Source organism: Nocardioides sp. (assembly GCF_035503875.1).
In the GTDB taxonomy this organism is placed as follows: Bacteria; Actinomycetota; Actinomycetes; order Propionibacteriales; family Nocardioidaceae; genus Nocardioides.
Genome location: NZ_DATJTA010000090.1, coordinates 1 through 56,038, shown reverse-complemented (window position 1 = coordinate 56,038; position 56,038 = coordinate 1). Strand labels below are relative to the sequence as shown.

55 protein-coding genes (1 of these 55 cut by a window edge) are annotated in these 56,038 nt (G+C 72.1%); 39 read left to right on the top strand and 16 right to left on the bottom strand.

Annotated elements, in window-relative coordinates:
• The 10 genes from VMF51_RS21610 to VMF51_RS21565 all read left to right on the top strand — a co-directional run.
• Positions 1-117 carry the end of an AtpZ/AtpI family protein gene (locus VMF51_RS21610; protein WP_325476541.1) on the top strand. Its footprint begins 135 nt before the window's first position, so only the last 117 of its 252 coding nucleotides appear in the window; its start codon lies off the left edge, out of view; its stop codon occupies positions 115-117.
• Positions 118-145: 28 nt separating this feature from the next.
• Positions 146-982, top strand: a complete 837-nt coding sequence (gene atpB, locus VMF51_RS21605; RefSeq protein WP_325476540.1) for a F0F1 ATP synthase subunit A — start codon at positions 146-148, stop codon at positions 980-982.
• Between the two features lie 80 nt (positions 983-1,062).
• Positions 1,063-1,251, top strand: a complete 189-nt coding sequence (gene atpE, locus VMF51_RS21600; protein WP_414689493.1) for an ATP synthase F0 subunit C — start codon at positions 1,063-1,065, stop codon at positions 1,249-1,251.
• 40 nt (positions 1,252-1,291) lie between these two features.
• Complete coding sequence (locus VMF51_RS21595) at positions 1,292-1,840, top strand: F0F1 ATP synthase subunit B (protein WP_325476539.1); 549 nt, start codon at positions 1,292-1,294, stop codon at positions 1,838-1,840.
• Positions 1,840-2,652: a F0F1 ATP synthase subunit delta gene (locus VMF51_RS21590; RefSeq protein WP_325476538.1), complete on the top strand. Its 813-nt coding sequence runs from the start codon at positions 1,840-1,842 to the stop codon at positions 2,650-2,652. The genes VMF51_RS21595 and VMF51_RS21590 overlap by 1 nt, the downstream gene beginning before the upstream one ends.
• Positions 2,653-2,699: 47 nt before the next feature.
• Entirely contained in the window at positions 2,700-4,337 is a 1,638-nt protein-coding gene (atpA, locus tag VMF51_RS21585; RefSeq protein WP_325476537.1) for a F0F1 ATP synthase subunit alpha, read from the top strand.
• A gap of 3 nt (positions 4,338-4,340) precedes the next feature.
• A complete protein-coding gene (locus tag VMF51_RS21580; RefSeq protein ID WP_325476536.1) occupies positions 4,341-5,255 on the top strand; it encodes a F0F1 ATP synthase subunit gamma in 915 nt (304 codons plus the stop codon).
• The gene (gene atpD / locus VMF51_RS21575) at positions 5,248-6,717 is read left to right on the top strand and encodes a F0F1 ATP synthase subunit beta (RefSeq protein WP_414689492.1); all 1,470 of its coding nucleotides are present in this window, start codon (positions 5,248-5,250) and stop codon (positions 6,715-6,717) included. The genes VMF51_RS21580 and atpD overlap by 8 nt, the downstream gene beginning before the upstream one ends.
• Entirely contained in the window at positions 6,717-7,127 is a 411-nt protein-coding gene (locus VMF51_RS21570; protein ID WP_325476534.1) for a F0F1 ATP synthase subunit epsilon, read from the top strand. The genes atpD and VMF51_RS21570 overlap by 1 nt, the downstream gene beginning before the upstream one ends.
• 133 nt (positions 7,128-7,260) lie before the next feature.
• The gene (locus VMF51_RS21565) at positions 7,261-7,710 is read left to right on the top strand and encodes a DUF2550 domain-containing protein (RefSeq protein ID WP_325476533.1); all 450 of its coding nucleotides are present in this window, start codon (positions 7,261-7,263) and stop codon (positions 7,708-7,710) included.
• Positions 7,711-7,730: 20 nt separating this feature from the next.
• Here VMF51_RS21565 and VMF51_RS21560 read toward each other — a convergent pair whose 3' ends face one another.
• Complete coding sequence (locus VMF51_RS21560) at positions 7,731-9,110, bottom strand: FAD-binding oxidoreductase (protein WP_325476532.1); 1,380 nt, start codon at positions 9,108-9,110, stop codon at positions 7,731-7,733.
• 150 nt (positions 9,111-9,260) lie between these two features.
• Between VMF51_RS21560 and VMF51_RS21555 the strand changes: the two genes are divergently transcribed.
• The 3 genes from VMF51_RS21555 to VMF51_RS21545 are packed head-to-tail and all read left to right on the top strand — an operon-like array spanning position 9,261 to position 14,071.
• Positions 9,261-12,593: a BTAD domain-containing putative transcriptional regulator gene (locus VMF51_RS21555; RefSeq protein ID WP_325476531.1), complete on the top strand. Its 3,333-nt coding sequence runs from the start codon at positions 9,261-9,263 to the stop codon at positions 12,591-12,593.
• Between the two features lie 13 nt (positions 12,594-12,606).
• Positions 12,607-13,782: an MFS transporter gene (locus VMF51_RS21550; RefSeq protein ID WP_325476530.1), complete on the top strand. Its 1,176-nt coding sequence runs from the start codon at positions 12,607-12,609 to the stop codon at positions 13,780-13,782.
• Between the two features lie 4 nt (positions 13,783-13,786).
• Entirely contained in the window at positions 13,787-14,071 is a 285-nt protein-coding gene (locus VMF51_RS21545; protein ID WP_325476529.1) for a SelT/SelW/SelH family protein, read from the top strand.
• Here VMF51_RS21545 and VMF51_RS21540 read toward each other — a convergent pair.
• Entirely contained in the window at positions 14,068-14,640 is a 573-nt protein-coding gene (locus VMF51_RS21540; RefSeq protein WP_325476528.1) for a cob(I)yrinic acid a,c-diamide adenosyltransferase, read from the bottom strand. The two genes, VMF51_RS21545 and VMF51_RS21540, sit on opposite strands and share 4 nt — an antisense overlap.
• 139 nt (positions 14,641-14,779) lie before the next feature.
• On the opposite strand from VMF51_RS21540, the gene VMF51_RS21535 reads away from it, so the two are divergent.
• The 7 genes from VMF51_RS21535 to VMF51_RS21505 all read left to right on the top strand — a co-directional run bounded on the left by VMF51_RS21535 (position 14,780) and on the right by VMF51_RS21505 (position 20,946).
• Positions 14,780-15,088 carry an STAS domain-containing protein gene (locus tag VMF51_RS21535; RefSeq protein ID WP_325476527.1) on the top strand — a complete coding sequence of 103 codons (309 nt, stop codon included), beginning with the start codon at positions 14,780-14,782 and terminating at the stop codon, positions 15,086-15,088.
• A 228-nt stretch (positions 15,089-15,316) separates the two neighbouring features.
• Entirely contained in the window at positions 15,317-17,329 is a 2,013-nt protein-coding gene (locus VMF51_RS21530) for a protein meaA (RefSeq protein WP_325476526.1), read from the top strand.
• A 1-nt stretch (position 17,330) separates the two neighbouring features.
• Positions 17,331-17,939 carry a histidine phosphatase family protein gene (locus VMF51_RS21525; RefSeq protein WP_325476525.1) on the top strand — a complete coding sequence of 203 codons (609 nt, stop codon included), beginning with the start codon at positions 17,331-17,333 and terminating at the stop codon, positions 17,937-17,939.
• Positions 17,940-18,128: 189 nt separating this feature from the next.
• On the top strand, positions 18,129-18,317 hold the full coding sequence (locus VMF51_RS21520) for a hypothetical protein (protein ID WP_325476524.1): 189 nt from the start codon (positions 18,129-18,131) through the stop codon (positions 18,315-18,317).
• A 21-nt stretch (positions 18,318-18,338) separates the two neighbouring features.
• Entirely contained in the window at positions 18,339-18,863 is a 525-nt protein-coding gene (locus VMF51_RS21515) for a ferritin (RefSeq protein ID WP_325476523.1), read from the top strand.
• A gap of 46 nt (positions 18,864-18,909) precedes the next feature.
• Positions 18,910-19,809: an FAD-dependent oxidoreductase gene (locus VMF51_RS21510; protein WP_325476522.1), complete on the top strand. Its 900-nt coding sequence runs from the start codon at positions 18,910-18,912 to the stop codon at positions 19,807-19,809.
• A 9-nt stretch (positions 19,810-19,818) separates the two neighbouring features.
• Positions 19,819-20,946: a sensor histidine kinase gene (locus VMF51_RS21505; protein WP_325476521.1), complete on the top strand. Its 1,128-nt coding sequence runs from the start codon at positions 19,819-19,821 to the stop codon at positions 20,944-20,946.
• Here VMF51_RS21505 and VMF51_RS21500 read toward each other — a convergent pair.
• The 3 genes from VMF51_RS21500 to nucS form a co-directional block, all read right to left on the bottom strand.
• Complete coding sequence (locus tag VMF51_RS21500; RefSeq protein WP_325476520.1) at positions 20,883-21,212, bottom strand: DUF952 domain-containing protein; 330 nt, start codon at positions 21,210-21,212, stop codon at positions 20,883-20,885. The genes VMF51_RS21505 and VMF51_RS21500 overlap by 64 nt on opposite strands.
• A gap of 21 nt (positions 21,213-21,233) precedes the next feature.
• Positions 21,234-21,758 (bottom strand): hypothetical protein, encoded by a 525-nt coding sequence (locus VMF51_RS21495; RefSeq protein ID WP_325476519.1) that lies wholly within the window; start codon positions 21,756-21,758, stop codon positions 21,234-21,236.
• A 79-nt stretch (positions 21,759-21,837) separates the two neighbouring features.
• Positions 21,838-22,524 carry an endonuclease NucS gene (gene nucS / locus VMF51_RS21490; RefSeq protein WP_325476518.1) on the bottom strand — a complete coding sequence of 229 codons (687 nt, stop codon included), beginning with the start codon at positions 22,522-22,524 and terminating at the stop codon, positions 21,838-21,840.
• A gap of 24 nt (positions 22,525-22,548) precedes the next feature.
• Between nucS and VMF51_RS21485 the strand changes: the two genes are divergently transcribed.
• The 6 genes from VMF51_RS21485 to VMF51_RS21460 all read left to right on the top strand — a co-directional run bounded on the left by VMF51_RS21485 (position 22,549) and on the right by VMF51_RS21460 (position 28,091).
• Positions 22,549-23,061, top strand: coding sequence for a GNAT family N-acetyltransferase (locus VMF51_RS21485; protein ID WP_325476517.1), 513 nt, complete (start codon positions 22,549-22,551; stop codon positions 23,059-23,061).
• Positions 23,062-23,116: 55 nt separating this feature from the next.
• Complete coding sequence (locus VMF51_RS21480; protein ID WP_325476516.1) at positions 23,117-24,919, top strand: 3-hydroxybutyryl-CoA dehydrogenase; 1,803 nt, start codon at positions 23,117-23,119, stop codon at positions 24,917-24,919.
• A 91-nt stretch (positions 24,920-25,010) separates the two neighbouring features.
• Positions 25,011-25,760, top strand: coding sequence for an SDR family oxidoreductase (locus VMF51_RS21475; RefSeq protein WP_325476515.1), 750 nt, complete (start codon positions 25,011-25,013; stop codon positions 25,758-25,760).
• Between the two features lie 74 nt (positions 25,761-25,834).
• Positions 25,835-26,518, top strand: a complete 684-nt coding sequence (locus tag VMF51_RS21470; protein ID WP_325476514.1) for a DUF6226 family protein — start codon at positions 25,835-25,837, stop codon at positions 26,516-26,518.
• Between the two features lie 23 nt (positions 26,519-26,541).
• Positions 26,542-27,297 (top strand): endo alpha-1,4 polygalactosaminidase, encoded by a 756-nt coding sequence (locus VMF51_RS21465; protein WP_325476513.1) that lies wholly within the window; start codon positions 26,542-26,544, stop codon positions 27,295-27,297.
• A gap of 14 nt (positions 27,298-27,311) precedes the next feature.
• Positions 27,312-28,091: an alpha/beta fold hydrolase gene (locus tag VMF51_RS21460; RefSeq protein ID WP_325476512.1), complete on the top strand. Its 780-nt coding sequence runs from the start codon at positions 27,312-27,314 to the stop codon at positions 28,089-28,091.
• Positions 28,092-28,094: 3 nt separating this feature from the next.
• Here the strand turns inward: VMF51_RS21460 and VMF51_RS21455 are convergent, their stop codons facing one another.
• Complete coding sequence (locus VMF51_RS21455) at positions 28,095-28,637, bottom strand: CGNR zinc finger domain-containing protein (RefSeq protein ID WP_325476511.1); 543 nt, start codon at positions 28,635-28,637, stop codon at positions 28,095-28,097.
• A 38-nt stretch (positions 28,638-28,675) separates the two neighbouring features.
• Here VMF51_RS21455 and VMF51_RS21450 point away from each other — a divergent pair, with 38 nt between their 5' ends.
• From VMF51_RS21450 to VMF51_RS21440, 3 genes are all read left to right on the top strand, one after another.
• Positions 28,676-29,656, top strand: coding sequence for an EamA family transporter (locus VMF51_RS21450; RefSeq protein WP_325476510.1), 981 nt, complete (start codon positions 28,676-28,678; stop codon positions 29,654-29,656).
• Positions 29,657-29,720: 64 nt separating this feature from the next.
• Positions 29,721-30,203, top strand: a complete 483-nt coding sequence (locus VMF51_RS21445) for a SigE family RNA polymerase sigma factor (RefSeq protein ID WP_325476509.1) — start codon at positions 29,721-29,723, stop codon at positions 30,201-30,203.
• Positions 30,203-31,210 carry a hypothetical protein gene (locus VMF51_RS21440; protein WP_325476508.1) on the top strand — a complete coding sequence of 336 codons (1,008 nt, stop codon included), beginning with the start codon at positions 30,203-30,205 and terminating at the stop codon, positions 31,208-31,210. The genes VMF51_RS21445 and VMF51_RS21440 overlap by 1 nt, the downstream gene beginning before the upstream one ends.
• On the opposite strand, the gene VMF51_RS21435 is transcribed toward VMF51_RS21440, so the two are convergent.
• The 3 genes from VMF51_RS21435 to ccrA all read right to left on the bottom strand — a co-directional run bounded on the left by VMF51_RS21435 (position 31,207) and on the right by ccrA (position 35,084).
• Positions 31,207-32,355, bottom strand: coding sequence for an AI-2E family transporter (locus VMF51_RS21435; protein WP_325476507.1), 1,149 nt, complete (start codon positions 32,353-32,355; stop codon positions 31,207-31,209). The two genes, VMF51_RS21440 and VMF51_RS21435, sit on opposite strands and share 4 nt — an antisense overlap.
• The gene (locus tag VMF51_RS21430; protein ID WP_325476506.1) at positions 32,352-33,593 is read right to left on the bottom strand and encodes a hypothetical protein; all 1,242 of its coding nucleotides are present in this window, start codon (positions 33,591-33,593) and stop codon (positions 32,352-32,354) included. Before VMF51_RS21430 ends, VMF51_RS21435 begins: the two co-directional genes overlap by 4 nt.
• A 138-nt stretch (positions 33,594-33,731) precedes the next feature.
• Complete coding sequence (ccrA, locus tag VMF51_RS21425; RefSeq protein WP_325476505.1) at positions 33,732-35,084, bottom strand: crotonyl-CoA carboxylase/reductase; 1,353 nt, start codon at positions 35,082-35,084, stop codon at positions 33,732-33,734.
• Between the two features lie 119 nt (positions 35,085-35,203).
• Here ccrA and VMF51_RS21420 point away from each other — a divergent pair, with 119 nt between their 5' ends.
• From VMF51_RS21420 to VMF51_RS21410, 3 genes are read left to right on the top strand one after another with little or no spacing between them, the layout of a single operon-like run.
• Entirely contained in the window at positions 35,204-35,959 is a 756-nt protein-coding gene (locus VMF51_RS21420) for a 5-oxoprolinase subunit PxpA (protein ID WP_325476563.1), read from the top strand.
• Positions 35,956-36,585 carry an allophanate hydrolase subunit 1 gene (locus VMF51_RS21415; RefSeq protein ID WP_325476504.1) on the top strand — a complete coding sequence of 210 codons (630 nt, stop codon included), beginning with the start codon at positions 35,956-35,958 and terminating at the stop codon, positions 36,583-36,585. The genes VMF51_RS21420 and VMF51_RS21415 overlap by 4 nt, the downstream gene beginning before the upstream one ends.
• On the top strand, positions 36,582-37,442 hold the full coding sequence (locus VMF51_RS21410; RefSeq protein WP_325476503.1) for a biotin-dependent carboxyltransferase family protein: 861 nt from the start codon (positions 36,582-36,584) through the stop codon (positions 37,440-37,442). Before VMF51_RS21415 ends, VMF51_RS21410 begins: the two co-directional genes overlap by 4 nt.
• A gap of 10 nt (positions 37,443-37,452) precedes the next feature.
• On the opposite strand, the gene mce is transcribed toward VMF51_RS21410, so the two are convergent.
• The gene (gene mce, locus VMF51_RS21405; RefSeq protein ID WP_325476502.1) at positions 37,453-37,911 is read right to left on the bottom strand and encodes a methylmalonyl-CoA epimerase; all 459 of its coding nucleotides are present in this window, start codon (positions 37,909-37,911) and stop codon (positions 37,453-37,455) included.
• 152 nt (positions 37,912-38,063) lie between these two features.
• Between mce and VMF51_RS21400 the strand changes: the two genes are divergently transcribed.
• The 5 genes from VMF51_RS21400 to VMF51_RS21380 all read left to right on the top strand — a co-directional run bounded on the left by VMF51_RS21400 (position 38,064) and on the right by VMF51_RS21380 (position 42,752).
• On the top strand, positions 38,064-39,251 hold the full coding sequence (locus tag VMF51_RS21400; protein ID WP_325476501.1) for an acetyl-CoA C-acetyltransferase: 1,188 nt from the start codon (positions 38,064-38,066) through the stop codon (positions 39,249-39,251).
• The gene (meaB, locus tag VMF51_RS21395; protein ID WP_325476500.1) at positions 39,235-40,194 is read left to right on the top strand and encodes a methylmalonyl Co-A mutase-associated GTPase MeaB; all 960 of its coding nucleotides are present in this window, start codon (positions 39,235-39,237) and stop codon (positions 40,192-40,194) included. Before VMF51_RS21400 ends, meaB begins: the two co-directional genes overlap by 17 nt.
• Positions 40,195-40,294: 100 nt before the next feature.
• Positions 40,295-40,456 (top strand): hypothetical protein, encoded by a 162-nt coding sequence (locus tag VMF51_RS21390; RefSeq protein WP_325476499.1) that lies wholly within the window; start codon positions 40,295-40,297, stop codon positions 40,454-40,456.
• An 87-nt stretch (positions 40,457-40,543) separates the two neighbouring features.
• Positions 40,544-41,749, top strand: coding sequence for an acetyl-CoA hydrolase/transferase family protein (locus tag VMF51_RS21385; protein ID WP_325476498.1), 1,206 nt, complete (start codon positions 40,544-40,546; stop codon positions 41,747-41,749).
• Between the two features lie 31 nt (positions 41,750-41,780).
• Positions 41,781-42,752, top strand: coding sequence for a co-chaperone YbbN (locus VMF51_RS21380; RefSeq protein ID WP_325476497.1), 972 nt, complete (start codon positions 41,781-41,783; stop codon positions 42,750-42,752).
• Positions 42,753-42,892: 140 nt separating this feature from the next.
• Here the strand turns inward: VMF51_RS21380 and VMF51_RS21375 are convergent, their stop codons facing one another.
• Positions 42,893-43,786 carry a LysR family transcriptional regulator gene (locus VMF51_RS21375; protein WP_325476496.1) on the bottom strand — a complete coding sequence of 298 codons (894 nt, stop codon included), beginning with the start codon at positions 43,784-43,786 and terminating at the stop codon, positions 42,893-42,895.
• 73 nt (positions 43,787-43,859) lie between these two features.
• Between VMF51_RS21375 and VMF51_RS21370 the strand changes: the two genes are divergently transcribed.
• Positions 43,860-44,801, top strand: a complete 942-nt coding sequence (locus VMF51_RS21370; RefSeq protein WP_325476495.1) for an EamA family transporter — start codon at positions 43,860-43,862, stop codon at positions 44,799-44,801.
• Here VMF51_RS21370 and VMF51_RS21365 read toward each other — a convergent pair.
• The 5 genes from VMF51_RS21365 to VMF51_RS21345 form a co-directional block, all read right to left on the bottom strand.
• Positions 44,722-45,486 (bottom strand): NUDIX hydrolase, encoded by a 765-nt coding sequence (locus VMF51_RS21365; RefSeq protein ID WP_325476494.1) that lies wholly within the window; start codon positions 45,484-45,486, stop codon positions 44,722-44,724. The genes VMF51_RS21370 and VMF51_RS21365 overlap by 80 nt on opposite strands.
• A gap of 172 nt (positions 45,487-45,658) precedes the next feature.
• Positions 45,659-47,848 carry a 1,4-alpha-glucan branching protein GlgB gene (glgB, locus tag VMF51_RS21360; RefSeq protein ID WP_325476493.1) on the bottom strand — a complete coding sequence of 730 codons (2,190 nt, stop codon included), beginning with the start codon at positions 47,846-47,848 and terminating at the stop codon, positions 45,659-45,661.
• Positions 47,845-49,272 (bottom strand): maltokinase N-terminal cap-like domain-containing protein, encoded by a 1,428-nt coding sequence (locus VMF51_RS21355; RefSeq protein ID WP_325476492.1) that lies wholly within the window; start codon positions 49,270-49,272, stop codon positions 47,845-47,847. The genes glgB and VMF51_RS21355 overlap by 4 nt, the downstream gene beginning before the upstream one ends.
• Complete coding sequence (gene treS, locus VMF51_RS21350; protein ID WP_325476562.1) at positions 49,269-51,002, bottom strand: maltose alpha-D-glucosyltransferase; 1,734 nt, start codon at positions 51,000-51,002, stop codon at positions 49,269-49,271. The genes VMF51_RS21355 and treS overlap by 4 nt, the downstream gene beginning before the upstream one ends.
• 65 nt (positions 51,003-51,067) lie before the next feature.
• Positions 51,068-53,041: an alpha-1,4-glucan--maltose-1-phosphate maltosyltransferase gene (locus VMF51_RS21345; protein WP_325476491.1), complete on the bottom strand. Its 1,974-nt coding sequence runs from the start codon at positions 53,039-53,041 to the stop codon at positions 51,068-51,070.
• A gap of 146 nt (positions 53,042-53,187) precedes the next feature.
• Between VMF51_RS21345 and glgP the strand changes: the two genes are divergently transcribed.
• Positions 53,188-55,764 (top strand): alpha-glucan family phosphorylase, encoded by a 2,577-nt coding sequence (glgP, locus tag VMF51_RS21340; RefSeq protein ID WP_325476490.1) that lies wholly within the window; start codon positions 53,188-53,190, stop codon positions 55,762-55,764.
• The last annotated feature ends 274 nt before the right edge of the window (positions 55,765-56,038 follow it).

Genomic DNA, 56,038 nt, shown 5'->3' with positions numbered 1-56,038 from the left:
GGGACGTCGTTCCTGGTGGCGATCGGCGTCATCGCCGGTGCCGCACTCGGCACGTACCAGACCTACAAGCGCTTCCAGATCCCGGACGACGATCCGCAGGACGAGGACAAGCAGTGACCCCAGCAGCGAAGACACAGGAGACACGTTGAGCGCCATCGGCAGCGTCAGCATCCGCAGCGAAGGCGGAGAAAGCTTCCACGCCCCCGGTCCTGCGGACTTCGACCTCCCCGCCATCGGCGGCGGTCACGACACGTTCACGATGTTCGGACAGGACTTCGTCGCGGGCTTCACCAAGCCGATGCTGCAGATCATCGTCTCGGCGCTGGTCATCTTCGTCTTCTTCTACATCGCCTCGCGCAAGCGGGCCATGGTGCCGGGCAAGCTGCAGTTCGTCGGCGAGGAGGCCTACGGCTTCGCCCGCAACTCGCTGGGCCGCGACATCATCGGCAGCCACGACTTCGCCCGGTTCGTCCCGTACCTGTTCACGCTGTTCTTCTTCATCCTGCTGAACAACCTCTTCGCGACGATCCCCTTCATCCAGTTCCCGACGTTCTCGCGCTCGGGCATGGTGTACGGGCTCGCGATCCTGAGCTGGGTCATCTACAACGCGGTCGGCATCCGGAAGCACGGCTTCGTCGGCTACCTCAAGCTCCAGTGCGTCCCGGCCGGCATCGGCGGGCCGATGCTCCTGCTGCTGATCCCGCTGGAGTTCATGTCGAACATCCTGGTCCGGCCGGTCACGCTGGCGCTGCGACTCTTCTGCAACATGTTCGCCGGCCACCTGCTGCTGATCCTGTTCGCCCTCGGCGGCGAGTACCTCATCGTCGAGATGGGCGGCGCCTACGCCCCGGTCGGCGTGCTGGCCTGGGTCCTGTTCATCCTCGTCGCCTTCCTGGAGATCCTGATCCAGTTCCTCCAGGCCTACGTCTTCGTCCTCCTGAACGCCATGTACATCCAGGGCGCGCTCGCGGACGAGCACTGAGCTCCACCGCAACACCCCTCTGAAGTAGAAACAACCGAAAGGAAAACGCCGTGGACGGCACCCTGAACGGCTCGCTCAACATGATCGGCTACGGCCTCGCGGCCATCGGCCCGGGCATCGGCATCGGCCTGATCTTCGCCGCCTACATCAGCGGCGTCGCGCGTCAGCCGGAGGCCCAGAGCCGCCTGCAGTCGATCGCCATCCTGGGCTTCGCGCTCGCCGAGGCGCTCGCGATCATCGGTATCGCCCTCGCGTTCGTTCTCAGCTGACGGTCCCGACCGCTGACGTAGGACACCGGAAGGACCTGCCATGCACGCACAACTCGCCCCCCTCGCAGGAGAGCTGAACCCGCTCCTGCCGCACACGGTCGAGATCGTTCTCTCGCTCGTGGTGTTCGGGCTGCTGTTCTTCGCCGTGAAGAAGTTCGTCGCGCCGAAGTTCGAGGAGATCTACACCGAGCGAGCCAAGGCCATCGAAGGCGGCCTGGCCGCTGCCGAGACCAAGCAGGCCGAGGCCGATGCCAAGCTCGCCGAGCTCGAGAAGCAGCTCGCCGACGCTCGGCACGAGGCCGCTCGGATCCGCGAGGAGGCTCGGGAGCAGGGCGCCGCCATCGTGGCGGAGATGCGGGAGCAGGCCCAGACGGAGGCAGCCCGGATCGTCGACCACGGCAAGACCCAGATCGAGGCGGAGCGCCAGCAGGCGGTCACCTCGCTGCGGGCCGAGGTCGGCACCCTGGCCACCAACCTCGCCGGCCGGATCGTCGGCGAGAGCCTCGACGACGATGCGCGTCAGGCGCGCGTCGTCGAGCGGTTCCTCGCCGACCTCGAGGCCGGTACGCCCGGGAGCGGGGTCAACTGATGAGCCTGCGCGGTGCCTCGGCCGACGCCCTCGCGGCGCTGACCACTGAGCTGGAGAGCGTGCTCTCCGGCCCCGGCTCGTCGGCGTCGACGCTCAGCGAGGAGCTGTTCTCCGTCGCGACGACGCTGCGCTCCGAAGGGGCACTGCGACGGTTCGCGACCGACGGCTCCGTTCCGACGGAGGCCAAGACCGGACTGGTCCAGCAGGTGTTCGGCGGCAAGGTGGAGGGCGGCACGCTCGCCGTCCTCACCACGGCCGTGTCGAGCCGGTGGACCACGGCCCGGGACCTGGCCGACACGCTCGAGCACCTGAGCGTCGTCGCGGCTGTCCGGTCCGCGGGTGGGGACGGAGCGCGGCTCTCCGACGAGCTGTTCTCCTTCGCCCAGGTCGTCACGGCCAGCCCCGAGCTGCGCGACGCGCTCTCGGACCCGGCTCGGACGATCCAGGACAAGAGCGCGCTGCTGCACGGGCTGCTCGACGGCAAGGCCCTCCCGGCCACCGTCTCGCTCGCGGCACGCTCGCTCTCCGGCACCCACCGCACGGTGGTCGCCGCGCTGAACGAGTACCAGAAGATCGCGGCCGAGGTGCACGGACAGGGCGTTGCCACCGTCCGGGTCGCCCGGGAGCTGTCGGACGCGGAGCGGGGGCGCCTCGAGCAGGTGCTCTCGAGCCAGTACGGCCGCCCGGTCCACCTCAACCTCGTCGTCGACCCGAGCGTGCTCGGCGGCATCCGCGTCGAGATCGGCGACGACGTCATCGACGGGACGGTCTCCAGCCGTCTCGACGACGCACGCCGCCGGCTCGTGGGCTGACCCCACACCACCCAGACGTCAGTAGAGACAAGAGAGAAGGCACAACGATGACGGAGCTCTCCATCCGTCCGGAGGAGATCCGCGACGCGCTGCAGAAGTACGTCGCCGACTACCAGCCCGAGGCGGCCAGCAAGGAAGAGGTCGGCACGGTCGCGGAGGCCGGTGACGGCATCGCGCGTATCAGCGGTCTGCCCTCGGCGATGGCGAACGAGCTGCTCGAGTTCGAGGACGGCACGCTGGGCCTGGCCCTGAACCTCGACACCCGCGAGATCGGCGCCGTCGTCCTCGGTGACTTCGACAAGATCGAGGAGGGCCAGACGGTCCGCCGGACCGGCGAGGTGCTCTCCGTGCCCGTCGGCGACGGCTACCTCGGCCGCGTCGTGGACCCGCTCGGCAACGCGATCGACGGCCTCGGCGACATCGAGACCGTCGGGCGCCGCGCGCTCGAGCTCCAGGCGCCCTCGGTGGTGCAGCGCAAGTCGGTGCACGAGCCGCTCGCGACCGGCATCAAGGCGATCGACGCCATGACGCCGATCGGCCGCGGCCAGCGCCAGCTGATCATCGGCGACCGCGCGACCGGCAAGACCACGGTCGCGATCGACACGATCATCAACCAGAAGCAGTACTGGGCGACCGGCGACCCGGACAAGCAGGTCCGCTGCATCTACGTCGCCATCGGTCAGAAGGGCTCGACCATCGCCTCGGTGCGCGGCGCGCTCGAGGAGGCCGGCGCGCTGGAGTACACCACCATCGTCGCCGCCCCCGCGTCGGACTCGGCTGGCTTCAAGTACCTCGCCCCCTACACCGGCTCGGCCATCGGCCAGCACTGGATGTACGAGGGCAAGCACGTCCTGATCGTGTTCGACGACCTGACCAAGCAGGCCGAGGCCTACCGCGCCGTGTCGCTGCTGCTGCGCCGCCCGCCGGGCCGCGAGGCGTACCCGGGTGACGTCTTCTACCTGCACAGCCGGCTCCTCGAGCGTTGCGCCAAGCTCTCCGACGAGATGGGCAAGGGCTCGATGACGGGTCTGCCGATCATCGAGACCAAGGCCAACGACGTCTCGGCGTTCATCCCGACCAACGTCATCTCGATCACCGACGGCCAGATCTTCCTGCAGTCGGACCTGTTCGCGGCCAACCAGCGCCCGGCGATCGACGTCGGTGTGTCGGTCTCCCGCGTGGGTGGCTCGGCGATGACCAAGGCGATGAAGGCCGTCACCGGCTCGCTGAAGGTCGACCTGGCGCAGTTCCGCGCGATGGAGGCGTTCGCGATGTTCGCCTCCGACCTCGACGCGGCCTCGCGCCAGCAGCTCGACCGCGGCCAGCGCCTGATGGCGCTGCTGAAGCAGCCCGCGTACTCGCCGTACCCCGTCGAGGAGATGACCGTCTCCCTGTGGGTCGGCACCACCGGCCGGCTCGACAAGGTCCCGGTCGAGGACGTGCTCCGCTTCGAGAACGAGTTCCTCGACTACCTGCGCCGCTCGCACGAGGGCATCCTGTCCGCGATCCGCGAGTCCCTGAAGTTCGACGACGACACCGCGTCGTCGCTCGAGGGTGCCTACGACTCCTTCCTCGACCAGTTCGAGACCTCCGAGGGCGGGTCGATCAAGGTCGGCCACGAGGCCCCCGCCGAGGCGCTGGAGGACGAGGACCAGGAGCAGATCGTCAAGCAGAAGCGGGGCTGAACCATGGCCGTATCGCTGCGTGAGTACCGCGCGCGGATCAAGTCGACGGAGTCGATGAAGAAGATCACGCGCGCCATGGAGCTCATCGCTGCGTCCCGCATCATCAAGGCGCAGCAGCGGGCACAGGCGGCGGCGCCGTACGCCCGTGAGCTGACCCGCGCGGTGTCGGCGGTGGCGACGTTCTCGAACGTCGACCACCCGCTGACCCGCGAGGAGGAGAACCCCAAGCGGGCCGCGGTCCTGATCGTGACCAGCGACCGGGGCCTCGCCGGCGCCTACTCCTCGAGCGTGCTCAAGGAGGCCGAGCGGCTCGCCGAGAAGCTGCGCGGCGAGGGCAAGGAGATCGACTGGTACATCACCGGTCGCAAGGGCGAGGCGTACTTCAAGTTCCGCAACCGCCCGGTCGTCCAGACCTGGACCGGCTTCTCCGACCAGCCGTCGTACGACGTCGCGGCGGAGATCGGGCAGACGCTGATCGACTCCTTCCTCAAGGAGCAGGGCGAGGACGGCGACGTCGACGAGGTGCACCTGGTCTTCACGCGGTTCCGCTCGATGCTGGTCCAGGAGCCGACCGCGGTGCGGCTGCTCCCGCTGGAGGTCGTCGAGGGCGAGGAGAAGCCCGAGGCGCACGAGGTGCTTCCGCTCTACGAGTTCGAGCCGTCCCCGGAGGCGGTGCTGGACGGGCTGCTGCCGCAGTACGTCCAGAGCCGGATCTTCTTCGCACTGCTGCAGGCGGCGGCGTCCGAGCTCGCTGCCCGGCAGAAGGCGATGAAGTCCGCCACGGACAACGCCGAAGAGCTGATCAAGAAGTACACCCGCATCGCCAACCAGGCCCGTCAGGCCGGCATTACCCAGGAAATCAGCGAGATCGTCGGTGGCGTCAACGCGCTCGCCGACTCACAAGCCGGGAGTGAGTGAGAGAGTTATGACTGCCACTGTGGAAGAGACCCAGCAGGCGTCGGCCGGGAGCACCGGCCGGATCGCCCGCGTGACCGGCCCCGTCGTGGACGTGGAGTTCCCGTCCGACGCGATGCCGGACATCTACAACAAGCTCGAGGTCCAGCTCGAGCTCAACGGCGAGAGCAAGACCCTGATCCTCGAGGTCGCGCTGCACATCGGTGACGGCATGGTCCGTGCCATCTCGATGCAGTCGACCGACGGCCTGGTCCGCGGCGCGACGGTCACCGACACCGGCGGCCCGATCACGGTCCCGGTCGGCGACGTCACCAAGGGTCACGTGTTCAACGCGACCGGCGACGTGCTGAACCTCGCGGAGGGCGAGAAGCTCGAGATCAACGAGCGGTGGGGCATCCACCGCAAGGCGCCCGCCTTCGACCAGCTCGAGTCGAAGACCACGATGTTCGAGACCGGCATCAAGGTCATCGACCTGCTGACGCCGTACGTCAACGGCGGCAAGATCGGCCTGTTCGGCGGTGCCGGGGTCGGCAAGACCGTGCTCATCCAGGAGATGATCGCGCGAGTCGCGAAGGACCACGGCGGTGTGTCGGTGTTCGCCGGCGTCGGTGAGCGCACCCGTGAGGGCAACGACCTCATCGCCGAGATGGAGGAGGCCGGCGTTCTCGGCCAGACCGCCCTCGTGTTCGGCCAGATGGACGAGCCGCCGGGCACCCGGCTGCGGGTCGCGCTGTCCGCGCTGACGATGGCGGAGTACTTCCGCGACGTGCAGAACCAGGACGTGCTGCTCTTCATCGACAACATCTTCCGGTTCACCCAGGCCGGCTCCGAGGTCTCGACCCTGCTGGGTCGGATGCCCTCCGCCGTGGGTTACCAGCCCAACCTGGCCGACGAGATGGGTCAGCTCCAGGAGCGGATCACCTCGACGCGAGGCAACTCGATCACCTCGCTGCAGGCGATCTACGTCCCCGCGGACGACTACACCGACCCGGCGCCGGCCACGACCTTCGCCCACCTGGACGCGACGACCGAGCTCTCCCGTGAGATCGCCTCGCTCGGCATCTACCCCGCGGTGGACCCGCTGACGTCGACCTCGCGGATCCTCGACGCCCAGTACATCGGGCAGGAGCACTACGACTGCGCCATCCGGATCAAGCAGATCCTGCAGCGCAACAAGGAGCTCCAGGACATCATCGCCATCCTCGGTGTCGACGAGCTGTCCGAAGAGGACAAGATCATCGTGTCCCGCGCTCGCCGCATCCAGCGGTTCCTGTCGCAGAACACCTACGTCGCCAAGCAGTTCACCGGCATCGAGGGCTCGACGGTCCCGGTCAAGGACACCATCGAGGCGTTCAACAAGATCGCCGACGGTGACTACGACCACGTCGCCGAGCAGGCGTTCTTCATGTGCGGCGGTCTCGACGACGTCGAGGCCAAGTGGGCCGAGATCCAGAAGAACCTCTGATGGCCTCCCAGGAATCCGGCTCTGCCCTGCAGGTGGAGCTCGTCGCGGCGGACCGTACGGTCTGGTCCGGCGAGGCCACCATGGTCATCGCGCGGACGGTCGAGGGCGATGTCGGTGTGCTGCGTGGGCACGCCCCGATGCTGTCCCTGCTGACCGAGGCGGTCGTCGAGATCGCCCAGGTCGACGGCAGTGTCGTCATCGCGACCGTCGACGGTGGGTTCCTCTCGGTCGCGGGTGACCGGGTCTCGATCCTGTCCGAGCGCTCGCTGCTCTCCGACGAGATCAACATCGACGAGGCTCGCGCCGAGCTGGAGGCGGCCCGGGCCGGGGAGATCAACGTCCCCGACGAGCCCGAGCGCCGGATCCGCCTCGCCGAGGCTCAGATCCGGGCGGTCGAGAAGGCCTCCTGAACGAAGTCCCCTGTGTCGAAAGCGGCCGGGTCCGGTGTGCCGGACCCGGCCGCTTCGCGTTGTCACTCGCCCGCTAGGGTGACTCTGCGCGGGGTCGATCGACCGGTTCGCGTCCGGTGGCAAGGGGGACGGAATGCCGGTGTGGCAGTGGCTGCTCGACTCGGCCGTCCTGCTGCTCGTTCTCCTGCTCTGCTACGGCGTCGGCCTCATCGTCCGCCGCCGGGTGCTCTCCCGGCACGGAGGCACCTTCGAGCTCAGCTACCGCGTCGGGTCCACGAGGGCCGGGCGCGGTTGGCTTCTCGGGCTCGGTCGCTACTCGGGGGAGACCCTGGAGTGGTTCCGCATCTTCTCCCTCTCGCCCCGCCCGAAGGCCAGCTGGCTGCGTTCCGAGCTGAGCTTCGACAACCGCCGTACCCCCGAGGGTGCCGAGGAGTTCGCGCTCTACCCCGATCACCTGGTCATCGAGCTCCGGGACCGGGACGGTGAGCTCGAGCTCGCCATGAGCGCCGCCTCGCTGACCGGCTTCCAGGCCTGGCTGGAGGCCCGTCCGCCGGGCACGGACTGGGACCAGCGCCAGGTCTGACGCCAGGTCTGAGGCACGCCCTACTCGACCGGGTGGTTGGCGGCGAACAGGCCGTCGGGGTCGACCACGGCGCGCAGCCGGGTCAGCCGCTCCCAGCGGTCCGCGCCGTACGCCGACCGCGTCGAGACCGGGGTCTCGGCGAAGTTGAGGTAGGCCCGGCCGTTGTCGAACGGCGCGAGCGCCTCGCCGAGCCGCGCCGCGTCGGCGAGACCTCGGGCGGCGGAGTCGGCGTCGACGACCATTGCTCCGGCGAAGGTCAGGAACTGGCCGTCGAGTCCGGCCAGTGCCCCGCCCGTCGGGTCGGGCCGTCCGAGGGCGCCGCCGAGCTGGCGGAGCTCGGCCGCCATCAGCGAGGTCCGGGCGTCCGGGCCGGCCTCGGCCAGGAACGCGTCGACGGCGGCGTCGGGGAAGGAGTGCAGCATCGAGCTGCCCGACACGGCCGGGGCGCCGCCCTCGGGATCCATGTGCAGCCGAACCAGCGACTTCGCCGGGACCCGGCCGAAGGTGTCCACCTCGGGCCGGAGCGCGCGGAGCCCGGCGAGCAGCTCGGTCCCGCGCTCGTCGGAGCCGAGCACGGCCCCGTCGATGACCGCGACCGAACGGCCACGCAGGAACTCGGGCAGCTCGGGGAGCGGGGGCAGCCGCATCGCCCGGAAGGAGGTGGTGACCTCGTCGGGGGCCTCCGGCGCCCACGCGGCCCACTCCCGCAGCACGGGCTCGACGTCCGCGAGGTCCCAGAGCAGGAACCCGGCGTACGCCGTCGAGATGGGGAAGGTGCGGAGCTCGAGCGCGGTGACGACGCCGAAGCTGCCGCCTCCGCCGCGGACCGCCCAGAACAGGTCGGCGTCGTGCTCCGCGTCGACGCGGACCCGGGTCCCGTCGGCGAGGACCATCTCGACGGCCGTGAGGCTGTTGGCGGCGAGGCCGAGCTTGCGCGCGTACCAGCCGATGCCGCCGCCGAGGGTGTAGCCGGCGATGCCGACGTCGGGCGACGAGCCGTGCAGCACGGCCGATCCGTGGGCCGCCGCCGCGTCGACCGCGGGCTCCCAGAGGGTCCCGCCACCCACGCGGACGATGCCGTGGCGCGGGTCGGCCGTGGCTCCGTCCAGTCCGGAGAGGCGGAGCAGGACGACGCCGTCGAGGCCGCGTCCGGCGAGCGGACCGGCGTTGTGGCCGGTCGTCTGCGGGGCGACCCGGAGGCCGGCCGCGGCGGCCGCGCGGACCACCTCGACCACCTCGGCGGCGTCGCGGGGGAGGACGACGGCGGCCGGGCGCTGGTCGACCGCCAGGTTCCAGGCCACCCGGGCGGCGTCGTACCCGGGGTCGCCGGGCAGGTGGACGCGGCCGCCGCAGAGGCCGCGCAGGCTCTCGGCTCCGGTGCGGGTGATGTCGATGGTCATGCTGACTCCGTTGTCTGGGTTGTCGGGGATCGATCGGTGGGTGTGGCCACCATCGCCTCCGCCACTGGGAGCCCGCTGGGAACGGACTGGAGTCCGACCGCGAGGGCAGGTCCGCGCCCCGGGAAGGCCCGGATTCCCTATGCTTCCGGCGTGGAGGTTGGGGTCCTCGGTCCGGTCGAGGCGACGCACGAGGGCTCCCGGATCGACCTCGGCACCCCGAAGCAGCGCGCGCTGGTGGCGGGTCTGGCGCTGGCCCGCGGCCGGGCGGTCTCGGTGGACGGCATCGTGGACCTGCTCTGGGGCGACGAGCCGCCGCCCGGCAGCGTCGCGACCCTGCAGGGCTACATCTCGTCGCTGCGCCGGTCGCTCGAGCCCGACCGGGTCCGCCGGGCACCGGCCACCGTGCTGGTCACCGTCGCTCCGGGCTACGCCCTGCGACTTCCCGAGGACGCGTTCGACGCGGTCCGCTTCGAGCGGGAGGCCGCCGCCGAGCACGGTCGGCTGCAGGAGGTGCCGGTGCTCGCGCGCTCCCCGCTCGACGCCGCCGCGCTCGCCGACGTCGTCTCTGGTCTCGACGCGGCGCTGGCCCGCTGGCGCGGCACGCCGTACGGCGAGCTGAGCGAGGCGCCGGGTGCCGTGGCCGAGCGGCACCGCCTCGAGGAGCTGCGCCTCGTCGCGCTGGAGGACCGCGCCGTCGCCGAGCTGGCGCTCGGTCACCACCGCACGGTCGCCGCGGACCTGGAGGCCCTCACCGACGCCCATCCCCTGCGGGAGCGCCTGTGGTGGCTCCGGGCGCTCGCGCTCACCCGGTCGGGACGGCAGGCGGATGCCCTGGAGACCCTGCGTCGGGTGCGCGAGGTGCTGGACGTCGAGCTGGGGCTGGAGCCGTCGGCCGAGCTGCGGGCGCTGCAGACGGCGGTGCTCCGGCAGGACCCGGACCTGGACTGGCTGGCGCCCGCTGAGTCCGTCGGGCAGCCGGCGGCCGCGGTCGCGACCGCCGAACCACCGCCGCTTCCCCTCGCCGAGGCGGTCGCGCCGTGGCCGATGGTCGGCCGCTCCGACGAGCTGCAGCAGCTGGTGGCGGCGCTCGAGGCGGCGGAGGGCGGACGGGCGCGGTACGCCGTCCTTACCGGCGAGCCCGGCATCGGCAAGTCGCGGCTCGCGGCCGAGCTCGCGGCCCTGGCCAGGACGCGCGGCGCCCGGGTGCTGGTGGGCCAGTGCTCGCAGGACGACGGCGCCCCGCCGCTGTGGCCGTGGCGGACCGTGCTGCAGGCCCTCGGCGCCGACGTTGACCTCGGCGAGGCCGACACCGGCGGCCAGTTCCGCCAGGCCGAGCTCGTGGCCGGCGCCCTGCGCAGCGCGGCCGCGGACGCACCGACGGTCGTGGTCCTGGAGGACCTGCACTGGGCCGACGGCGCCACGCTGCGGGTGCTCCGCCTGGTCGCGGAGACGACCGAGGCGGCCCGGCTCCTCGTGCTCGGCACCTGGCGCGACCACCCCATGCCGACCGGGGCGCTGGCCGACCTGGCCGAGACCCTGGCCCGTCGGCACGCCGTCCGCGTCCAGCTCGGCGGGCTCGACCGGGAGTCGGTCGCGGGGCTCGTGGAGGGCGTGACGTCGGCCCGGCCGTCGGGAGTGCTCGCCGAGCACCTGCGGACGCGCACGGAAGGCAACCCGTTCTTCCTGGTGGAGTACGCCCGGCTCGCGGGGGAGCGGGCCGGCCTGGACGCTCTGCTCGACGAGGAGGGTCCACCGACCGGGATCGGCGAGGTGCTCACCCGCCGGCTGGGCCGGCTGCCCGAGGAGACCCTGGCGCTCCTGCGGATCGCCGCCGTCGTCGGCCGGGCCTTCGACACCCCCACCCTGGCCGCGGCCGCGGGGGTCGACGAGGACGACGTGCTCGATCTCGTCGAGCCCGCCCTCGTCGCCGGCCTGGTGCACGAGGAGGGCGTCGACGAGTTCCGGTTCTCCCACGCGCTCGTCCGCGACACGCTGCGCTCGTCCATGTCCGCCTCCCGGCGAGCCCGGGCGCACGCCCGCGTCGCCGAGGTCCTCGCCACCGCCGTCGGGCGGGAGACCGAGGTGGCGATCCACTGGCGGGCCGCGGGACCGTCGTACGCCCGACGTGCCTGGCAGGCGGCCGTGGACGCGGCGCTGATCGCCCGGGCGCTGCACGCCCACGACGAGGCGGCCGCGCTGCTCACGGACGCCCTCGCCTCGCTGGACGCCGACCCGGAGGCGACGCCGTACGCCCGGTACGCCGTGCTGATGCAGCTCGTCGACGCGTACCGGTGGGCGGCGCTGCTGCCGCAGCTGGTCGCGACCGTCGAGCAGGCCGTGACCGTGGCGCGCGAGATGGGGGACCCGGCGGCCGTCGCGGGGGCCGCGATCGCGCCGACCTTCGGGACGCTGTGGCGCTCGGCCCCCGACGGCCAGGTGAACGACACCGTCGTCAGCGCGCTGCGGACCAGCCTCGTCGGGCTGCCGGAGGGAGACTCGCCGCTGCGCGCGCGGGTGCTGCTCGCCCTGGCCAACGAGCTGCACCACCGCACGTCGTTCCCCGACCGGCGAGCGCTGGTGGACGAGGCGTTCGCCATCGCCCGCCGGCTCGGCGACGAGATGCTCCTGGTGGACGCCTGCCAGGTCGCCTGCGTGTCCCTGTGGGTGGCCCGGACCGCGCCGGAGCGGCTGGGGTGGACCACGGAGTCGATGGCCCTGGCGGCGCGGCTCGGCGAGGAGCGCGCGCATCTGGTCTCGGCCTGCCTGCAGGCCGTGGCCTACAGCGAGCTGGGCCGTCGTACGGAGTTCGACGCGGCCGTCCGCGAGGCGCGCGAGGAGGCGCGCCGGCTGCGCATCGGGTACGGCGAGTCCGTGCTGGACAGCGCGGAGATCCCGTGGCTCGCGATGGCCGGCCGGTTCGAGAGGTGCGCCGAGCGTCTCGACCACCTCGGCGCCACCGCCCGCCAGATCTCCCACGACTTCGCCGACCACGCTGTCGTCAGCGCCACCATCGCCGTCCGGCTGTGGGAGGGCCGCTGTGCCGAGGTGCTCCCGCTGCTCGCCGCCTGGGCGGGGCCGGCCCACGCGGTGCCGGCCGTGGTGACGGCGTTGCTGCTCCGCGCGGGACGCGAGGCGGAGGCCCGCGCGCACCACGCCGAGCACGGCGCGCAGCTGGAGCAGGACACCATCGTGTCCCTCGCCAACGGCTGCTTCGCGGCGGAGGTCGCGCTCGAGCTCGGCGACCGGGAGCTGGCCGTCGCCTGCCGCGAGGTCCTCGATCCGCTGGCCGACATGGCCTGCTCCTTCGGCTCCGACCTCAACGTCGGCCCGGTGCGGGCCTACCTGGCCCTCGCGGCCGCCGCGGCGGGTGACCCCGCCGCCGCCACGTCGTACGCCGACCGCGCGGCCGCGCAGTGCGAGGAGTGGCGGATCCCGCTGGTCGGTCGGTGGCTCGCCGATGTGCGGGCGCGACACGGCTTCTGATGGACTGCCGCGCGTGCCCACCGAGGTGATCTCCGCCCGCAACGCGGCGGGACTGTCCTTCGCGCTCAACGGCCTGCTGTTCGCGACGCTGGTGTCCCGGATCCCGCTCGTACGCGAGCACCTCGACCTCAGCAACGGCGAGCTGGGTCTGCTGCTCCTGGCGATCGCCGCCGGCTCGGTGCTGACCCTGCCGACCATCGGCGCGCTGATCCAGCGCTCCAGCGCGGCGAGCGTGGTCCGGCTGGGCGCGGTCCTCGACGTGTGCGGACTGGTCCTCGCCGCGATCGGAGCGGGCGTCGCGGAGGTGCTGCCGCTGGCGGCCCTGGGCCTGTTCCTGCACGGCGTCGGCGTCGGGATCTGGGACGTCGCGATGAACGTCGAGGCGGCGGAGGTGGAACGCCGCCTCGAGCGGACCGTGATGCCGCGCTTCCACGCGGGCTGGAGCATCGGGTCGATCCTCGGAGCCGGGATCGGGATCCCGATGGCCGCGGCCGACGTACCCCTGCTGGTGCACTTCGGCGTGGTCGCCGCGGTCGCGCTGACGCTGGCCGTCCACGCCTCGCGCTCGTTCCTGCCCGCCGAGCCGGAACGGGACGAGCCGGTCCGGAGTGCCGCCTCGGCGTGGACGGAGCCGCGGACCCTCGCCATCGGGGCGATGGTGCTGGCCTTCGCGCTCGTCGAGGGCACCGCCAACGACTGGCTGGCCCTCGCGCTCATCGACGGGTACGACGCCCGGCACTGGGTCGGCGTCGCCGGCTACGCGCTCTTCGTGTGCGCGATGACGACCGGACGGCTGCTGGGGCCGGTCTTCCTGGACCGCTTCGGCCGGGTGCCGGTGCTGCGGCTGACCGCGGCCACGGCCGGGGTCGGGATCCTGCTGGTGGTCCTCGGCCAGCACCCGCTCGTCGTCGCTGTCGGCATCCTGGCGTGGGGACTCGGCGCCTCGCTGGGCTTCCCCGTGGGCATGAGCGCCGCCGCCGACGACCGCGCGCGTTCCGCCGCCCGGGTCAGCGTCGTCTCGACGATCGGCTACTCGGCGTTCCTCGCCGGGCCGCCGCTCCTCGGCGTCGTCGGCGACCACGTCGGCACGCTGGAGGCGCTGCTCGTCGTCGCGGTCCTGATGCTCCCCGCCGCCCTCAGCGCCTCGGCGGCCCGCCCGGCCCGGCCCCGCGTCGGTGACCGACAATGACGCCATGCCCGCGCCCCGCGTCCTGATCACCTACTGCACCCAGTGCCGGTGGCTGCTGCGCGCGCAGTGGTACGCCGGCGAGCTGCTGACCACCTTCGCCGAGGAGCTGGGGGAGGTGGCCCTCGCGCCGGCGACGGGCGGGATCTTCCGCATCGACGTCGACGGGGAGCCGGTGTGGAACCGCAAGCGTGACGGGGGCTTCCCGGAGATCACCGAGCTGAAGCGCCGGGTGCGCGACCTGGTCGCCCCCGAGAAGTCACTCGGCCACGCCGACCGGGCCGACTCCTAGCGTTCGCCGCCCGGCACCCACAGCACGTCGCCCTGCTCCCGGTTGGCGTGCCGGGCCAGGATGAACAGCAGGTCGGAGAGCCGGTTCAGGTAGGCGATCGCGATCTTGTTCATCGACTCGTGGTGCACCTCGAACGCGGCCCAGGCCGAGCGCTCCGCCCGTCGTACGACCGTGCGCGCGACGTGCAGGTGGGCCGCGGCCGGCGTACCGCCGCTGAGGATGAAGGAGCGCAGCGCGGTCAGGTCCTCGTTGTACCGGTCGCACCAGCCTTCGAGGCGGTCGACGTACTCCTGCTCGATCCGCAGGGGCGGGAACTCCGGGTCGGGGACGACGGGCGTGCAGAAGTCGGCGCCGACGTCGAAGAGGTCGTTCTGCACCCGGGTGAGCACGGCGACCACGTCGTCCTCGATCCCGCCGCTCGCGAGCGCCAGGCCGATCGTCGCGTTGGCCTCGTCGACGTCGGCGTAGGCGTGCAGGCGCAGGTCGTTCTTCGTGGTGGTGCTCATGTCGCCGAGGCGGGTCTCCCCGCCGTCGCCGGTGCGGGTGTAGATCCGGGTGAGGTTGACCATGCGTCGAGGGTATCGACGCCGGTGGTTGAAGAAGTCACCACCGACACGGACGAGAAAGTTGGTCGTCCCCTGCAACCGAATGGGGCTGGCGCGCGTCATTGTGGGTAAAGAACCACCTGTGCACCCGGAAAGGGCGACCATGGAGATCACGACGGACGGCGCCACGCTGGTGCTGTCCGGCGCGTTCGACGTCCGCAGCACGATGGAGGTCCGCAACGCCCTCTACGAGCTGCTCGCCCAGCGCGACGGCGACGTGGTCGTGGACCTGAGCGGCGTCGACACCGTGGACATGACGGCCCTGAAGGTGCTCGCCGTCGCCACCCGCCAGGCCGGCCGGGACGGCCACCGCCTCACGCTGCGCGGCTGCCGCCCCGCCGTACGCCGGATGCTGCACATGACCCGCCTGATCCGGGTCCTCGAGGTCGAGCGCGCTGCCGCCACCGCCTGACGCCGACCCGTCACCTTCTCGGCCTTTTTCGCGGTGTGTCGGAGAACGATCGACGGCTCGGTGAGCGGTACGCCGCGTCCGGTCACCGAACCGTCAATTCCGGCGCGACACACCGCGAAATCACCCGATCAATTGACGGGTCGGCATTCGGGTTGGGTCTTTGTCCATGTCGGATAAGCCACACGATCGACGGTTACCAATCGGTAGCCATCGTCCTACTCTCTCCCCATGACCGAGCAGCCCCGTCCGGAACGCGACCGTCCCTGGGTGATGCGCACCTATGCGGGGCACTCGACGGCAGAGGCGTCCAACGCCCTCTACCGCACCAACCTGGCCAAGGGGCAGACCGGCCTCTCGGTCGCCTTCGACCTCCCGACGCAGACGGGTTACGACCCCGACTCGGCGATGGCGCGCGGGGAGGTCGGGAAGGTCGGCGTACCGGTGCCGCACCTGGGGGAGATGCGCAAGCTCTTCGCCGATATCCCGCTCGGCGAGATGAACACCTCGATGACCATCAACGCGACCGCGATGTGGCTGCTGGCGATGTACCAGGTGGTCGCCGAGGAGCAGTACCCGGACCAGACGCCGGAGGAGGTCGCGGCCACCCTCGCCGGCACGACCCAGAACGACATCATCAAGGAGTACCTCTCCCGCGGGACCTACGTCTTCCCGCCCGAGCACTCCCTGCGGCTGATCGGCGACATGATCGCCTACACGGTCCACCAGATCCCGAAGTGGAACCCGATCAACATCTGCAGCTACCACCTGCAGGAGGCCGGGGCGACGCCCACGCAGGAGCTCGCGTACGCCCTGTGCACCGCGATCGCCGTCCTCGACCAGGTCAAGGCCTCGGGCCAGGTCGACGAGGCCGACTTCGAGAAGGTCGTCGGCCGGATCTCGTTCTTCGTCAACGCCGGCGTCCGGTTCATCGAGGAGACCTGCAAGATGCGGGCCTTCGTCGAGCTCTGGGACGAGATCACCCGGGAGCGGTACGGCGTCCAGGACCCCAAGATGCGCCGCTTCCGGTACGGCGTGCAGGTCAACTCGCTCGGTCTGACCGAGGCCCAGCCGGAGAACAACGTCCAGCGGATCGTGCTGGAGATGCTCGGCGTCACGTTGTCGAAGAACGCCCGCGCGCGGGCGTTGCAGCTGCCGGCCTGGAACGAGGCGCTCGGCCTCCCGCGGCCCTGGGACCAGCAGTGGTCGCTGCGGCTCCAGCAGGTGCTGGCCTTCGAGTCCGACCTGCTGGAGTACGACGACATCTTCGACGGCTCGCACGTCATCGAGGCCAAGGTCGCCGAGCTGGTCGAGGGCGCGAAGGCGGAGATCGACCGGGTCCAGGCGATGGGCGGCGCGATCGCGGCCGTCGAGTCCGGCTACATGAAGCAGGCGCTGGTCTCCAGCCACGCCGCCCGCCGGGCGCGGATCGAGGCCGGCGACGAGATCATCGTCGGCGTCAACAGGTTCGACACCACCGAGCCGAGCCCGCTCACGGCGGACCTGGACGGCGCGATCATGGCCGCCGACCCGGAGGCCGAGCGGACCGCCACCGCCAGCGTCGAGGCCTGGAAGGCCCAGCGCGACGAGGACGAGGTCGCCGCGGCACTGGCCGCGCTGGCCGAGGCCGCCAAGAGCGACGCCAACCTGATGGCCGCCACCCTGGTCGCGGCCCGCGCGGGCGCGACCACGGGGGAGTGGGCGGGCACGCTGCGCGAGGTCTTCGGTGAGTTCCGGGCACCGACCGGCGTCACCGGCGCGGTCGGCGTCGCGGAGGCGGGCGCCGAGCTGAGCGCCGTACGCGACCGGGTGCGCGAGACCGGTGACGAGCTCGGCGGCCGGCTGCGGCTGCTGGTCGGCAAGCCGGGTCTCGACGGGCACAGCAACGGCGCGGAGCAGGTCGCCGTACGCGCTCGGGACGCGGGGTTCGAGGTCGTCTACCAGGGCATCCGGCTGACCCCGGAGCAGATCGTCGCGGCGGCCGTGGCCGAGGACGTGCACTGCGTCGGGCTCTCGATCCTCTCCGGGTCGCACATGGAGCTGGTCCCGGCCGTCCTCGACGGCCTGCGGGACGCGGGCCTCGACGACGTGCCGGTGATCGTCGGCGGGATCATCCCGGACTCCGACGCCCGCCGGCTGCGTGAGGCGGGGGTCGCGGCCGTCTATACGCCCAAGGACTTCGGGCTGACCGAGATCATGGGCGGCATCGTCGACGTCATCCGGGCAGCGAACGGGTTGGACTGAGGTGGCCACCCGGGTGTTCCTCGCCCGGCACGGTCTGGCGGAGTACGAGACCGAGCTGGTCACCGACGAGGGCGGATCGCTCACGTCCGAGGGACGGGGCCAGGCCCGCGCGCTCGGCCGCCGCCTCGCCTCCGAGGGCGTCGATGCCGTGTGGTGCAGCCCCCTGTCGCGCGCCGTACAGACGGCCGAGCTCGCTGCCGGGGTCCTCGGCGTCGACGTGACGGTCCGTGAGGGCCTGCGGGAGTACGGCGTGGGCTCGCTCGCCGGCACGGACGGCAGCGAGCGCGAGGTCATCGGCCCGGTGTTCGACGGCTGGGTCGGCGGCGACGACGACGCCACCATCCCCGGTGGCGAGATGGTCGCGGGGATCGTCGCCCGCGTCGTCCGGGTGCTGACCGAGGTCGCCGACCGCCACGAGGGTGGCGCCGCGCTGGTCGTCAGCCACGGCGGCGCCGTGATGGCGACCGTCCCCGAGCTGGTCGGCCGCCCCCGGGCCACCGCCTGGGACCTGCAGCTCGGCGGTGGCGGGTACGTCGAGCTGGTGCGTGAGGGCGGAACCTGGTCCGTCGCGGGCTTCCATCCGGATCTGGACGCGGTCGACCCGACCTGAGCCCCGCGGAGTCGCCTGTTCGGAGGCCGCAATTGCAGCGGCTGTGCAGGCCGGAGCCGGTCCACCGTGTCCGGAGGCTGCAATTGCGGCCGTTGGGCAACCCGTTTCAGCCGCCCCGTGCAGCGACCGACCTGTGTTGACGATCACGAAGGCAAGGCACGCCTTACTTCTGTCAGGTACGCTCCTCGCGTGGCGAAGAAGTCCAAGACGAAGCTCCCCAAGGTGGAGTGCTGCGTCTCCAAGTCGAAGTGCGGTCGCTGCCCCCTGCGGATGCTGAAGGAGGGCACGCTGCCGGACGGGTATACGGTCAAGCAGCGCAAGCTCGTCCGGGTCGACGGCAAGAAGGTCACCAAGAAGAAGCTTGCGAAGGCCGCCTGAACCGTCCCACCAGGAGCACCGATGCCCGCCGCACGCTTCGCCGAACAGCTCAACGTCCAGATCGGCAACGAGCTCGCCGCCCACAACCAGTACCTCGCCTGCGCGGTCTACTACGACGCGCTGACCATGCCGCGGATGGCCGCCTTCTTCTACGGCCAGGCGCTCGAGGAGCGCGACCACGCGATGATGATGGTCCAGTACCTCCTCGACACCGACGCGGACGTCGTGATCCCGGGCGTCGAGGCCCCGGTGGCGATCTTCGCCGACGTCATCGCTCCCGTGTCACTGGCCCTCGCGCAGGAGAAGCGGGTGACCGAGCAGATCAACGGGCTGCTGCGGATCGCTCGCGAGGAGTACGACTTCGCCTCCGAGCAGTTCATGCAGTGGTTCATCAAGGAGCAGGTCGAGGAGGTCGCGACCATGACCGACCTGCTCGCCGTCGTCACCCGCAACGTCGACGACATCGAGGACATCGAGGAGTACGTCGCCCGCGAGCAGGGCGGGGCCGACACCGACCCCACCGCGCCCCGGGTCGCCGGCGCCTGAGGCCGAATCCGCCCGGCGTGGGCGGGGCGCCTGCCAGACTGCTCCCGTGAGCCGGGTGATCGTGGTGGGGGCGGGCGTCGTGGGACTGACCTGCGCGGTCCGGCTGCTCGAGGCCGGTCACCGGGTCGACGTGGTCGCCCGGGACCTCCCGCGCGAGACGACGTCGGCCGCGGCCGCGGCGATCTGGTATCCCTACCGCGCCTTCCCGCCCGACCGGGTCACCGCCTGGGCCTCGCGCTCCTTCGAGGTGCTCGGGGGCCTGGCGCATGACGAGACGTCCGGCGTACGGATGGTCCCCGGCACCGAGCTGCTGGCGGAGCCCCAGGCGCAGCCCTGGTGGGCGGCCGCCGTCCCGGGCCTGGAGCGGGCGACCACGCTGCGGCCGGGGTACGTCGACGGCTGGTCCTTCACCACACCGGTCGTCGAGATGCCGGTCCACCTGGACTGGCTGCGCGGTCGGGTCGAGGACCTCGGCGGCACCCTGACCCGCCTCAACGTCCGCGCTCTCCCCGACGGCGGCGACGTGGTCGTGAACTGCTCCGGTCTCGGTGCCCGGCTGCTCGGATCGGACCTCTCCGTCACGCCGGTGCGGGGCCAGGTCGTCGTCGTCGAGCAGATCGGGCTGGACCACTGGTGGCTCGACTCCGCGGGGCCGACGTACGTCGTGCCCCGCTCGTCGGACATCGTCGTGGGCGGCACCGACGAGGAGGGGGACTGGAGCCGCACCCCGGTCCCCGAGACCGCCGCGGCGATCCTCCGGCGTGCGACCCGCCTGGTCCCGGAGATCGCGGACGCCCGGGTGCTGCGCCACAAGGTCGGGCTGCGGCCGGCCCGTCCGGTCGTGCGTCTGGAGCGGGTGGGTCGGGTCGTGCACTGCTACGGCCACGGGGGTGCCGGGGTCACCCTGGCCTGGGGGTGCGCCGACGACGTCGTACGCCTCGTCTAGGCTTCGCGGATGGCTATCGCCGGAGACGCCAGCCTGTTCCGCAAGCTCGTCGACGCGGCACCCGACGCGACCGTCATCGTGGACAGCGAGGCCACGATCGTGCTGTCCAACCGTCAGATGCTCAACGTCTTCGGCTGGTCCGGGGACGATCTGGTCGGGAAGCCGATCGAGATGCTGGTGCCCGAGCGGTTCCGGCCTTCGCACCCGGCGCTGCGCGGCGGTTTCGTGCGGCAGCCGAGCGTCCGCCCGATCGGGGCGGTCGAGGTGTACGCCCTGCACCGGGACGGCCGCGAGATCCCCGTCGAGATCTCCCTGTCCCCGCTCGAGACCGACCAGGGCCTCCTCGTCTCCGCCGCCATCCGGGACCTGACCGAGCGCCGTCGGATCCAGGCCGAGGCCGACCGGATGCGCGACGAGCTGATCGCGACGGTCTCCCACGAGCTGCGTACCCCGCTGACGTCGATCATCGGCTACACCGAGTTGCTCGCCGACCTCGGTCCGGACGAGCTCGGTCCGACCGCGCGGAGCCTGGTCGCGGTCATCGAGCGCAACGCCGCCCGCGAGATGCGGCTGATCGACGACCTGCTCACCATGGCCTTCCTCGACGGCGACCGGATGGACGTCGCGCGCGAGCCCACGGATCTCGTCGAGCTCGCGAGGCGGGTGGTCACCGACCAGCGGACGGCCGCGGTCGAGGCGGGCCTCGCCCTGGTGCTCGACGTCGAGGAGGTGCGCCCGGTGCCCGGAGACTTCCACCGGCTGGTGCAGGTGCTGGAGAACCTGCTCACGAACGCCTTCAAGTTCACTCCCTCCGGCGGCGAGGTCCGGGTCCGGGTCCGGGAGGAGGAGGGCAACGTGGTGCTGGAGGTCGCCGACACCGGGGTCGGCCTGCGCGAGGAGGAGACGAGGCAGATCTTCGAGCGCCTCTACCGGACCCCCAGCGCCGTCGCCGCGCACGCCCAGGGTGCCGGCCTCGGCCTGTCCATCGTGCGCAAGATCGTCGACGCCCATGCCGGGGAGATCCAGGTCGAGAGTGTCCTGGGCGTCGGGACGACGTTCCGGGTCGTGCTGCCCTATCTCGACGTCTCGTCGAGCGACCGCACCTCGACGACGGCCGCGGGGTCCAGCGCGCCGTAGACGTGCGGGTAGGTCTCGCTGACGCCCGGCGCCGGCGGCTCCTCCGCGACCGGCACCGTGACCAGGTCGGTGTCGATGGCCAGCAGCACCAGCGGCTCGGGCACGTCCGTGTAGTAGCGGCTCAGCACCCCGCGCCACTGATCCTCCCGGCTGCAGTGCAGGAAGCCCTCCTGCGCGAGACTCACGCCGTACGTCGATGTGGTGTACGCGCCGGCCGCTTGCGCCGCCGTCCAGTCGGCGAGCGTGGCGACGTGGTAGATCAGCACGCGGTCACGTCCGCGTGCCGGTCACGAAGGCTCCGGAAGGCGTCGTACGACCTCGGCCAGGGTGATTTCGATCCGATCGAACCGGGAGGTGTGCTCACCCAGGGTGCTCTCGATCCCAGCGAACCGCTGGGCGTGCTCACCCAGGGTGCTATCGAACCCAACGAACCGCTGGGCGTGCTCACCCAGGGTGCTCTCGATCCGATCGAAGCGTTGCGTGTGCGCGTCCAAGGTGGACCGGACGTCGGTGGCGAGCTCGTTCAGGTTTCCTTCGGCCCGATCGAAGCGTTGCGTGTGTTCGTCCAAGGTGGACCGGACGTCGGTGGCGAGCTCGTTGAGGTTGCCTTCGACCCGATCGAACCGTTGCGTGTGCTCGTCCAAGGTGGACCGGACATCGGTGGCGAGCTCGTTCAGGTTGCCTTCGACCCGATCGAACCGCTGCGTGTGCTCGTCCAAGGTCGACCGGACGTCGGTGATCAGCTCGTAGATCGACTCCGTGTCGTTCTCCAGCCGAGTCACGCGGCGACTCAGGGCGGGATCGCTCGTCATGGCCCTCACCGTAGGCCGGGTTCCAGCCGGCCGCCACCGGCCTCCGGCGAGCCTGTGGGCGACCCGCGGCCCAGGCCCTTCAGAACAGCCGGTGGCTCGGGTCGTCGAGCCCGCGCAGGGCGTCGTAGTCGACGACGGCGCAGGCGATGCCGCGGTCGGTGGCGAGGACGCGGGCCTGGGGCTTGATCTCCTGGGCGGCGAAGATGCCCTTGACCGCGCCGTTGGCGGTGAGCAGCGGGTCGCGGTTGAGGAGCTCGAGGTAGCGGGTCAGCTGCTCCACCCCGTCGATCTCGCCGCGCCGCTTGATCTCGACGGCGACCGAGACGCCCTCACCGTCGCGGCACATCAGGTCGACGGGGCCGATCGCCGTCGGGAACTCGCGGCGGACGAGCGTCAGACCGGGGGAGAGCGTCGCGGGGTGCTCGGCCAGCAGCTCCTGGAGGTGCTTCTCGACGCCGTCCTTCTGCAGGCCGGGGTCGACGCCGAGGTCGTGGCTGGAGTCGCTGATGACCTCGCTCAGCAGGATCCGCAGGGTGTCGTCGGTCTTGGTGCTGGTGACCGTCCACTCCGCGATGCCGTCCTCGCTGGTGCCCTCGCGCAGGGTGCAGGGCGGCGACATCCAGTTCAGCGGCTTGTAGGAGCCGCCGTCGGAGTGCACCAGCACCGAGCCGTCGGCCTTCACCATCAGCACCCGGGTGGCCATCGGGAGGTGGGCGGTCAGCCGACCGGCGTAGTCGATCTGGCACTTCGCGACGACGAGTCTCACGGGCGGTGAATCTACAGTGACCGCATGTACGCCGTGCGCCTGGCGCGTCCCTCCGACCTGCGGCACCTCGCGTCGATCGAGAACTCGGGGGATGCGCTCTTCGAGGAGCTGTTCGGCGACCTCACCGGTGACGTCCTCGTGGCGCCCGCGACGTCGGGCGGTGAACGGGCGGACCGGCCGGGGTTCCTGCTGGTCGCCGGCGATCCGGTGGTTGGGTTCGCGCACGTGCTCGACATCGAGGGCAACGCGCACCTGGAGCAGGTCTCGGTGCACCCGGACGCGATGCGGCAGGGGGTGGGATCGGCGCTGGTCCGGGCCGCGATGGAGGAGGCCCGGTGGGCGGGGTACGAGCGGCTGTCGCTCGCGACGTACCGCGACGTGCCGTGGAACGGACCCTTCTACGCCGGCCTCGGGTTCGCCGAGGTGGAGCGGCCGACACCCTGGCAGGTGCGGCTGCGCGCGCACGAGACCGAGATCGGGCTGGACCGTCACGGACCGAGGATTCTGATGGACACCGCGCTCGTCCGACACCCCTGAGAGGCGTGGCCCTGGTCACTGTTACCGAGCGGTAATACGTGCCATGATCCCGGCCATGGCGACCTCTCCGGATGCAGCAGCGCGCCCCCTGACCACCGTCGGCATCGTCGGCCTCGGCACCATGGGTGCCGGGATCGCCGAGGTGTTCGCCCGGCACGGGTACGCCGTCGTCGGGGTCGAGAAGGACGAGGAGTCGCTGGCCCGCGGCCGGCAGTACCTCGAGCATTCGACCACTCGCGCCGTGAAGCGCGAGAAGCTCACCGAGGCCGAGCAGGCCGACCTGCTCGGCCGGATCACGCTGACCACGGACCTGGCGGCCGTTGCCGAGGCGGGCCTCGTCGTCGAGGCGGTCGTGGAGTCCATGGAGCTGAAGAAGTCGATCTTCCGGGAGCTGGACGCCGTCGTCGCGCCGGAGACGATACTCGCCACGAACACCTCCTCGCTCTCGGTCACCGACCTGTCGACGGCGACCGCTCGCCCGGGCCGGGTCGTGGGCGTGCACTTCTTCAACCCCGCCCCGGTCCAGGACCTGGTCGAGATCGTCCGCACGGTCGTCACCGAGGAGAGCGTCCTCGCGCAGGTGAAGGCCCTGGTGGAGGAGCTCGGCAAGAGCCCGGTGGTCTGCGGCGACAAGGCGGGCTTCATCGCCAACACGCTGCTCTTCGGCTACCTCAACCACGCGGTGTCGATGTTCGAGGGCCGCTACGCCTCCCGCGAGGACATCGACGCCGCGATGCGCTACGGCTGCGGCTACCCGATGGGTCCGCTGGCCCTGCTCGACCTGATCGGCCTGGACACGGCGTACGAGATCCTCGAGACGATGTACCGCCAGGGTCGCGACCGGCTGCACGCGCCCGCGCCGATCCTGAAGCAGATGGTCACCGCCGGGCTGCTGGGCCGCAAGACCGGCCGCGGCTTCTACACCTACGAGGCGCCCGACAGCCCGGTCGTCGTCGCCGACGCGCTGACCCCGTCGACCGACGAGCGGCCCGAGCTGCGCCACGACGTCACGCACGTGGGCGTCGTCGGCACCGGCACCATGGCGACCGGGATCGTCGAGGTCTTCGCCAAGAGCGGGTACGACGTCACGTACGTCGGCCGCAGCCGCGACAAGGTCGACGGTGTCGTCGCCGCGATCACGAAGAGCCTCGACAAGCAGATCCAGCGGGGCCGGGCGACCGAGGAGACCAAGGCGGAGGTGCTCGGCCGGCTGACCGGGTCGACCTCGCTGGACGACCTCGGCTCCGTCGACCTCGTGGTCGAGGCGATCGCCGAGGACCTGACCGTGAAGACGACGCTCTTCGAGAACCTCGACGAGATCTGCCGGCCGGGCGCGATCCTGGCGACCACCACCTCGTCGCTGCCGATCATCGCGCTGGCCAAGGCGACCGACCGTCCGCAGGACGTCGTCGGGATGCACTTCTTCAACCCCGCGACCGTCATGAAGCTGGTCGAGGTGGTCTCGACGGTCGCCACCGACGACGCCGTCACCGAGACGACGCGGGCGCTGTGCGCGCGCGTGGGGAAGGTGGCGGTCTCCTGCGGCGACCGGGCGGGGTTCATCGTCAACGCGCTGCTGTTCCCGTATCTCAACGACGCCGTCAAGATGCTGGAGGCGCACTACGCCACGGCCGACGACATCGACACCGCGATGAAGCTGGGCTGCGCCCTGCCGATGGGACCGTTCGAGCTGCTGGACGTGGTCGGCAACGACGTCTCGCTGGCCATCCAGCGCGAGCTCTACCTGGAGTTCCGCGAGCCCGGCTTCGCCCCGGCGCCGCTGCTGGAGCACCTGGTCACCGCCGGCTACCTGGGTCGCAAGACGAAGCGGGGCTTCCGGGACTACGGCTCGCGCTAGCGGCTCGAGCAGCCCGGTCAGCGGGATGTCGGCCCGCGGGCCGACATCCCTGCCCCTACGTTCCGAGGACCGCCGAGACCGAGGAGCGAGCATGACCGGCCGACTGCAGGACAGGACCGCGATCGTCACCGGTGGCGCCAACGGGATCGGCCGGGGGATCGTCCGCGCCTTCGTCGCCGAGGGGGCCAGTGTGCTGCTCGTCGACGTCGACGAGGCCCGCGGTGCGGAGCTGGCCGCGGAGCTGGGCGCCGCCGCGACCTTCCTGGCGATCGACATCTCCCAGGAGGCCAACGCCGAGGTCATCCGCGACGCCGCGCTGTCGGCGTACGGCGGGCTGCACGTGCTGGTCAACAACGCCCACGTGAGCCGGCAGGCGTCCTTCGTCGAGACCACGATGGAGATGTTCGCGCTCTCGTTCGACACGGGCTTCTACCCCGCGTTCTGGCTGATGCGCGCCTGTTACGAGGACCTGCGCGCCACCCGCGGCTCGGTGATCAACTTCGCCTCCGGCGCCGGCCTGATCGGGCGGCCGACCCAGCTGTCGTACGCCGCCGCGAAGGAGGCCGTGCGCGCGATGAGCCGGGTCGCGGCGCACGAGTGGGCGCGCGACGACATCAACGTCAACGTCATCTCGCCCCTGGCCCGCACCGAGGGCGTCGACCGGTACCTCGCCGAGCACCCCGAGCAGGAGGCCGCGCTGCTGAGCGGGGCACCGCTCGGCCGGCTGGGCGACCCCGAGGCCGACGTCGGCCGGACGGCGGTCTTCCTCGCCAGCGACGACGCGTCGTACATGACCGGTCAGACGCTGATGGTCGACGGCGGGGGAGTCATGCTGCGCTGAGCCAGGCTCGGCCGCGGTCCGCGCGGAGCGTCAAACCGGTTGCCCCGGTGGGTTCGCGGCCGCATGCTGCGCCCGTGGACACGTGGACCGACCCAGCATCGCCGGCGTGGGCCGGCGGCCTCCTGGCCGAGGTGGACAGCGCCTTCGCCGTCGTCGGAGCCGACACCCCCGGGTGGCCGGATCCGCACGGGGGAGAGGCGCCGGCCGACGAGGAGTACTCGCGCTGCCTGGACCCCGGCAAGTACCGCATCCTCGACCGGCGGATCGAGGCCTGGGCACAGGTCCTCCGCGACCGCGGCATCGCCGAGGCGCGTGATCTTCCGCTCGGTGGTCCGCAGTGGCAGGGAGCATCCAGTCCGCCCGACGAGTTCCACCGGTTCCAGCGGATCGTTCCGACGGAGCCCGACGGTCTCGTGCTCCACTTCGCCCACACGATCGTCGACGGCGCCCCGTTCGGGCTCGTGGTCGGCCTCGGCTCGCCGGACGATGCCGCGGCACCGCCCGTCCTCGTCGGCAGGCTGCCGATGTGCGGATGCGATGCCTGCGACGACGGCTCCGAGGCGCTGTTGAAGGAGCTCGATGGCTGCTTCGTGACCACGGCGCAGGGTGGGGTGGTCCATGTGAGCGAGGGCGAACGATCGATCACCCGTACCGCCGACGGTTGGCGGGCCTCGGGCGACGCGGACGAGGGCTGGCTCGACGCCGCTGCGCCCCACCCTCCCGGCCGGGTGGGCTGGTGGGGGAAGCCCTGGCTCTGACCGCACGGGGTAGCGTCCGGCGCATGCGTCGTCTCGTGGTCGTCCTGCTCGCCGCGCTCGTGCTGGCGGCGCCGGCGCCGTCGTACGCCGTCGAGCAGCTGCCGGTCGGCGCGGACGCCGACTACCAGCTCGGGGGCGTGCGCGACGTGCCGGAGCGCGTCGGGATCGTGGTCCGGGATCGCACGGCTCGGCCTGCCGGGGTGTACGACGTGTGCTACGTCAACGGCTTCCAGACCCAGCCGAACGAGCGCCGGTTCTGGCAGCAGCGCCGCCACCTGCTGCTGACCCGGGGCGGCCGGCCGGTCGTCGACGAGGAGTGGGGCGAGTGGCTGCTCGATCTCCGCACGCCCGAGAAGCGCCGGGCGCTGGCTCGGATCGTCGGACGGTGGACGGCGGGGTGCGCGCGGAAGGGCTACGAGGCCGTGGAGTACGACAACCTCGACTCGTTCACCCGCAGCCACGGTCTGCTGGAGCGCCGGCACGCGGTCGCCTACGCCCGGCTGCTCACCCGTCGGGCGCACCGGGTCGGCCTGGCCGTCGCGCAGAAGAACCTGCCCGGGCTCCACGGTCGCCGGGTCGGCTTCGACTTCGCGATCGCCGAGGAGTGCGGCCGGTACGACGAGTGCGGGCGCTACGCGCGCGAGTACGGCCGCCGCGTGGTGGTCGTGGAGTACCGCCGTCGCGACTTCCGGGCGACCTGCCGCCAGTACGGCGACCGACTGGCCGTCGTGCTCCGCGACCGGGACCTGAGCCCGCGCGGGACCCGGTCGTGGTGCTGAACTAACGTTCGGGCATGCCCGGCCTGCACACGACCACCCTGGGCGACTCGGGTCCTCTGGTGGCGTTCTGCCACGGCCTGTTCGGTCAGGGGAAGAACTGGACCACGATCGCCAAGGCGCTGGCCGTCGACCACCGGGTGCTGCTGGTCGACATGCCGAACCACGGCCGCTCGGCGTGGCACGACCGCTTCGACTACGCCGACGTCGCCGACGAGGTCGCCGGACTGTTCAGCGCCGACGACCCGGTGGCGCTGGTCGGTCACTCGATGGGGGGCAAGGCGGCGATGGTGCTGGCGCTGCGCCATCCCGAGCTGGTCGAGCGGCTGTGCGTCGTCGACATCTCGCCGGTGGACTACCACGGGCTCTCGGAGTTCGCCGGCTTCATCGAGGCGATGCGCGGGATGGACCTGGGCGCGCTGGAGCGGCGCAGCGACGCCGATGACGCCCTCGCCGGCGCCGTCCCGAACCGCACCGTGCGCAGCTTCCTGCTGCAGAACCTGCGCCGTGAGGGCGACGGCTGGGCCTGGCAGCCCAACCTGGAGGTCCTCGGGCGCGACCTCCCCGTGCTCGGCGGCTGGCCCGAGGGCGACCTGGCCGGAGCGGCGCCGTACCCCGGGAAGGTGCTGTGGGTCGCCGGGCAGACCTCGCCGTACGTGAAGGACGAGTACGCCGCCGCGATGGACCGCTGGTTCCCGCAGAACCGGCGGGTCACGGTGAAGAACGCCGGCCACTGGGTGCACTCCGAGCAGCCCGAGGTGTTCCTCGAGGTGCTGCGGCGCTTCCTCGACGCCTGAGAGTCAGGAGCCGCCGGCCGCCTGACGGGCGCGGTAGGCGGCGACCGCGTTGCGGTTGCCGCAGGAGCTGGAGCAGAACCGGCGCGAGCGGTTGCGCGACAGGTCGAGGACGACGCCGCGGCAGTCGTCGTCGGCGCAGACGTCGAGGCGGGACAGCTCGTCGGCGCGGATCACGTCGATCATGGCCATCGCGGTCTCGACCAGCAGGCGGGTGGCCAGCGGGGCATCGTCGGAGACCGCGTGCAGGTGCCAGTCCCACCGATCGTGCCGCACCAGCCGCGGGAGCGCCTGGGCCTCGGCGAGCATCGCGTTGACCAGCTCGACCGCGCGGTCGCGGTCGGCGGTCAGCAGCTCGTAGAGCCGGGGCCGCAGGGCTCGCACGTCGTCCAGCTCGGCGCGGGTGCGCTCGTGCCGGCCGGTGTACTCGAAGCGGCGGTAGAGCTCGTCGAGGTCGGCGACGGACTCCAGCGTGTCGGGCTCGAGACCGCTGTTGGCCAGCGTCGCCGCTGCCTGCAGGGCCATCTCCGTGTCATGGGCGAATACCACGTTGACAGGTTACTCCAGACTCCGTAGCGTCATGTGCCATGACCGCATTGACTCATGACGGCGACCCGGCGGTCCCGCGTGTCGCCGAGGGGTCGCGGCTCGCCGCCGGGCTCGTGTTCGCCATCGTGTCGGCGACGTCGTTCGGCATGTCCGGAGCACTCGCCCGCGGCCTCCTCGACACCGGCTGGACCCCGGGCTCGGTGACCCTGGTCCGGGTGGCGCTCGCCGCCTCGGTCGTGCTGCCGTTCGGCATCGCCGCACTGCGCGGTCGCTGGTTCCTGGTCCGCCGTAGCGCGCCGACCATCGTGCTGTACGGCGTACTCGCCGTCGCCGGCGCGCAGTTCTGCTACTTCTCGGCCGTCCAGCACATGCAGGTCGGGCCGGCGCTGCTGATCGAGTACACCGCGCCGGCGGCGGTCGTGGTCTGGCTGTGGCTGCGCCACGGCCAGCGGCCCGGCCCGGTCACGCTCGTCGGGGCGGGCCTGGCGGCCCTCGGGCTGGTGCTGGTGCTGGACCTGCTCTCGGGCGCCGACCTCAGCACCGCCGGCGTGCTCTGGGCGCTCGCGGCGATGGTCGGCGCGGCGTCGTACTTCCTGATCTCGGCCGACGAGTCCAACGGCCTGCCGCCCATCACCCTGGCCGCGGGCGGCCTGTTCGTCGGGGCGAGCGCGCTCGGCCTGCTCGCCCTGGTCGGCCTGCTGCCGATGCACGCGAGCACGCAGGCGACGTCGTACGCCGGCCGCGAGGTCGCGTGGTGGGTCCCGCTGCTGGTGCTCGGCCTGGTCACGGCCGCGATCGCCTACGTCACCGGCATCGCCGCCGGGCGCCGGCTCGGGTCGCGGTTGGCGTCGTTCGTGGCGCTGCTGGAGGTCGTGGCGGGGGTCGGGTTCGCCTGGCTGCTGCTCGACGAGCTGCCTCGCCCGATCCAGCTGGTGGGCGGGCTGCTGATCCTGGCCGGCGTGGTCGGCGTGAAGCTGGGCGAGAGCCGGGTGCGCGCCGAGGAGCCGGCGCTCGGCTGAAATACCTCGAGCCGGTCTGCAACAACCCGGCTCCTCACGCCGTGTGTTGTGCATGGATGGGGGCGTGACCGACTTCGAGGCGTGGGCGGAGGCCCGGGTAGCGGGCCTGCTGCGCTTCGCGTACCTGGTCACCGGGTCCCAGCACGCCGCCGAGGACGCGGTCCAGGCCGCGCTGACCCGCGCCTGCGAGAAGTGGTCGCGCGTCGGGTGCACCCACGACCCGGACTCCTACGTGCGCCGGATGGTCGTCAACGAGCACATCTCGACCTGGCGCCGGTCCGGCCGGCGCGAGGTCGCCGTCGCCGAGGTGCGCGACACGGTCGTCGTCGACGCCGCGGCCGGGGTCGCCGACTCCGACGCCGTCTGGCGGATGTGCTCGGCGCTCCCGCGCCGGCAGCGCGCGGCAGTGGTGCTCCGGTTCTACGAGGACCTGGAGTACGCCGAGATCGCGGCGCTGCTGGACTGCTCGGAGGCCACGGTCCGCTCCCACGTCCATCGCGCCCTCACTTCGCTGCGGGCGAGCCTGACGAGCCAGGAGGAGCGCTGATGGACGACCTCGAGCAGCTGGTGCGCGACGGCCTGCGGGAGCGAGCGGAGCGGGTGGACACCACCGCTCCGCTGGTGGCCCGGGCGAGGCAGTCGGCGCGCCGCCGGCGCGGGGCCCGCGCGGTGGTGGCCGCGGCCGCGGCGGTCGTGATCGTGGTCGGGGGTGCGGCGATCCTCGACGGGTCGCGTGACGTGAGTCCGTCCCCGGCGCCCGACGTGACCTCAGACGGTGCCGAGACGCCTACGCCGATGGCGCCGGACGGCTGGCGCACCGAGCAGTGGCACGACCTGGCCGTGGACGTCCCGGCGCACTGGGGGTACGGCTCGGCACCGATCCGGACGGACAGGCGGCCGACCATCTGCGACGACCGACGCCCGGGGCCTTACGTCGGACGCCCAGTGATGGCCTCGGACATGTGCATGTTCGCCGCCTGGATCGAACCGGAGGATCCGTACGTGTGGCTCGGTGCCGATCTGGAGCCCGGCATCGTCGTGGTCGGCGACGGCCTGGTCCAGGAGACGGTCGAGGTCGCCGGCACCACGCTGACGGTCGCCGCGGACGACCCGCTGCGCCGGCGGATCCTCGGCTCGGCCCGGCGCGGTGGCACCTGCCCCGGGGAGCTCGGCGGTGTGCCGACAGCGCGCCTGCCGATCGCTACGACCGGGCACGGCCTGATGGTGTGTGCCTACCGGAGCGAGGATGGGCAGCCTCGACTCGTCGGCGGCGAGCTCCTCGACGCGGCGGCCGCTCGGCAACTGATCGGGAGCTACCGGGCGTCAGCGCTCATGTCGCGTGCGCCCGAGTGCGAGGACGCGGCCGACGAGGAGATGCTGCTGCTCCAGGTCCGGGACCGGCAATGGGTGGCCGGCCTCCAGTGCCAGGGAATCCGAGAGGTGGGAGAGGACGACTGGTTCCAGCCGTTCCTCACCGGTCCCGACCGCTGGGAGGTCGGCGTGCTGCCGCACGTCCTCGCGTGGATCTTCGGCTCCCCGACCAAGTCGGGCTAACGCACGTCCTGCCGTTTGACGTACACCTCGCGCACCAGCATGAGGATCGCGGCAGCGGTGGGGATGGCCAGCAGCGCGCCGACGACGCCCAGCAGGGCCGCGCCGACCAGGGCCGCGATCACCGTGACGGCCCCGGGGATGTCGACCGATCGGGACATCACCCGTGGATAGATCACGTAGTTCTCGAACTGCTGGTAGACGATGTAGAAGATCGCGCAGATGATCCCGGTCTTGACGTCGGTGGCGAACGCGATCGCGGTCACGATCACCGCGCCGATCGTCGCGCCGATCATCGGGATGACGTCGAGCAGGGCGACCACGAAGGCCAGTGCGACGGCGTACTCGCCGAGGCCGATGGCGAACAGGAAGACCAGCGACGAGATGCCGGCGCACAGCGCGACGACGAACGCGCCCGAGACGTAGCCGCCGATGCCCGCGATCACGCGGTCGCCGAGCTTGGAGACCCGGTCCCGGCGCGACGCGGGCGCCAGGCTGTAGAACGCGTGCGTCGTGGTCTTCATCGAGGACAGGAAGTACAGCGTCAGCACCAGGATGATGAACGCGTTGAACAGCGCGCCGAGCACGGCGAGACCGACGCCGAGCGCGCCGCCGAAGACGGCCCCGGCGAAGTCGCCGTCCGCGACGTAGTCGCGGACCTTGTCGACGACCTCGTACTCCTCGTTGAGGTCCTGCACCTGTTTGTTGCGCTGCAGCTCGTCGAGCCAGTGCGGCGCGTTGTCGGTGATCGAGGAGACCTGGTCGGTGATGACCGGCACGATCGCCACGACGAACAGGGTGAGCGCGCCCAGGAAGGCGATGATCACCGCCATCACGGCGATGCCGCGCCGCAGGCCCCGGCGCTCCAGGAACAGCACGACCGGGTTGAGGCCCGCCGCGATGAAGAACGCGACGATGATCAGGACGAGCGTGGACCCGATCTGCTCGAAGAGGCCGAAGAGCCACCAGGCCAGGGCGAAGCCGATCCCGCCGACCAGGCCGACGAAGAACGGCGCCCGGTGGTTGAGCGGGGGTCCGGGCTCGCCGAGGTCGTCGGGTTCCTTCGTGGTGATCGCGGCCTCGTCGTCGGCCGCCTCGGAGTCTGCGGCGTCCGCGGTGTCCCGCGTCGCCGGAGGCTGGTGGCTCAAGCGTCGTCCTCGCCGAAGCCCGCGACGACGTCGCGCAGGGAGGCGAGCTGGGCGGTGATCGCGTCCCGGCGCTTGCGCAGGCGCTCGAGCTCGGCGCGGGTCTGGGCGACCTCGCGCTCGGCCTCGGCGTTGCCGGAGGTGGTGATCGACTCGGCCTGGGTGCGGGCGGAGGTGACGATCTGCTCGGCCTCGCGGCGCGCCCGGCTGAGCAGGGCGTCGGCCTCCGTCTGGGCCTGCTGGCGGTGCTGGGTGGCCTGCGAGGTGGCCTGGCGGGCCCGCTCCTCGGCCGCGGTCGCCCGCTCCTCGGCCTCCTGGACCAGCTTGCGGGTCTCGGCGGTCGCGCTGTTGTGGAAGTCGGTCGCCTCGCGGGCGAGCCGCTCCTTCTCGACGGCCAGCATCCGGCGGGCCTCCTGGACCTCGCGGTCCGCGGCCGCGCGGGCCTGCTCGACCTCGCGCTGCGCCGTGGTGCGGAGCTCGGTGGTCTCCTGCTGCGCCGCGAGCCGCAGCTGCTCGGACTCACGGCGCGCCGACGCGCGCAGGTCGTCGGCCTCGCCGCGGGCCAGGGTGCGCTCCTGCTCGGCGTCGGCGTTCGCCCGCTGACGCTGCTCGTCGAGCTCGGCCAACTGCACGGTGCGCATGTCCTCGGCCTCCCGGGCGGCCTCGGCACGGATCGCCTTGGCGTCGCGGCTCGCCTGCTCGCGGATCTCGGTCGCGTCCCGCTGAGCGGTGTCGCGGATCTCGTTGGCCTCCTCCTCGGCCAGCCGCAGCATCGCGCTGGCCCGGCCGCCGAGGCCGGCGTACGACGGGTTCGCGTTCTCGGCGAGCTCCTGGCGAGCGGCCTCGAGCTGCTCCTCCAGGGCGACCGCGCGGCGCTCGGACTCCGCGAGGCTGGCGCTCAGGCCGGCCTTCTCGGAGGCGAGCTGGGTGAAGGCGCCGTCGACCGCGGCCGGGTCGTAGCCGTTGCGCCGGATGACCGGGAACGACGGCGTCGTCGAGGTCGCGCGCGGGGCCGCGGGCGCCGGGCGGGAGGCCGGCCGGGGCGCGGGACGCGACGCGCTCGCCGGCGGGATCACCGGGCGCTGGGCGGCCGGCTTCTCGGCGGACGGGTCGGAGGGGTCCGTCGCCCCCGCGGACGGGGACTGCTTCTTGGCCACCGCCGGGATGACCTGGGTCTTCTCGCCGTCGCCCGGGTCGTTGTCCGGCTGCTCGTCGAAGATGGACAGGCCCTGGTCACTCATGGTCGAAGCATCCTTCTTCCGGTCGGGGTGGTCTCGCCGCCCCATCCTCCCCGATGACCCTGAGAACTTCCCACCCCGGCTCCGGCGATTCGGGGACCGGGGTGGGCAAGTTCCAGGACGGGTGGGGGCGTTGTCGGCTCAGACGCCGCGGAAGCGGTTGATCGCCGTCTCGTGCCGGGCGCGGAGCTCGTGGTCGCGGACGCCGAGGCCCTCCTCGGGCGCCAGGCAGAGCACCCCGACCTTGCCCTGGTGCTTGTTGTGGTGCACGTCGAGGGCGGCCTGGCCGACCTCGTCGAGGGAGTAGGTGCGCGACAGGGTCGGGTGGATCTTCCCCTTGGCGATCAGCCGGTTGGCCTCCCACGACTCGCGGTAGTTGGCGAAGTGGGAGGAGATGATCTTCTTGAGGTTCATCCACAGGTAGCGGTTGTCGTACTCGTGCATGTAGCCGCTGGTCGAGGCGCAGGTGGTGATGGTGCCGCCCTTGCGGGTGACGTAGACCGACGCGCCGAAGGTCTCGCGCCCGGGGTGCTCGAAGACGATGTCGATGTCCTCGCCGCCGGTGAGCTCGCGGATCCGGGCGCCGAAGCGCTTCCACTCCTGCGGGTCCTGGGTGTGCTCGTCCTTCCAGAACCGGTAGCCCTCCTCGGAGCGGTTGATGATGAGCTCCGCGCCCATCGACCGCGCGATCTGGGCCTTCTCCTCGTTGGAGACCACGCACACCGGGGTGGCGCCGCCGTTGAGGGCGTACTGGGTGGCGAAGCCGCCGAGCCCGCCGGAGGCGCCCCAGATCAGCACGTTGTCGCCCTGCTTCATCGCGCCGCCGTTCTTCGAGACCAGCTGGCGGTACGCCGTGCAGTTGACCAGCCCGGGGGAGGCGGCCTCCTCCCAGGTCAGGTGCGCGGGCTTGGGCATCAGCTGGTTGGCCTTGACCAGCGCGATGTGGGCCAGGCCGCCGAAGTTGGTCTCGAAGCCCCAGATCCGCTGCTGCGGGTCGAGCATCGTGTCGTCGTGGCCGTCGGGGTCCTCCAGCTCGACCGAGAGGCAGTGCGCGACGACCTCGGTGCCGGGCTGCCACCGGGTCACGCCGGGGCCGGTGCGCAGCACGACGCCTGACAGGTCGGAGCCGACCACGTGGTAGGGCAGGTCGTGGCGCTTGGTGAGCTCCGACATCCGGCCGTAGCGCTCCAGGAACCCGAAGGTGGAGACGGGCTCGAAGATCGAGGTCCACACGGTGTTGTAGTTGATCGCCGAGGCCATCACGGCGACGTACGCCTCGCCCGGGCCGAGCTCGGGCAGCGCGACGTCCTCGACGTGCAGCGACCGGCGGGGGTCCTTGTCCTTCGAGGCGAGTCCCTCGAACATGTCGACCTCGTCCTTGTGCACCGTGACGGCGCGGTAGGACTCGGGGATCTCGAGGTTCGCGAAGTCCTCGCTGGCGATGCTCCGGGGGTCATCGGAGGCGGCGAGGATGGCGTCGAGGATGTGCTGCACATCGGCTCCTACGGGGTGAGGTTCTCGAGGTGGGGCGCAGAATTGCCCGAGTATTACCGCTCGGTAACGCCGCTGGCGACCACGTGTGACCTATCTGGCTCTACGGTGACCTCGTGGACCTGACCGTGGACCTCAACAGCGACGTCGGGGAGTCCTTCGGCCGCTGGGAGCTCGGCGACGATCCGGCGGTCCTGGCCGCCGTGACCAGCGCGAACGTCGCCTGCGGGTTCCACGCGGGTGATCCGCTGACCCTGCGTCGCACCTGTACGGCGGCCGCGGAGCACGGCGTCCGGGTGGGCGCCCAGGTCGGCTACCGCGACCTCGCCGGCTTCGGGCGGCGCTACATCGCCTACGAGCGGGCCGAGCTGACTGCGGACGTGCTCTACCAGCTCGGGGCGCTGGACGGGATCGCCCGGGCGTCCGGCACCCGGGTGACCTACGTGAAGCCGCACGGCGCGCTCTACAACACTGCGGTGCACGACGAGGAGCAGGCCGCGGCCGTCGTCGACGCGGTCGCGGCGTACGACGCCCGGCTCCCCGTCCTCGGTCTGCCCGGGTCCGCGCTGCTGGCCGCCGCCGAGCGGGCCGGGCTGGGCACGGTGCGCGAGGCGTTCGCCGACCGCGGCTACACGCCCGCGGGGACGCTGGTGCCGCGCTCGCAGGAGGGCGCGCTGCTCACGGACCCGGCCGAGGTGGCGGACCGGGTGCTGCGCCTGGTCACCGAGGGAACCGTCGTCGCCGTGGACGGCAGCGTCGTCGCGATCGAGGCCGAGTCGGTCTGCGTGCACGGCGACTCCCCGGGCGCGGTCGCGATGGTCCGCGCGGTCCGCGCCCGCCTCGAGGGATCCGGGGTCGCGCTGCGGGCGTTCTCGTGAGTGACGCGCCCGCCCTGCTGCCGTACGGCGACCGCGCGGTGCTGGTCGAGCTCGGCAGCGTCGAGCGTGCGCTGGCCTGGGCCGACGCGCTGGACGCCGACCGGCCCGCGGGCGTCGCCGACGTCGTACCCGCCGCCGAGACGGTGCTGGTGGTGCTCGCCGAGGACGCCGTGCCCGAGCGGGTGCGCGAGGCGCTCCGCTCGGTCCGTGCGGACGCCACCAGCGGCGGCGGCCTCGAGCCCCCGTTGATCGAGATCCCGGTCGTGTACGACGGCCCCGACCTCGCCGACGTCGCGTCCCTGACCGGCCTCACCGAGGCCGAGGTCGTCGCGGCGCACACGGGGACCCCCTGGCGGGTCGCCTTCGGCGGCTTCGCCCCCGGCTTCGGCTACCTGGTCGGCGGCGACCCGCGGCTGCGGGTGCCGCGCCGCGACCGGGCTCGCACGTCGGTGCCGGCCGGCGCCGTGGGGCTGGCGGGGGAGTTCAGCGGGGTCTACCCGCGGTCGTCACCGGGCGGTTGGCAGCTGATCGGCCGCACCGAGGTGCGGCTGTGGGACCTCGACCGCGACCCGCCGGCCCTGCTGCGGCGCGGCGCGGAGGTGCGGTTCACCGAGGCGGGCCGATGACGCTGCTGCGGGTACGGCGGCCCGGCCCCCTCGCCCTGGTCGAGGACCTCGGCCGTCCCGGGTACGCCGCGATCGGCGTCGGCCGCTCCGGTGCCGCCGACCGGGGCGCGCTCCGGCTCGCGAACCGCGCAGTGGGCAACCCCGAGGACGCCGCCGGCCTGGAGGTGCTGCTCGGCGGGCTGGAGCTGGAGGTCGTAGGCGGCTCGGTGACGCTCTGCGTGACCGGTGCACCGGCGCCCGTGCGGGTCGGCGGGCGCGACATGGGGCCGTCGTACGTCGCGACCGCGCGGGCGGGGGACGTCGTTCGGCTCGGGGTGCCGGCGGTCGGTCTCCGGTCGTACGTCGCCGTCCGCGGCGGGATCGACGTGCCGGCGGTGCTCGGGTCGCGCAGCCGCGACGTGCTGTCGGGCATCGGTCCGGCGCCGCTGGACGTGGGGGACGAGCTGCCGGTCGGGGTCGCGACCGGCGTGCTGCCGGCCGTCGACCTGCTGCCGTCGCTCCACCTGCCCGAGGTGGTCGAGCTGCGGCTGGTCCGCGGTCCCCGGGACGGCTGGCTGGACGACGCCGACCGGCTGACCGCCGGCAGCTGGACGGTCTCCTCGGAGAGCGACCGGGTGGGCATGCGGCTGCTCGGCGGCGCGCTGGCCCACCGCGACCCCGGCCGCCAGCTGCCCAGCGAGGGCGTGTGGCGCGGCGCCGTGCAGGTGCCGCCGGGCGGCGAGCCGGTCGTGTTCCTCGCCGACCACCCGGTGACGGGCGGCTACCCGGTCGCCGGCGTCGTGGTCGACGCCGACGTGGACCGGGCCGCGCAGGCGCGGCCCGGCCAGGTGGTCAGGTTCCGGTGGGTGCGGCCCTGATCCGGACCGGTCAGTGGCCGTGCGCGGCCGGCTGCACCAGCTCGACGAGCACGCCGCCGGCGTCCTTGGGGTGCACGAAGTTGATCCGCGAGTCCGACGTACCGCGCTTCGGGGCGTCGTAGAGCAGGCGCAGGCCGCGCTCGCGCAGGATCGCGCTCACCTGCTCGACGTCCTCGACGCGGTAGGCGACCTGCTGGCAGCCGGGACCGTTGCGGTCGATGAACTTGGCGATCGTCGAGGTCTCGTCGATCGGGGCGAGCAGCTGCACGCACGAGCCGGAGTCGCCGACGGCCATCATCGCCTCGCGGACGCCCTGCTCCTCGTTGACCTCCTGGTGGGCCAGGGTCATGCCGAGGATGTCGCGGTAGAAGGCGATCGCCTCGTCGAGGTCCGGCACGGCCATGCCGACGTGGTCGATGGCCGTGAACAGGTGCTGCGGGAGCTCGGTCCCGGTCGTGGAGGCGCTCATGGCGCTCATGGTCGTACGACGGCGACGGGGTCGGCGACCCCTTGTGAGAAGTGCGACACAGGGGGCTTCGCGCTGGCCCTCGCCACCCCCGGGGGGCGTGGGTAGGGTCCGAAGCATCGGCACGTCCGCCCCCATTCCATCCGGAGGAATCCATGTCTAGCGTCATCGTCGCCGGGGCCCGCACCCCGATCGGCCGCCTCTCCGGCGGCCTGAAGGATCTGACCGCCGCCCAGCTCGGCGGCCACGCCATCGAGGGTGCGCTCGCGAAGGCCGGAGTCTCCGGTGACCAGGTCGACTACGTGATCATGGGTCAGGTGATCCTGGCCGGGGCCGGCCAGAACCCCGCCCGCACCGCCGCCGTCGCCGCCGGCATCCCGATGAGCGTCCCGTCGATGACGATCAACAAGGTCTGTCTCTCCGGCCTGAACACGATCGCCCTCGCCGACCAGCTGATCCGCGCCGGCGAGGTGGAGATCGTCGTCGCCGGTGGCATGGAGTCGATGACCAACGCGCCGCACTTCCTGCCGAAGTCGCGCGAGGGCATCAAGTTCGGCGACGTGAAGCTCGTCGACTCGATGGCGTACGACGCGCTGTTCGACCAGGTCACCAGCCAGGCCATGGGGATGCTGACCGAGGAGCGCAACGGCGCGTCGGAGAACCTGACCCGGGCCGAGCAGGACGAGTTCGCGGCCCGCTCGCACCAGAAGGCCGCGGCCGCCTGGAAGAACGGCGTCTTCGACGACGAGGTCGTGCCGGTCTCGATCCCGCAGCGCAAGGGCGACCCGGTCGTCGTCTCCACCGACGAGGGCGTGCGGGGCGACACCACCGCCGAGTCGCTCGGCAAGCTGCGCCCGGCGTTCTCCAAGGACGGCACCATCACCGCCGGCTCCTCCTCCCAGATCTCCGACGGCGCCGCCGCGGTCGTGGTGATGAGCAAGGCCAAGGCCGAGGAGCTCGGCCTGGAGTGGCTCGCCGAGATCGGCGCGCACGGCCAGGTCGCCGGTCCCGACTCCACCCTCCAGCTGCAGCCGGCGGCCGCGACCGCGAAGGCGTGCGAGAAGGAGGGCATCGCCCCGACCGACCTCGACCTCGTGGAGTTCAACGAGGCCTTCGCCGCGGTCGGCATCTCCTCGGCCCGCGAGCTCGGCCTCGACGACGAGAAGGTCAACGTCAACGGCGGCGCGATCGCCCTCGGTCACCCGGTCGGCATGTCCGGCACCCGCGTCGTGCTGCACCTCGCCCTGGAGCTCCAGCGCCGCGGTGGCGGCGTCGGAGCGGCCGCCCTGTGCGGCGGCGGCGGTCAGGGCGACGCGCTGATCGTGCGTGTCCCGAAGAAGTAACGCCTCCGCCACGGACCTCGTCGCGCGCGCTCGCGCCGGCGAGGTCCGTGCCGTTGCGCGCCTGGTCTCCCTCGTCGAGGACGAGTCGCCCCTGCTGCGCGAGGTGACGGCCGCCCTGGCCCCGCATGCGGGCCGCGCCCACGTCGTCGGCGTGACCGGCTCGCCCGGCGTCGGCAAGTCCACCACCACCAACGCGCTGGTGCGTGAGCTGCGTTCGGCGGGCCGGCGGGTCGGCGTCCTGGCGGTCGACCCGTCGTCGCCCTTCTCGGGCGGCGCCCTGCTCGGCGACCGGGTGCGGATGGCCGACCACGCCACCGACGAGGGCGTCTACATCCGCTCGATGGCCGCCCGCGGCCACCTCGGCGGGCTGGCCTGGAGCACACCGCAGGCGATCCGGGTCCTCGACGCCGCCGGGTACGACGTCGTGGTCGTCGAGACCGTCGGCGTCGGCCAGAGCGAGGTCGACATCGCGGCCCAGGCCGACACCACGCTCGTGCTCCTCGCGCCCGGCATGGGCGACGGCATCCAGGCCGCCAAGGCGGGGATCCTGGAGATCGGCGACGTGTACGTCGTCAACAAGGCCGACCGCGACGGAGCCGACCGGGTCCGCCGCGACCTGCGCTCGATGCTCGACCTCGCGCAGCGCCCCGAGGACGCCTGGCGGCCGCCCGTGCTGGCCACCGTCGCGCAGGCCGGCACCGGCCTCCCCGAGCTGGCCGCCGCCGTCGACGAGCACCGGGACTGGCTGGACTCCACCGGCGAGCTGGTGCGCCGACGTACCCGTCGGGCGCGGCGGGAGATCGAGGCGATCGCCGTCACGGCGCTCCGGTCGCGGTGGGCCGAGGTCGGCGGACGCGCGGAGCTCGACGCGCTCGCCGCGCAGGTGGTGGCGGGGGAGAGCGACCCGTACGCCGCCGCCGACGAGCTGCTGGCCGGCACCTAGGTGGTCTGGACCGGCGCGCCTGCGCCGCTGTCGGCCTGCGCCGCGCCATCCTCGAAGTGCTCCATGTCCTGACTCCGGGTGTCCGAGGATGGTGTCGTCGTTGAAGAGGGCTGTCGTACCGCTGCTCGCCGTGCTCCTGGGCGCCTGGCTGGTCGCCGACCCGCGGGGTCTCGCGGACGCCGCGGGGGCGAGCCGGGACCGGGCCTGGGAGGCCACCGGCGAGGTGCTCTCCTCGGCGGTCACCTTCGTCGGGGAGCGCTGAGGGCGCCGCCGACCGCGGCACGAACGTCCCGCCGGCCGGTGACCCCGGTCCCGGGCGGGAGGTGGACGGCTGTGATGAGATCGAGGCGTGGACCTCGCCCGCGCACTCGAGACCCTGCCCGCCGACCCCCGCGTCGTCGTCACCGGCAACCACGCCACCCCGTGGCACACCCTCGGCCTGCTGGACGCGGCGCTCCCGTCGTACCGGCTGTGGGCGCTCAACGGCCAGCCCGGGCTGCCCGACCGCGACGGGGTGACCCTGGAGTCGTCGTTCGTCGGGCCGGGCCAGCGGCGCAGCCCCCGGCTGCGCTACGTGCCGGCTCGGCTCTCGATGGTGCCGCGGCTCTTCGCCGACCGGCTGCCGCCCGACGTCGTCGTCCTGCACACGACCCGGCCGCGGGACGGCAAGGTGTCGCTGGGGGTGGAGGTCAACGTGCTCCCCGCGGCGGTGGAGGCCTGCCGCCGGCGTGGCGGGATCGTGGTGGCGCAGGTCAACGCGCGGATGCCCTGGACGTACGGCGACGCCGAGCTCGACCTGGACCAGGTCGACGTCCTGGTCGAGGCCGACGAGGAGATGCCGCACGCGCCGCGCGGGGTCGTGGACGAGACCTCGGCGCGGATCGGCGCGCTGGTCTCTGAGCGGGTGGCCGACGGCTCGACCCTGCAGGCCGGGATCGGCGCCGTACCCGACGCCACGCTGCGCGGCCTGGTCGGCCGCACCGGGCTGCGGGTCTGGACCGAGATGTTCTCCGACAGCGTGCTCGCGCTCGAGAAGGCCGGAGCGCTGGACCGCAACGTGCCGATCACCGCGTCGTTCCTGTTCGGCTCGCCCGAGCTGCTGGAGTGGGTCGACCGCAACGAGCGGATCGTGATGAAGCGGACCGAGGTGACCAACAGCCCCGCCCGGATCGCCCAGAACCCCCAGATGGTCAGCGTGAACACCGCGCTCCAGGTCGACCTGTTCGGCCAGGTCAACGCGTCGCGGATCCGGGCGCGCATCCACTCCGGGTTCGGTGGCCAGACGGATTTCTACGTCGGCGCGCTGCACAGCCAGGGCGGGCAGGCGTTCATGGCGCTGCGCTCCTGGCACCCCAAGGCCGACACCTCGACGATCGTGCCGCTGGTCGACGAACCCGTGACGTCGTTCCAGATGAGCGCCATCGTGACCGAGCAGGGCGTCGCCCAGGTCTTCGGCGTCGACGAGCGCGAGCAGGCGCGCCAGATCATCCAGGTCGCCCACCCCAGCGTCCGCGACGAGCTCTACGAGGAGGCCGTCGAGCTGGGCCTGGCGTGACGCGCGTGAGCAGGCTCCTAGGATTGGCCCCATGAGCCAGCAGCCGTTCTCCCGTCCCGGTGCCATCGACCTGTCGGCGCTCCAGCGCCCCGCGCCGAGCGGCCCGCCGACGGGTGCCGGTGCCCCGGGCGCGCCCGCCGGCGGCGCTCCCGGAGCCGCGCCGGTCGGCGGCTCGTCGTACGCCGTCGAGGTGACCGAGCAGAGCTTCCAGGCCGTCCTGGAGTCCTCGATGACCGCGCCGGTGCTGCTCGTCTTCTACTCGCGCACGCGGATGCCCGAGAGCGGCCGCCTGGCCGACGACCTCGCCGTGCTGTCGGGCGAGTTCGAGGGCCGCTTCCTCGCCGGGCTCGTCGACATCGACGCGGCGCCGGGGATCGCCCAGGCCATGCAGATCCCGTCGATCCCGCTCGTGGTCGCGGTGCTCGACGGCCGGCCCGCGCCGCTGCTGCAGGACGCGCTGCCGATGGAGGAGCTGCGCACCGCGCTCACCCAGGTGATGCAGCAGCTCACTGCCCAGGGCATGACCGGTCGCCACCAGCCTCGCGCCGGCGGCCCCGCCGGCGCCGAGGGCGAGGACGCGGAGGAGTACGTCGACCCGCGCTACGCCCCCGCCCAGGACGCCCTTGCCGCGGGCGACGTCGACCAGGCCGTCGCGGAGTACCAGAAGCTGGTCACCGCCAATCCCGCCGACGCCGAGGCGGCCGCCGGGTTGGCCATGGCCAAGGTGCTGCAGCGGGTGCAGGGCGTCGACCTGCAGGGCGCGCGCGCCGCCGCCGCGGACCGGCCCGACGACGTCGACGCGCAGACGCTCATCGCCGACCTCGACCTGTACGGCGGCCACGTCGAGGACGCGTTCGCGCGGCTCGTCGAGCTGGTCCGTCGTACCTCCGGCAAGGAGCGGGACGCCGCGCGCGAGCACCTGCTGGGACTCTTCGCCGCCGTCGGCAACGACGACTCCCGAGTCCTCAAGGGCCGCCAGGCCCTCGCCTCCGCGCTGTTCTGAGCGCGCCTCGCCCGAGCCTGCGAGGGCGAGGAGGCGCGCGCCAGGTCTCTCTCGCCCCGCGGCTGAGGAACGAAGCCGCGACGGGCGTATCGAGACCTCGTTTCGCGTCTGGGTCTCGATACGCCCCTCGTTCCTCGGGGCTACTCGACCACCGAGTTGAGTGCCGTGAGCACCGCGGCGACCGCGGGGGAGTCGGCCATGCTGCGGCGGTGGACGGCGACCACGTCGCGGGTCGGCACCGGGTCGTGGGCGCGCACCGCGACGACGCCGTCGAGCGGCTGGCGGCCGAGCCGAGGGACCAGGGCGATGCCGAGTCCCGCGCGGACCAGGGCGAGGTGGGAGTCGAACTCCATCGCGGTGTGCGCGATCCGGGGGAGCCGGCCGGTGCCGTCGTACATCCGGTTCAGCCACTGACGACAGATGGTGCCCTCGGGGGTGGCGATCCAGCCCTCGTCGACGAGGTCGGCGGGCGTGACCCGGTCGCGGCCGGCGAGCGGGTGCGCGGGGTGCACGATCACGTCCGCGACGTCCTGGGCGACCTGCGTGGTCGCGACGTGGTCGGGCACGGAGATCGCGACGTCGCCCCAGCGGTGGACGACGCCGATGTCGGCCTGCCCGGTGGCGACGAGTTCGACGGTGTCCCACGGCTCGCGCTCGGTGAGGCTCACCGTCAGGTCCGGGTGCGTGGTCAGCAGGTCGTGGACGACCGGCGCGACCAGGCCGCGCATCGCGGTCGAGAACGTCGTGAGCCGCAGGTGCCCCGAGATGGCGCCGGCCTGGCGGTGCAGCCCGGCCTCCAGCTGCTCCAGGTCGGCGAGCAGTCGACCGCCCTCGTCGACGAGGTGGCGACCGTGCCCGGTGAGCATCACCCCGCGACCGACCCGCTCCAGCAGCGGGACGCCCGTCTGCCGCTCGAGCCGTTTGACCTGCTGGGAGACCGCGCTCGGGGTGTAGCCGAGGGCGTCGGCCGCGCCGACCACCGATCCGTGGGTCGCGACGGCGCGGAGGGCGGTGAGGGCGGGAAGGTCGATCATGTAGCGATGCTACAAGGATATGCGCACGAGGATTCGCTGGTGCTTCATGGTTGTGCTCGGAGAGGGTGGCGGGGTGACTCGCCGTGACTCCCTGCTCGCCGCCCTGGTCGCCACCGTCTGGGGCTTCAACTTCGTGGTCATCGACTGGGGGATGGCCGGGGTCCCGCCGCTGCTCTTCCTGGCCCTGCGGTTCGTGCTCGTGGTGTTCCCGGCGATCCTGCTGGTGCCCCGGCCGGCCGTGCCGTGGCGGACCCTGGCGGCTGTCGGGGTGTTCATGTCGATCGGCCAGTTCGGCTTCCTCTACGTCGCGATGGACGCGGGGATGCCGCCGGGGCTGGCCGCCCTGGTGCTCCAGGCGCAGGTGGTCTTCACGATCGTGATCGCCGCGGGGGTGCTGCGCGAGATCCCCACCGCGGCGCAGGTGGCGGGCGTGCTGCTCGGCGTCGTCGGCCTCGTGGTCGTCGGCCTCGGCCGCGGCGGCCACGTGCCCGCGACCGCCCTGCTGCTGTGCCTGCTGGGCGCCCTCTCCTGGGGGATCGGCAACGTCGTCTCGCGGGCCGCCCGGGTGCCCGGCGGGCTGTCGCTGACGGTCTGGTCGGCGACCGTCGTACCGGTGCCGCTGCTGGCGCTCGCCCTGGTCGTCGACGGCCCGTCCGCCGTGGCCGACGGGCTGGCGGCGTTCGGCTGGCAGGCGGCCCTCTCGACGCTCTACACGGCGGGGCTGGCCTCGCTGGTCGGGTACGGCGTCTTCAACTCACTGCTCGCCCGCAACCCCTCGGCGGCCGTGGTGCCGTGGGTGCTGCTCGCCCCGGTCGTCGCGATGATCTCCGCGTGGCTGCTGCTCGACCAGGTCCCGAACGGCGCCGAGGCCGGCGGCGGGCTGCTGCTGGTGGTCGGCGTGCTGGTCGCGCTCCGCTCGGGGCGGCGACCGGCGGCTACGCCCGCCCCGACTCGGTGTACGACGCCCCGCGGCCGTCCAGGCTCGCCAGCGCGGAGTGCACCCGCCGGGCGGTGAAGTCGGCGCACCGCTCGTCGACCTGCTCGAGCGTGCAGAACTCGGCGGTGCGGATCTCACGCTCCTGACGGACCATCTGCTCCAGGAGCGACGCCGGTCGTACGCCGCCGTCGAAGACCAGGCACAGCGCGTCGTCCCAGCCGCTCCACGGCGGCAGCCAGTCGGTCAGCAGGAGCGGGCCGGGGACGAGGGTGAGACCGAGCTCCTCCTCGACCTCCCGCCCCGCGGCGACCTGGGGGGACTCGCCGACCTCGACGACGCCGCCGGGCAGGTCCCAGTCCTGCTTGTAGGTCAACTGGCACAGCAGCACCCGCGCCGACTCGTCGCGCACCAGCAGCTGCGAGATCGCGCGCTTGCGGGGGAGGAACGAGTTGAGCAGCGCCCGGAACCCCTCGGGCTCGTGCGCCGGAAGGTCGCTGGCGAGCCGTGCGTACACGATCCGGTCGGCGGGCTCGCCGTCCACCGTCACGCCGCGCATCACGCCCTCGCGCCGCATCCCCGACCAGGTCGCCACCCGCTGCCCGGCCTCGTCGGCGGGGTCGATCAGCGCCTCGACCCGGGCGTGGTCCAGCAGCGCCGCGACCACCTCGTGCCGGACCACCTCGACGGGTTGCCCGGCGTCCCACGAGATGCGGGCCACCCCGACGGCCACCGTGGTCACGGTCGTCGTCGGCTGCTCGGTCACGCCGCCAGGGTAGTGGGTGGGTGGGGGTGGCTCCGGCAGGCGCGATTGCGGCTCCATCACGGTATGCAGACGACTTCGCGCTGCCCACGGCGTACCCACCGTGGAGAGCGTCGGCTCGTCTGCATACCGTGATGAACCTGCGGCCCCCGAGACCCCCGAGACCCCCGCAGGCTCAGCCCTTCCGCCGGAACCACACCGTCGCCAGCGGCGGTACGACGATGTCGGCGTGCGCGGGCTGGCCGGACCACTCGCCGTCGACGGCGGTGACGGAGCCCAGGTTGCCGACGCCGGACCCGGTGTACGCCGACGCGTCGGTGTTGAGGATCTCCTCCCACTCGCCGGCCTCGGGCAGGCCGAGGCGGAAGTCGAAGTGCGGGATGGCGGCGAAGTTCGACACGCAGGCCACGTCCGGGGCGCCGGGGGAGCGGCGGACGAACGAGAAGACGTTGCGTCCGGCGTCGTTGGCGTCGATCCAGGCGAAGCCGTCGGGGGAGTGGTCCTGGCCCCAGATCGCCTCGGAGGAGCGGTAGGCGGAGTTGAGGTCGCGGACCAGGGTCTGGACGCCGCGGTGCTCGGGGTGGTCGGTGAGCCACCAGTCGAGCTCGCGCGACTCGGCCCACTCCGACTCCTGGCCGAACTCGGCCCCCATGAACAGCAACTGCTTGCCGGGGTGCGCCCACATGAAGCCGAGGTAGGCGCGCAGGTTGGCCAGCTGCTGCCACCGGTCGCCGGGCATCTTGCGCAGCAGCGAGCCCTTGCCGTGCACGACCTCGTCGTGGCTGATCGGCAGCACGTAGTTCTCCGACCAGGCGTACACGAGCGAGAAGGTCATCTCGCCGTGGTGGTACGCGCGGTGCACCGGCTGGTGCTCGACGTACCCGAGCGAGTCGTGCATCCAGCCCATGTTCCACTTGAACCCGAAGCCCAGGCCGCCGTCGGACGTCGGTCGGGTGACGCCCGGCCAGGAGGTCGACTCCTCGGCGATCGTGACGATGCCGGGGACCCGCCGGTAGACGGTCGCGTTCATCTCCTGCAGGAACTGCACCGCCTCGAGGTTCTCGCGGCCGCCGTGCACGTTCGGCGTCCACTCGCCCTCCTCGCGGGAGTAGTCGAGGTACAGCATCGAGGCGACGCCGTCGACGCGCAGCCCGTCGGCGTGGAACTCCTCCAGCCAGTACAGCGCGTTGGCGTAGAGGAAGTTGCGCACCTCGTGACGCCCGAAGTTGAAGATGTGCGAGCCCCACTCCTTGTGCCAGCCGCGCTGGGGGTTGGGGTCCTCGTAGAGCGGCGTCCCGTCGAAGCGCGCCAGCGCCCACTCGTCGGTGGCGAAGTGGCCGGGCACCCAGTCCAGGATCACGCCGATCCCGGCCTGGTGCAGACGGTCCACGAGCAGCCGGAAGCCGTCCGGGTCGCCGAAGCGCGCGTCCGTCGCGAAGTACGACGTCACGTGGTAGCCCCACGAGCCGCCGAACGGGTGCTGCATCACCGGCATCAGCTCGACGTGGGTGAAGCCCAACTCGGAGAGGTACGCCGGCAGCTCGTCGGCCAGCTGCTCCCAGGTCTTGTCCCGCCGCCACGAGGCGAGGTGCATCTCGTAGGTCGACATCGGCGAGGTGACCGGCTGCTTCTCCGTGCGGGCCGTCATCCACTCCTGGTCGCCCCACTCGTAGGTCGACTCGAAGACCTTCGACGCGGTCTGCGCGGGCCGTTCGGCCCACGTCGCCATCGGGTCGGCCTTCTCGCGCCACACGCCGTCGGCGCCGAGGACGGCGTACTTGTACGTCGTGCCGGTCCCGACGCCGGGGACGAACAGCTCCCACACCCCGGAGGTGCCGAGCTGGCGCATCGGGTGCTCGCGGCCGTCCCAGGCGTTGAAGTCGGCCTTGAGGCGGATGGCGCGGGCCGACGGCGCCCACACCGCGAACGAGGTGCCGGTGACGTCGCCGAGGGCGCCGGGGTAGCGGTGCACCCGGGCGCCGAGCACCTGCCAGAGCTGCTCGTGCCGTCCCTCGTTGATCAGGTGCAGGTCCACCTCGCCGAGGGTCGGCAGGAAGCGGTAGGGGTCGTCGACGACCGACGGGCCGCCGTCGTACGCGACGGCGACGCGGTAGTCGGGGACGTCGGGCACCGGGAGCACGCCGACCCAGATGCCCTCGTACTCGTGCTCGAGGCGGGTCTCGCCGTCGGCGTACTGGACGGTGACCGAGGAGGCCAGCGGCTTCAGCACCCGGACGGTCACGCCGCCGTCGTGGGGGTGCGGGCCGAGGACGGCGTGCGGGTCGCCGTGCTCGCCGCGCACGATCTGCGCGAGCTGCTCCCGGTCGACGGGATGGGCGACGGGCTGGGGGGTCGAGGTGCTCATGAGTCTCCGATCCTCGCGATGGCCTCGAGTGGGATGGACACCCACGTCGGTCGGTTGCGGGTCTCGTACACGGTCTCGTAGACGGCCTTGTCGGCGACGTAGGCGTCGAGCAGGATCCGCTGCTCGTCGCTCACCTCGCCGCCGGCGTACGCGACGAGGAAGTGGTTGCGGTTGCGGTGCGCCCACTCCTCGGCCCGGTAGGCGCGCTGGGCGGCGCTCTCGGCGTCGTCCTCGTCGTGGGAGCGCTCGACGACGCGGGGGGCGTAGTCGAAGGAGCGCAGCATCCCGGCGACGTCGCGCCACGGCGAGTCGGGGAGCTGACGCTCGGCCAGCGGCTTGGCCGGCTCGCCCTCGAAGTCGACGATCCGCCAACCCGTGGAGGTGCGCAGGGTCTGGCCCAGGTGCAGGTCGCCGTGGACCTGCTGGACCGAGAGCGTCGGCAGCGCCGCGACCCGGTCGTACGCCGCCCGCAACGTGTCGGCGTGGGCGGCGAGCTCGGGGACCGCCGGGAGCGCGGCGTCGAGTCGGGCCCGCATCGCCTCGGCCAGCTCGCGGGCCGCCTCGGCGCCGCGGTCCTCGGTGGGGAAGTGGGTCGCGAGCGCCGTGTGGACCTCGCGCAGCGCCTCGCCGAGCCGCGACGCCTCGCCGGCGAAGTCGCCGCCGACCTCGTGGGCGTGCAGGTCGGCCTCGGCGAACAGGTCGCGGACGCTGGTCAGGGCGAGGTCCCAGCCGTCGGTGGCGGTGCGCAGGAACTCCTGCAGCATCGCGAGCTGGACGACCTCCCCGGAGGCGGGGTCGCGCCAGTCCACCCAGCCGTAGAGCGCGGCGACGTGCTCGGAGCCGGCCCGGGTCAGCACCTCGTGGACGGTGATGTCGGGGTTGCGGCCGGGGGTGACCTTGCGGAAGAGCTTCATCAGCGAGTCCTCGCCGAAGAGGACGGAGGAGTTCGACTGCTCGCCGGAGAACAGCGCGGAGTGCACGTCGCTGTCGAGCGCGTGTCCGGGCACCCGGTGGAAGCTCAGGCCGCTCGCCGCGTCGGTGACCGTGCCGTCCGGCGACGCCTCGGCCTCGACGAAGGTGCGCAGCCAGCTGGCCATCGCGACCTTGTCGTGCAGCGCGTCGTACGCGTGCACCCAGCCGTGCTCGGGCTCCTCCCACCAGCCGACGAAGGCGTGGTCGAGCCGGCTCTCGGCCTCGGTGTAGAGGGCCAGCGGGACCTGGTAGAGCTCGGTGCCGCCCTCGGGGTCGCCGTACGTCAGCTCGACGAGGTGGACGACGACCCGCGGGCCGTCGTCGACCGCACCGGGGACCGCGCCCAGCCGCTCGACGGCGGTCACCTCGAAGGGACGGCCCTTGCCGCCGAACCAGCGGGTCCGGCCGAAGTACTCGGCGAGGACGTTCGGGTCGATGTGCTCCACCTTCACAGCAGCTGCCCCTCCTCGGGAGTCTCGGGCACGGTCAGCCGGAACCAGTAGAAGCCGTAGCCGGCGAGGGTCAGCAGGTACGGCAGCTCGCCGATCACCGGGAACGGCACCCCGCCCAGCAGCTCGATGGGTCGCCGTCCCTCGAAGCGGCGCAGGTCGAGCTCGACGGGCTGCGGGAACCGGGAGAGGTTGTTGACACAGAGGATCAGGTCCTCGGTGCCGTCGGCGTCGACGTGCTCGCGCACGTAGGAGAGCACGGTGGAGTTCGAGCCGCCGAGGTCGGTGAAGGTGCCGAGCCCGAACGCCGGGTGGTGCCGGCGGGCGTGGATCATCCGGCGGGTCCAGTGCAGCAGCGAGGAGGAGTTCTCCAGCTGCGCCTCGACGTTGACAGACTCGTAGCCGTAGATCGCGTCCTGGACCACCGGGAGGTCGAGCTTGCCGGGGTTGGCCGAGGAGAAGCCCGCGTTGCGGTCGGAGGTCCACTGCATCGGGGTGCGCACGCCGTCGCGGTCGCCCAGCCAGATGTTGTCGCCCATCCCGATCTCGTCGCCGTAGTAGAGGACGGGCGAGCCGGGCAGCGAGAGCAGCAGCGCGTTGAACAGCTCGATCTGGTTGGTGTCGTTCTCCAGCAGCGGCGCCAGCCGCCGGCGGATGCCGATGTTCGCCTTCATCCGCGGGTCCTTGGCGTACTCGCCCCACATGTAGTCGCGGTCCTCGTCGGTGACCATCTCGAGCGTCAGCTCGTCGTGGTTGCGCAGGAAGATGCCCCACTGGCAGTTGTGGGGGATCGCCGGCGTCTGCTCGAGGATCTCCGAGATCGGGAAGCGCGACTCGCGGCGTACGGCCATGAAGATGCGTGGCATCACCGGGAAGTGGAAGGCCATGTGGCACTCGTCGCCGCCGAGCTCGTAGTCGCCGAAGTACTCGACCACGTCCTCGGGCCACTGGTTGGCCTCGCACAGCAGCACCCGGCCGGGGTAGTTGTCGTCGACGAACCTCCGCACGATCTTGAGCGCCTCGTGGGTCTCCGGGAGGTTCTCGCCGTTGGTGCCGGGGCGCTCGTAGAGGTACGGCACGGCGTCCAGCCGGAAGCCGTCCATGCCCATGTCGAGCCAGAACTTCATCGCGTCCAGCATCGCCTCGAGCACCTTCGGGTTGTCGAAGTTGAGGTCGGGCTGGTGGGAGAAGAAGCGGTGCCAGTAGTACTGCTGGCGCACCGGGTCCCAGGTCCAGTTCGACGGCTCGGTGTCGACGAAGATGATCCGCGCTTCCTGGTACAGCTCGTCGGTGTCGGACCAGACGTAGAAGTCGCCGTACGGCCCGTCCGGGTCGGAGCGGCTGGCCTGGAACCACGGGTGCTGGTCGCTGGTGTGGTTCATGACGAAGTCGATGATCACGCGGATGCCGCGGGCGTGCGCCTCGTCGAGGAAGTAGCGGAAGTCCTCGACGGTGCCGATCTCCGGCAGCACGCCGGTGTAGTCGGCGACGTCGTACCCGCCGTCGCGCAGCGGGCTCGGGAAGAACGGCGGGATCCACAGGCAGTCGACGCCCAGCCACTCCAGGTAGTCGAGCTTCTCCACCAGCCCGCGGAAGTCGCCGGTGCCGTCGCCGTTGGAGTCGCGGAACGAGCGGACCAGCACCTCGTAGAAGACGGCCGTCTTGAACCAGTCGGGCGTGGAGTGCGCGGCCGACTCGGCGTCGACGCCGGAGTCGGTGTGACCGTCGACGATCGGGTCCTCGCCCAGCGGGGGGCCGTCCTGCACGGGGGTGGGTCCGGTCTCCTGCTCGGTCTGGCTCACACGGTCCTCCTGACGCTCAGCACGTGGGCGGGCTCGTTGTAGGGATCGAGGCGGACGTAGTTGTGCTGGCCCCAGCTCCAGTCCGCCCCGGTGATCTCGTCGTGGACGACGAGCGAGTCGCCCCAGCCCAGGCCGAGGGCGGGCAGGTCGAGGTGGACCATCGTCTCGCGGGCGGCGTGCGGGTCGAGGTTGACCACGACCACGACCAGATCGTCGCCGGCCTGCTTGGAGAAGCACAGGACGTTCTCGTCGTCGGTGCTGTGGATGGTGACGTTGCGCAGCAGCTGGAGCGCGGGGTGCTCGCGGCGGATCTCGTTCAGCCGGGTGAGGTACGGCGCCAGCGTGCGGTTCTCGCGCTCCGCGGCCTCCCAGTCGCGGATCCGGATCTGGTACTTCTCCGAGTCGAGGTACTCCTCGCTGCCCGGCTTGACCGCCACGTGCTCGAAGAGCTCGTAGCCGGCGTACACGCCCCAGCTCGGCGAGCCGCAGGCCGCGACGACGGCACGGACCTTGAACGCGGCCGGGCCGCCGTACTGCAGGTAGGCGTGCAGGATGTCGGGGGTGTTGACGAAGAAGTTCGGCCGCATCAGGTGGTCGGACTCGCGGGAGAGCTCGGTGAGGTACTCCTCGATCTCCCACTTCGCGGTGCGCCAGGTGAAGTAGGTGTAGCTCTGGTGGTAGCCGATGGCGCCGAGGCCGTGCATCATCGCCGGCCGCGTGAACGCCTCGGACAGGAACAGCACGTCGGGGTCCGTGCGCCGGACCTCCTTCAGCAGCCACTCCCAGAACGCCAGGGGCTTGGTGTGCGGGTTGTCGACGCGGAAGATCCGCACGCCGTGCGACATCCAGTGCCGCACCACCCGGAGCACCTCGCGGCAGATGCCCTTCGGGTCGTTGTCGAAGTTGACCGGGTAGATGTCCTGGTACTTCTTGGGCGGGTTCTCGGCGTACGCGATGGTGCCGTCAGCGCGGGTGGTGAACCACTCCGGGTGCTGGGTCACCCAGGGGTGGTCGGGCGCGGCCTGCAGGGCCAGGTCGAGGGCGACCTCCAGCCCGAGCTCGCCGGCGCGGGCGACGAAGGCGTCGAAGTCCTCGAAGGTGCCCAGGTCGGGGTGGATGGCGTCGTGCCCGCCGTCCTTGGACCCGATGGCCCACGGCGAGCCCGGGTCGTCCGGGCCGGGCGTCAGCGTGTTGTTCGGACCCTTGCGGTTGACCTCGCCGATCGGGTGGATCGGCGGCAGGTAAACCACGTCGAAGCCCATCTCGGCCACGGCGTCGAGCCGCTTCGCGGCCGTGACGAAGGTACCGCTGGTGACCGTGCCGGTCTTCGGGTCCTTGGTGGCGCCCTCGGAGCGCGGGAAGAACTCGTACCAGGAGCCGAACAGCGCGCGGGGACGGTCGGCGTACGCCGGGTAGGGACCCTCGACCGTGACCAGCTCGCGCAGCGGGTGGGCCAGCAACAACGCCGTCAGCTCGGGGGACTGCAGGACCGCGAGGCGGGCCGCGGCGGGCCGGGTGCTGTCGGTGCTCGCCGCAATGGCGCCGGCGAGCAGCTCGTGCGCCGATCGGTCCTTCCGCGGCACGCCGGCCTGGACCCGCTCGAGCAGCAGCCGGCCCTCGGTGAACATCAGCTCGACGTCGATCCCGGCCGGGATCTTGATGCCCGCGGCGTGCTGCCAGGTGCCGATCGGGTCGGACCACGCCTGCACCTCGAAGGTCCAGGCCCCGGGAGCGTCCGGCGTCACCCAGGCGGCGTACCGGTCGGGCACCTCGGGATCCAGGCTCATCCGGACCGGGTCGCGTCGTACGCCGGCGGGATCGGTGAGGACCACCTCGGCGCCCAGCTTGTCGTGACCCTCCCGGAACACCGAGGCGGTCACCGGGAAGGGCTCGTCGACGGTCGCCTTCGCCGGCAGCCGACCGAGGTCGACCACGGGCATGACGTTCATGACGGGGATGCGTCCGACCATTGCTCCAACCTAGCGAGCGGATCTGGCGGGCTGGCAAGTCGTACGGCCGACCCGAGGGCAGCCCTCGAGTACCCACTGCCCGCGGATGGAACCGGACTCGGGCGGAGAGGTTGGATCGATCCAGGGAAGGGGCTAGCGTCGCTCCGGTGCGCGCGATCCGACGATTCACCGTCCGTCCCGTCCTCCCCGCGGCCCTGACGGCCCTGGGCGAGCTGGCCGGGAACCTCCGCTGGTCCTGGCACCCCGAGAGCCAGGACGTCTTCGCCGAGGTCGATGCCGACCTGTGGGAGGCGACGGGCCACGACCCGGTCCGTCTGCTCGGTGCCGTCGGTCGCTCCCGGCTCGACGAGCTCGCCGCCGACGAGGGGTTCCTGGAGCGGCTGCGCGTCGCGCGGGCCGACCTCGACGCGTACCTCACGCAGGAGCGCTGGTACCAGAAGTCGGGAGCGGACGGCCCCCGCGCCATCGGCTACTTCTCGCCCGAGTTCGGCATCACCGCGGTGCTGCCGCAGTACTCCGGCGGCCTCGGCATCCTCGCCGGCGACCACCTGAAGGCGGCCAGCGACCTCGGCGTGCCGATCATCGGCGTCGGCCTGCTCTACCGGCACGGGTACTTCCAGCAGGCCCTGTCCCGCGAGGGCTGGCAGCAGGAGACCTATCCCGTCCTCGACCCCGACGAGCTGCCGATCTCGCTGCTGCGCGAGCCCGACGGGTCGCAGGCGATGATCTCGATCGCCCTGCCCGAGGGACCCGAGCTGCTGGCCCGGATCTGGGTCGCGGGCGTCGGGCGGGTCCCGCTGCTGATGCTCGACACCAACGTCGAGGGCAACCCCGACCACTACGTCGACGTGACCGACCGGCTGTACGGCGGCAACTCCGAGCACCGGCTGCGCCAGGAGCTGCTGCTCGGCGTCGGCGGGGTCAAGGCGCTGCGCGCGTACTGCCGGATCACCGGCCACCCCGAGCCGGAGGTGTTCCACACCAACGAGGGCCACGCCGGCTTCCTGGGCCTGGAGCGGATCCGCGAGCTCACGGTCGCCGAGGACGGCCCCCGCCTCGACTTCGACACGGCGCTCGAGGTCAGCCGCGCCTCGACGGTCTTCACCACCCACACGCCGGTCCCGGCCGGCATCGACCGCTTCCCGCTGAGCCTCATCGAGCAGTACTTCAGCGACGCGGGCGCCACCCCCGGCGTACCCGTGGAGCGGATCCTCGGGCTCGGCCGCGAGGACTACGACGGCGGCGACCCGGCGGTGTTCAACATGGCCGTGATGGGCTTCCGCCTGGCGCAGCGTGCCAACGGCGTCTCCCAGCTGCATGGGGTGGTCTCGCGCGGCATGTTCCAGGGGCTGTGGTCGGACTTCGACGTGTCCGAGGTGCCGATCGGGTCGATCACCAACGGCGTGCACGCGCCGACCTGGGTGGCCCGGGAGATCTTCGACCTCGCCGCCGGCCAGGGGGCGGACCCCGACGGCGACGACACCGACGCGTTCTGGGCCGCGGTCGACAAGGTCCCCGGGACCGACGTGTGGTCGGTCAAGCGGCAGCTGCGCGAGCGGCTGGTCCTCGACGCCCGGCGCCGGCTGCAGCAGTCCTGGGAGAAGCGCGGCGCGGCACCGGCCGAGCTCGGCTGGATCGAGTCGGCCCTCGACCCCGACGTCCTGACGATCGGCTTCGCGCGCCGGGTGCCGTCGTACAAGCGGCTGACGCTGATGCTGCGCGACCCGGAGCGCCTCAAGCGCCTGCTGCTGCACCCCGAGCGCCCGGTGCAGCTGGTGATCGCCGGCAAGTCGCACCCCGCGGACGACGGGGGCAAGCGGCTGATCCAGGAGCTGGTGCGCTTCGCCGACGACCCGGAGGTCCGGCACCGCATCGTGTTCCTGCCGAACTACGACATCGCGATGGCGCAGCCGCTCTACCCGGGCTGCGACGTGTGGCTGAACAACCCGCTGCGGCCCTACGAGGCGTGCGGCACCTCCGGCATGAAGGCCGCGCTCAACGGCGGGCTGAACCTCTCGATCCTCGACGGCTGGTGGGACGAGTGGTACGACGGCGAGAACGGCTGGGCCATCCCGTCGGCCGACGGGATGGAGGACACCGACCGGCGTGACGACCTGGAGGCCGAGGCGCTCTACGACCTGATCGAGCACGAGGTCACGCCGCGGTTCTACGACCTCGACCACGAGGGCGTGCCGACGCGGTGGGTGGAGATGCTGCGCCACACGCTGAAGTCGCTCGGCCCGAAGGTGCTCGCGACCCGGATGGTGCGCGACTACGTCCGGCAGCTCTACGCCCCCGCCGCGGTCACTGCCCGCCGGCTGAACAGCGACTACGCCGGCGCCGTCGAGCTGGCTGCGTGGAAGCGCCGGGTGCGCGCGGGCTGGGCCGGCGTACGGGTGGAGCACGTGGAGAGCAGCGGCGTCGGGGACGCCCCCGAGGTCGGCGCGACCCTGCACGTGCGCGCCTTCGTCGCTCTCGGCGAGCTCGCTCCCGAGGACGTCAGCGTCCAGCTCGTGCACGGCCGCGCCAGCGGCGAGGACGAGATCGTCGACGCCGCCGCCCTCGACCTCACGCTCGCCGAGTCGTACGACGCCGGCCGGCACCGCTTCGACGGCGACCTGGTCCTCGACCACTCCGGCGGCTTCGGCTACACCGTCCGCGTCGTACCCCGCAACGACCTGCTGGCCTCCGTCGCCGAACTCGGCGTCGTCGCCCTCCCCTGAGCACCGGAGGTCGAGCAGCGAAGGCGCTCAGCGCCTGAGCGTCCGTCGAGACCCGGTGAGCCGGCAGCGACGTCGATCACCGTTGCCTGTGGGCTGCGGGGGTCTCGACGGGCGCTCGTCGCTGGCGCTCCTCGCTGCTCGACCTCCGACGGGCGCTCGTCGCTGGCGCTCCTCGCTGCTCGACCTCCGACGGGCGCTCGTCGCTGGCGCTCCTCGCTGCTCGACCTCCGGTTGGGTTCCGGCCGATGACTCTGGTGGTCGAGCAGCGAAGGCG

Bases quoted from the DNA above. Each gene is read 5' to 3' on its own strand.
- atpE (WP_414689493.1), top strand. From the start codon at position 1,063: ATGATCGGCTACGGCCTCGCGGCCATCGGCCCGGGCATCGGCATCGGC.
- VMF51_RS21595 (WP_325476539.1), top strand. From the start codon at position 1,292: ATGCACGCACAACTCGCCCCCCTCGCAGGAGAGCTGAACCCGCTCCTG.
- VMF51_RS21590 (WP_325476538.1), top strand. From the start codon at position 1,840: ATGAGCCTGCGCGGTGCCTCGGCCGACGCCCTCGCGGCGCTGACCACT.
- atpA (WP_325476537.1), top strand. From the start codon at position 2,700: ATGACGGAGCTCTCCATCCGTCCGGAGGAGATCCGCGACGCGCTGCAG.
- VMF51_RS21580 (WP_325476536.1), top strand. From the start codon at position 4,341: ATGGCCGTATCGCTGCGTGAGTACCGCGCGCGGATCAAGTCGACGGAG.
- VMF51_RS21570 (WP_325476534.1), top strand. From the start codon at position 6,717: ATGGCCTCCCAGGAATCCGGCTCTGCCCTGCAGGTGGAGCTCGTCGCG.
- VMF51_RS21565 (WP_325476533.1), top strand. From the start codon at position 7,261: ATGCCGGTGTGGCAGTGGCTGCTCGACTCGGCCGTCCTGCTGCTCGTT.
- VMF51_RS21560 (WP_325476532.1), bottom strand. From the start codon at position 9,110: ATGACCATCGACATCACCCGCACCGGAGCCGAGAGCCTGCGCGGCCTC.
- VMF51_RS21545 (WP_325476529.1), top strand. From the start codon at position 13,787: ATGCCCGCGCCCCGCGTCCTGATCACCTACTGCACCCAGTGCCGGTGG.
- VMF51_RS21540 (WP_325476528.1), bottom strand. From the start codon at position 14,640: ATGGTCAACCTCACCCGGATCTACACCCGCACCGGCGACGGCGGGGAG.
- VMF51_RS21535 (WP_325476527.1), top strand. From the start codon at position 14,780: ATGGAGATCACGACGGACGGCGCCACGCTGGTGCTGTCCGGCGCGTTC.
- VMF51_RS21530 (WP_325476526.1), top strand. From the start codon at position 15,317: ATGACCGAGCAGCCCCGTCCGGAACGCGACCGTCCCTGGGTGATGCGC.
- VMF51_RS21515 (WP_325476523.1), top strand. From the start codon at position 18,339: ATGCCCGCCGCACGCTTCGCCGAACAGCTCAACGTCCAGATCGGCAAC.
- VMF51_RS21505 (WP_325476521.1), top strand. From the start codon at position 19,819: ATGGCTATCGCCGGAGACGCCAGCCTGTTCCGCAAGCTCGTCGACGCG.
- VMF51_RS21495 (WP_325476519.1), bottom strand. From the start codon at position 21,758: ATGACGAGCGATCCCGCCCTGAGTCGCCGCGTGACTCGGCTGGAGAAC.
- VMF51_RS21485 (WP_325476517.1), top strand. From the start codon at position 22,549: ATGTACGCCGTGCGCCTGGCGCGTCCCTCCGACCTGCGGCACCTCGCG.
- VMF51_RS21480 (WP_325476516.1), top strand. From the start codon at position 23,117: ATGGCGACCTCTCCGGATGCAGCAGCGCGCCCCCTGACCACCGTCGGC.
- VMF51_RS21475 (WP_325476515.1), top strand. From the start codon at position 25,011: ATGACCGGCCGACTGCAGGACAGGACCGCGATCGTCACCGGTGGCGCC.
- VMF51_RS21465 (WP_325476513.1), top strand. From the start codon at position 26,542: ATGCGTCGTCTCGTGGTCGTCCTGCTCGCCGCGCTCGTGCTGGCGGCG.
- VMF51_RS21460 (WP_325476512.1), top strand. From the start codon at position 27,312: ATGCCCGGCCTGCACACGACCACCCTGGGCGACTCGGGTCCTCTGGTG.
- VMF51_RS21450 (WP_325476510.1), top strand. From the start codon at position 28,676: ATGACCGCATTGACTCATGACGGCGACCCGGCGGTCCCGCGTGTCGCC.
- VMF51_RS21440 (WP_325476508.1), top strand. From the start codon at position 30,203: ATGGACGACCTCGAGCAGCTGGTGCGCGACGGCCTGCGGGAGCGAGCG.
- VMF51_RS21430 (WP_325476506.1), bottom strand. From the start codon at position 33,593: ATGAGTGACCAGGGCCTGTCCATCTTCGACGAGCAGCCGGACAACGAC.
- VMF51_RS21410 (WP_325476503.1), top strand. From the start codon at position 36,582: ATGACGCTGCTGCGGGTACGGCGGCCCGGCCCCCTCGCCCTGGTCGAG.
- mce (WP_325476502.1), bottom strand. From the start codon at position 37,911: ATGAGCGCCTCCACGACCGGGACCGAGCTCCCGCAGCACCTGTTCACG.
- VMF51_RS21400 (WP_325476501.1), top strand. From the start codon at position 38,064: ATGTCTAGCGTCATCGTCGCCGGGGCCCGCACCCCGATCGGCCGCCTC.
- VMF51_RS21380 (WP_325476497.1), top strand. From the start codon at position 41,781: ATGAGCCAGCAGCCGTTCTCCCGTCCCGGTGCCATCGACCTGTCGGCG.
- VMF51_RS21375 (WP_325476496.1), bottom strand. From the start codon at position 43,786: ATGATCGACCTTCCCGCCCTCACCGCCCTCCGCGCCGTCGCGACCCAC.
- glgB (WP_325476493.1), bottom strand. From the start codon at position 47,848: ATGAGCACCTCGACCCCCCAGCCCGTCGCCCATCCCGTCGACCGGGAG.
- VMF51_RS21345 (WP_325476491.1), bottom strand. From the start codon at position 53,041: ATGGTCGGACGCATCCCCGTCATGAACGTCATGCCCGTGGTCGACCTC.